The sequence below is a fragment of the Paracoccus wurundjeri genome (genome assembly GCF_030678915.1).
Classification (GTDB): domain Bacteria; phylum Pseudomonadota; class Alphaproteobacteria; order Rhodobacterales; family Rhodobacteraceae; genus Paracoccus; species Paracoccus onubensis_A.
Window position 1 is genome coordinate 56,620 of the sequence record NZ_JAUUTZ010000015.1, and the last position, 57,232, is coordinate 113,851.

Below are 57,232 nucleotides of genomic sequence, written 5' to 3' on the forward strand. Positions count from 1 at the left end.
ATGGAGGAAGAGGGCCGGATCGTGACCGGGCAATCTGCGGATACCGACACGATCCTTGCCTCGGTCAAGGCCTATGTCGGGGCCCTGAACCGGTTGATTGTAAGGCGCGCGCAGACCGGCAGGGACAGCGACGCGAAACAGATCAGCATGTATTCGCATTAATCACGTGCGGGCCGGGGGCCGGAACCTCGGTCCGCAATTTGTTTGCAAATTATTAACCCTGAATCCGGTTAATGCCGTGCCATATGCGGATGCGCGAATCAGGCTGACTTCTTTGACAAGTTACGTCAGACTGCTGCAACGGGGCTTTCGTCACCTGCAATAGGCCTCTATATGGGGCGACGCTTCTTTATCCCGTGCGATTCCACGGGCAGGGCGGTAGTGGCGGTAAAAATGGGGCAGGGCCGGAAAAACCGGCGCGAAAGGAAGACAGGCATGGCATTCGGGGGATTGTTTTCGACCGATATCGCAATCGACCTTGGAACAGCGAATACGCTGATTTACGTCAAGGGCAAAGGGATCATTCTGAACGAGCCCTCGGTCGTTTCATATCACGTCAAAGATGGAAAGCGGCAGGTTCTGGCCGTGGGCGAGGACGCCAAACTGATGCTGGGCCGGACGCCGGGCAGCATCGAAGCGATCCGGCCCATGCGTGAAGGTGTGATTGCCGATTTCGACAGCGCCGAGCAGATGATCAAGCATTTCATCAAGAAAGTGTTCAAGCGCACGACCTTCTCGAAGCCCAAGATCATCGTTTGCGTGCCTCATGGCGCGACCCCGGTGGAAAAGCGGGCGATCCGGCAGTCGGTTCTGTCCGCGGGGGCGCGAAAGGCCGGCCTGATCGCGGAACCCATCGCCGCTGCCATCGGTGCGGGCATGCCGATCACTGAACCGACCGGCAGCATGGTCGTCGATATTGGTGGCGGCACGACCGAAGTTGCGGTTCTGTCGCTGGGCGATGTGGTCTATGCGCGCTCGGTTCGGATCGGTGGCGACCGGATGGACGAGTCGATCATCAATTACCTGCGCCGCAACCAGAACCTTCTGATCGGCGACTCGACGGCCGAGCGCATCAAGACTTCGATCGGGACGGCGCGGATGCCGGATGACGGCAGGGGGGCAACGCTGATGGTGCGTGGCCGCGATTTGCTGAACGGAATCCCGAAGGAAATCGAGATCAGCCAGGCGATGATCGCCGAAGCCCTGACCGAGCCGATGCAGTCGATCTGCGAAGCGGTGATGGTTGCGCTTGAATCCACACCTCCGGATCTGGCGGCGGATATTGTTGATCGCGGCGTGATCCTGACGGGCGGCGGCGCGATGTTGGGTGAGTTGGATCTGGCGCTGCGCGAGCAGACCGGCCTGTCAATAAGCCTTGCCGATCAGCCGATGAGCTGCGTGGCGCTGGGCACGGGCAAGGCATTGGAATATGAAAAACAACTGCGTCATGTGATAGACTACGAAAGCTGAAACATTGGCGCGGAGGCGCTGAATGGCGCAGAAGGGACCGGATTTCGTCACACCCATTCGCCGCGTTCTGATCGCGCTGATGGCGATTGCGCTGATCGGTCTTTTTCTGTTCTGGCGGATCGACAGCCCGCGCGCCGAGAGGATGCGAACCACTCTGGTGGATCGGATCGTGCCCGGTTTCGAATGGGCAATGGTGCCGGTCACGCGTGTCAGCGAGATGGTAGCGGGGTTCCAGTCCTATGCGCGGCTTTATGAACAGAACCAGGAATTGCGCCGGGAGCTGAGAAAAGCCGCAGAATGGAAGGAAGCGGCAGTCACCCTGCAAGAGGAAAACTCCAAGCTTCTGGCGCTTAACGAGGTGCGGATCGATCCGGCCCTGACCAGTGTGACCGGGGTCGTCATGGTGGATTCGGGATCGGCCTTCCGGCAATCGGTGCTGCTGAATGTCGGCACGCGCGACGGGATCATCGACGGTTGGGCAACAATGGACGGCCTGGGGCTGGTGGGACGGATTTCGGGTATCGGGCAGCGAACCAGCCGGGTTATGTTGCTGACCGATCCTTCATCGCGGCTGCCCGTGACGATCCAGCCCTCCGGGGTGCATGCCCTGCTTGTGGGGGATAACAGTTCTTACCCTTTGCTGGAATTCATCGAACAGCCCGATAACGTCCGTGCCGGCGACAGGGCCGTGACCTCTGGCGATGGCGGCGTTTTCCCTTCGGGATTGCTGGTCGGTCAGGTCGCTCAGGGCGCCGATGGCCGAACACGGCTGCGGCTGGCTGCGGATTACGGGCGACTGGAGTTTTTGCGGGTCATTCGCTCACATCCGGAAGAGCAGATGAATGATGCCGGTGCGCTGGTCCTGCCCGGAAACGAGCCGGCGCCCATGGGACCGAACTGGCCCGGGCCTGCACCCATTGACGATTTGAACGCGGAATTGCAGCCGGACGGATCCGGGCAGTGATCGAGAATATGCGCAAACAGATCCTGATAGGTTCGGGTCTGTTCATCCTTTGCCAGCTTGTGATCCTGTTCGCCCGGCTGATGCCGCTTCGGGCGGGGGACATCGGTCAGCCGGGCCCCGATCTGGCCATCTGTCTGTTATTCGCCTGGCTCTTGCGCCGCCCGGATCAGCTTGCGGCGGTGGCCATCGCCGGGGTTTTCCTGCTTGAAGATATCCTGCTGCTTCGTCCTTTGGGCCTTTGGGCCGCAATTGTTCTTTTGGCAAGCGAGTATACACGCTCGCGTGAGGCGCGTTGGCGGGATCAGCCGTTTATGATTGAATGGCTGCGGGTCTCGATCATGATCGGGGTGATGATGCTGGGATATCGTGTGTTGCAGTTGGTTTTCGTTCTTCCCGTCCCTTCGCTGACCAAAATCGCATTGCAATATATTCAGACTGTCGGATTCTATCCGCTGGTGGTCCTGGGATCACGCTGGCTGCTTGGATTGCGCCGTATCACCGCAGTCGATGCCGAGATGATGAGACATAACCGATGACGAAATCGCCGCGCGATGCCATGAAGAACAGTCGCCGTATGGTCCGCAGAGGGCTTTTGCTGGGCGGCATTCAGCTTGGCGTGGTGATGACATTGGGACTCCGGCTGCATGGGATGCAGATCAAGCATGCCGATGAATACCGGATGCTGTCGGACGGAAACTCGATCAAGATCCGGCTGCTGCCACCCGCCCGTGGTCTGATTCATGATCGCAAGGGCGTTCTGATTGCCGGAAACGAACAGAATTATCGCGTGACCCTGACCCGCGAAGAGGCCGGCGGTGATGTCGAGTCTGTTCTGCGACGGCTATCGAAGCTGATACCGATGAGCGAAGCGCGCATGGAGGAATTGCTGAAGGAATTCTCCAAGGAAAGGGCCATCACGCCGATCGTGCTGGCTGACAGATTGACATGGGAAGAGTTCAGTTCGATCGCCGTGAATGCGCCCGCACTACCCGGTGTGACGCCGGAATCGGGATTATCGCGTTATTATCCGCGTTCGTATGATCTGGCGCATGTTCTGGGCTATGTCAGCCGCGTGTCGGATTACGACCTGTCCAGGATCGAGAACCCCGAGCCGGTCCTGATGTTGCCCGAGTTCCAGATCGGCAAGCTTGGAGTCGAGGCCAAGATGGAGGACGTCTTGCGCGGCACTGCGGGTCAGCGGCGGGTCGAGGTCAATAACTCGGGGCGCGAGATGCGCGAACTCAGCCGGAAAGAGGGGCAGCAGGGTGGCACGCTGCAACTGACCATCGATGCGGGGCTGCAGAATTATGCGGAGCAGCGCCTTGGCACTGAAAGCGCCGCTGCGGTGGTCATCGATGTGCAGACCGGCGAACTGCTGTGCCTGTGTTCCTCGCCGAGTTTCGATCCCAACAAATTCGTGCGCGGGATCTCCTCGAAGGACTACACATCGCTATTGGAACATAATCACAGGCCGCTGGCCGACAAGACCGTGCAGGGCGTCTATCCTCCGGGCTCGACCTTCAAGCTGGCGACTCTGCTTGCCGGGCTTGAAGCGGGGGTCATCAATGGCGGTTCGCGCTTTTTCTGCCCGGGATATCTTGAAGTCGGAGGGCGGCGGTTTCACTGCTGGCGGCGCGGCGGGCATGGGCAAATGGACGCCATCCAAAGCCTCGAACACAGCTGCGACGTTTATTACTACGAACTCGCGCAACGTGTCGGCATCGACCGTATTGCCGAAATGGCGCGCAAGCTTGGGGTCGGCGTAAGGCACGAACTGCCCTTGTCGGCAATCGCGCAGGGCATCGCGCCCGATCGTGCGTGGAAGCGCGAAAAATACGATCAGGAATGGCAGATCGGCGATAGTTTGAATGCCTCGATCGGGCAGGGTTTCGTGCTGGCCTCGCCTTTGCAGCTTGCGGTGATGACCGCGCGGGTGGCGACCGGTAAATTGATCGAGCCGCGATTGATCCGCGCGATCGACGGGGTGCCGCAATTGCACGAGGAGCTTCCTGACCTTGGTGTCGATCCCCGAAATCTGAAGCTGGTACAGGCCGGGATGGATGCGGTCATGAATTCCGCCCGCGGCACGGCCCGCAGTGCCCGCATCGTTGCGGAAGAATGGCGTATGGCCGGAAAAACCGGCACCAGTCAGGTACGGAACATCACTGCGGCCGAACGTGCCCGGGGCGTGGTCTCGAACGAACAACTGCCCTGGGAACGGCGCGATCATGCGTTGTTTGTCTGTTTCGCACCCTATGAGGCGCCGCGCTATGCCGTTTCCGTCGTGGTAGAGCATGGCGGTGGAGGATCGGCGGTCGCCGCGCCGATTGCCCGTGATATTCTTCTGTTCACATTGGCGGGCGGTTTGCCGCCACTGACTGCGGTGCCCGAAGCGCAGCGTGGCGAAATGGAAGCCCGGCACAACGCCATGAAACTTTATAGCCCTCAGCCGCCCAAGCAGGGGCGGTCGCAGGCCTGAGGGATAAGCATGGCGTATCTCGATTATCAGGTTGCGCAGATCCCGACTGGTTGGCGCAAGATCCTGTATCTGAACTGGCCGCTGGTTTTCCTGATTTTTGCCGTCGCCTGTTACGGCTTTGTCATGCTGTATTCGGTGGCGGGGGGGGATTTCGAAACCTGGGCCGAACCGCAGATTTATCGCTTCATCGTCGGAATGATCCTGATGATCGGGCTTGCCTTCGTGCCGATGTGGTTCTGGCGCGGCGTATCGGTTTTCGCTTATGTACTGTGCCTTGTGCTTCTTGCCGCGGTTGAATTGATCGGCGATATCGGAATGGGTGCACAGCGCTGGATAGATATCGGCCCCATTCAATTCCAGCCGTCCGAGCTGATGAAGATCGCGCTGGTTCTGCTGCTTGCGGCCTATTACGACTGGCTGGATGCCCGTAAGGTCTCGCATCCGTTCTGGGTGCTGGTTCCGGTTCTTCTGATCCTGACTCCGACCGGGTTTGTCATGATGCAACCCGATCTGGGAACCTCGCTGATGCTGATCACGGGAGGGGCGATCGTGATGTTCGCCGCAGGCGTATCCCTGTGGTATTTTGCCGGGGTGATATTACTGATCGCAGCCCTCGTGACGGCCGTGATGGAAAGCCGAGATACCGAGTGGCAATTGCTCAAGGATTATCAATATCGCCGCATCGACACGTTTCTTGATCCATCTGTCGATCCGCTGGGCGATGGTTACAACATCACGCAGGCGCAGATAGCCCTGGGATCGGGGGGATGGTCGGGGCGGGGCTTCATGCAAGGCACGCAATCGCGGCTGAATTTCCTGCCCGAGAAACATACCGATTTCATCTTTACCGTTCTGGCCGAGGAATTCGGGTTTGTCGGTGCTATCTCGCTTTTGGTGCTTTATTCACTGATCATCGGGTTCTGCCTGTTTTCGGCCATCACCAACCGTGACCGTTTCGGCTCGTTGCTGACGATCGGGGTCGCAGGCACGTTTTTCGTCTATTTCGCAATCAATATGGGCATGGTAACCGGGATACTGCCGGTCGTCGGCTCTCCGTTGCCGCTTGTCAGCTATGGCGGGACGGCCATGATGATATTGCTGATGGGGTTCGGTATGATGCAGGCCGCCCATGTCCACAGACCAAGGTGATCAGATGCAGGTTCTTTTCGCAGCTCCGGCTTCCATGTGGGACGGGTGGTCCCCGCCATTGATGGCGGCATGTCCGGAAATGTCTCTTGTCCGGGACGGCGATCCGGCAGCTATCGACGCGATCATTTATGCCCCCGGGGGGGAGATCGAGGATCTGACGCCCTATCGTAACGCCCGGCTTGTCCAAAGCCTTTGGGCCGGGGTCGAGCGGATCATCAGCAATCCCACTCTGACGCAACCATTGGCGCGCATGGTCGATCCGGGGTTGGCGCAGGGCATGGCCGAGTTCTGTACCGGCTGGGCGATGCGCGCCCATCTGGGCATGGACGGCTATCTGCAGGACGGCATCTGGCGTCATGGTCAGATTCCTCCGCTGGCGACAGAACGCCATGTCACCATATTGGGCACAGGAGAATTGGGCGCCGCCGCCGGCAGGATGCTGCGCGGAATCGGATTTCGGGTTACCGGCTGGAGCGCTTCCGGCCGCCCGGTCGAGGGGATGGATGTTCTTGCCGGGGATCAGCTTGATCAGGCTCTTGCCCGGGCTGATATCCTGATTTCGCTTCTGCCCGACACCTCTGCAACCGGGAACCTGCTGAATGCTGACAGCCTTCACCGCCTTCCGCGCGGTGCGTGGCTTGTCAATCCGGGGCGAGGGACGGTGCTGGATGATGAAGGGCTGATCGAGTCGCTGGATTCAGGCCATCTTGGTCATGCGGTTCTGGATGTTTTCAGAACCGAGCCGTTGCCGTCCGACCATCCGTTCTGGGCACATCCGAAAATTACCGTAACTCCGCACATTGCTGCGGAAACACGTCCCGGAACCGCCGCTTTGGTCGTGGCCGAAAATTTGCGCCGGGCGATGCGGGGCGAGCAGATCCTGCACCTTGTCGACCGCATGAAAGGTTATTGAATGGGGTCCTTGTCCGATGATTCAGGTCGGATGTGGCCCGCTTTATCGCCAGGTGTTTCCGGTTTTGCGGCGCCTTCAGATATATGCGTGTCTGCGGCCTGTTGATGAAGCCTGACCCGCGCGATACGGGCAGCCATCTTTTTCTCTCGGCGTTTGTGATAGGCGCGGATCACAGGCACGGTCATGTAATGCGCGGCGGTGCTGACCAGCAGGCCGATGATCGTCCCGCCGACGAAATAGGGCCAGTAGACATCCCTGATAAAATGGCCAAGATTTTCCCACTGAGCCTGCTCGGGTCCGAAGACCGAGCGGAGATTATACCATAATTCGGCACTGGCGCGCGTGAACTCGCTGAAAATCAATTGCGGCGACAACTGACCCCCAAGCCCCAGAAGCTCGCGTCCCAGACTGACGGCCAGGACGGCGATAAAAGGGAAGGTGATGGGGTTTCCGACGAATGTCGCCAGCAATGCGGCAAGGATATTGCCCCGGATCAGCCATGCGCATGTTGCGGCAAGCGCGAAATGAAGTCCGAATGTCGGCGTGAACGAAACGAATATGCCGGCGGCGACTCCGCGGCTGATGCGATGGGGTTGATCGGGTAGCCGACGCAAACGGTAAACCACATAGGTTCCGGCCCGCCGCCAGCCGCCGCGAGGATAGAACATATCGCTGGCCATTTGACTATAGCTGCGCGGTTTACGGCGTTTGAACACCTTGAGCTCCGATCCTCTTGCCTGTTTATCCCGGCCTGCGAATATTCCGTCACAACCTGTTTACGGTTTCAGCGACGGATCGCGGAACCGGGCAACTTGCGCCACGTCGCTTTCCGCCTCGAGCGCGGTCAGAAGCGCGTGGAGATGTTCATGATGCCGCAATTCCACTTCAAGCGAGATATGGTAGAAATCTGGTTTGCGGTCCAGGAATTCAAGATTCGATATATTCGCGCCATGCTGTCCGACCAGCGTGCATATCCGGCCAAGCACACCCGCGTCATGACGGATCGTCAGGCGCAGCGTGGTTGAATAGGCCGGAGGATGGCGTCCTTCCTGCCAGCGAAGATCGATCCAGCGATCCAGGTTGTCCTCGAATTCCGCCAATACGGGGCAGTCGATCGCATGGATCACCACTCCGCGACCGCGATAGGTGATGCCCACGATCCGTTCGCCGGGCAGGGGGCTGCAACAGGGCGCGCGGGTGAAATGCTGATCGGCATCCAGCCCTGCAATAGGGCGGCTGCCATCCAACTCGTCGGAACTGTCGGCCAGATCAGGGTAAAGGACGTCCAGAACCTCTTTCGCGGAATTCTCGGCGCTGCCGATCCGGGCCAGAAGCTCGTCCGCATCCTCGAGTCCCATCTGTTTCGCGGCGGTGCGCAGCGCCTTGTCGGTCACTTTGCGGCCGACATGCTCGAAGCTGACACGCAGAAGTTCGCGTCCCAGCCGTATGAAACGATCACGATCCTCTTGCCGAAGGGATCGCCGGATTGCCGCTTTCGCCCGGCCCGTGACCACTACGTCCAGCCATGTGGCCTGCGGACGCTGGCCCGAGGCCGCGATGATTTCGACCGATTGACCATTTTTGAGCCTGGTCCACAGCGGCACGCGGATACCGTCGACTTTCGCGCCTACGCAAGCGTGACCCAACCTTGTGTGGATGGCATAGGCAAAATCGATCGGCGTGGCGCCGCGCGGCAACTGGATGACATCGCCCTTGGGTGAGAAGCAGAAAACCTGATCCTGATACATCTCGAGTTTGACATTCTCGAGAAATTCATCGTGATCCTCGCCATCGAACTGAGCGGTCAGTTTCTCCAGCCAGTCGGCGGGATCGGCGGCAAAGGGGTTCTTGGTCCGCACCCCGTCGCGATACGCCCAATGCGCGGCAACCCCGGCCTCGGCGACCTCATGCATCTGCCGGGTGCGGATCTGTACCTCGACCCGCTTGCCGTCACGTCCCGAAACGGTGGTGTGGATGGAACGATATCCGTTCGATTTCGGCTGGCTGATATAATCCTTGAAGCGCCCGGGCACAGCTCGCCAGCGATGATGGATCAGCCCAAGGGCGCGATAACAATCGCCTTCGCTATGAGTGATGATCCGAAAGCCGTAAATGTCCGAAAGACGGGAAAACGCAAGCTGTTTGTCCTGCATCTTGCGCCAGACCGAAAAGGGTTTTTTCGCGCGCCCGAAAACATCCGCATCCAGCCCCTCACGCTCGAGTTCGGTGCGGATATCGGCGGTGATCTGGCTGATCACGTCGCCGGAATCCTTCTGAAGGCTGACGAAGCGACGGATGATCGAGTTCCGCGCTTCGGGATTGATGACCTTGAAGGCCAGATCCTCAAGCTCTTCGCGCATCCACTGCATCCCCATCCGTCCGGCCAGCGGGGCATAGATATCCATCGTCTCGCGCGCCTTCTGAAGCTGTTTCTCCGGCTTCATCGAACGGATCGTGCGCATATTGTGCAGCCGGTCGGCAAGCTTGACCAGTATCACACGAAGATCGCGCGACATCGCCATGAAAAGTTTGCGAAAATTCTCGGCTTGCTTGGACTGGGCAGAGCTGAGCTGCAGATTGGTCAGCTTGGTGACGCCATCGACAAGCTTTGCGATCTCGTGCCCGAACATCGCCTCTACTTCGGGCATGGTCGAGCGGGTATCCTCGACCGTGTCATGCAGAAGCGCGGTGGCGATCGTTGCGTCATCCAGACGCATTTCGGTAAGAATGGCGGCGACGGCGATGGGATGGGTGAAATAGGGTTCGCCCGATTGGCGGAACTGCCCTTCATGCATCCGCATGCCATATTCAAAGGCATCCCGGATGAGCTGCAGGTTGCTGCGCGGATTGTAGTTGCGAATCAGCGCGATAAGGTCTTCGACGTCGATCATGCTATGACGAAGACCCCCGCGATCCGCTTAACTGCGCTGACTGGCTTCCAGCATCATGCGCAGCATCCGCTCTTCGGATTCTTCATCGGCGGGCTTGGGACGATCCACCTCTGCACCCAGCAGCAGCGCCATAGCATCCTCTTCGGGTTCATCCACCTCGATCTGGGTCTGGCTGGCTTCGATCATCCGTTCGCGCAGATCATCGACCGGCTGGGTTTCGTCGGCGATCTCGCGCAGCGCGACGACCGGGTTCTTGTCATTGTCGCGATCAACTGTGGGGGCACTGCCTGACGCGATCTCGCGCGCGCGATGCGAGGCCAGCATCACCAGATCAAAGCGGTTGGGAACCTTGTCGACGCAGTCTTCGACTGTTACGCGGGCCATTCTTCACCTGTAGAGTTACGAATCGGAGTTCTAGAACGAAACAGGATATCTGGCGATCATGGTGCGAAATGTCAAGGCAATACCGGCGTTTCCTGTATCTCGAACGGCCTCATTCCTGCCAAAGCCGAGCGCGGCAGCGCGGCCAGCATTTCCGCGATGCTGCGCCCTGTGGCGGGATGGATCCAATCCGGCGCGATTTCCGCCAGAGGCGCCAGGACAAAACCGCGATCCTGCAGGCGCGGATGCGGCAGGATCAGGGTGTCTGGCGTATCGATCAGCTGGCGCTTGGGCGACAGCTGGACCCATTGTAGATGAGTTTCCGGATCCGGCAGTAGCAGGTTTTCATATCCGATAAGGTCCAGATCCAACACTCGCGACGACCAGCGCCCGGTGCTGCGATCACGACCGAATTGCGATTCGATTTCATGAAGCCGGGTAAGTAACTCATGGGGGTTCAGGATTGTACGTAAAATAATTGCACCATTTATGAAATCCGGACCGGATTCTGCAGGAACCGCCGGAGTTTTCCAGAATCGGCTGCATGCGCTTATTGTAGTATCTCGTTTTTCGTGCAGAATACATGCCGCCATACGCAGCGTTTCACTCGCGCTGGCGATGGCAGAAGGCAGGTTGGCGCCAAGGGCAATAAGTGCAAGTTTATGTTTGATCATCTGAACCTGCTTAAACCTCATGTCGTAGGATGGCGCTTGTCTGTCTGCTTGCAGCATAATGTGGCAGCCGAAGGACGTCTATTCACCCAACACCTTTCGATTGAAGGCAACAAAAATGTTTTACAAGGACGACAGGTTGGCGATTTTCATAGATGGTGCCAACCTTTATGCAGCTGCGAAATCCCTGGGCTTCGACATTGATTACAAATTGTTGCGTCAAGAGTTCGATCGTCGCGGGAAATTGTTGCGAGCTTATTATTATACCGCGCTTATCGAAGGAGAAGAATATTCTCCTATTCGTCCGCTCGTCGATTGGCTTCACTATAACGGCTATTGCGTTGTGACCAAGCCGGCCAAGGAATACACCGATGTCATGGGCCGCCGGAAGGTCAAGGGCAATATGGATATCGAACTTGCCGTCCATGCCATGGAACTGGCCTCGCGTCTTGATCATGCGGTGCTGTTTTCGGGCGACGGGGATTTCCGCCCGCTGGTCGAGGCGCTGCAACGCCGGGGTGTCCGGGTTTCCGTGGTTTCCACCATCCGGTCCCAACCGCCTATGATCGCAGATGAATTACGCCGCCAGGCGGATAATTTCATCGAGCTTGACGCATTGCGGGATATTATCGGCCGCCCTCCGCGTCCCGAACGGCCGCTTGACGAAGAAGAAGACTGAGCGCGGTGATGGCAACGCCAGCCCAAGGGCGCTGGTGGGCGCTTGTGCTGTTAAGCAGCGGTGTCGTCGGGGCCATGACCTGTTGGTTTTCGGCAACGGCGATTATGCCTCAGCTGATTCTTGAATGGTCGCTGACGCCGGCACAGGCCGGTTGGCTGACGAATTCTGTTCAACTGGGCTTCGTGTTCGGCGCGATTGCGGCATCACTGGTCAATCTTCCCGATATCATGCGCCTGACCCGGCTTATCGCTATTTCCGCACTTCTTGCCGGGGCCGCCAATGTGATCTTGCTGGCACAGCCGGGCTGGACGGCGGCCGTTATAGCGCGCTTCGTGACCGGCATGGCATTGGCCGGAGTCTATCCGCCCGCAATGAAGCTGATGGCAACCTGGTTTGTGCACGGCCGGGGATTGGCAATGGGTGTACTGATCGGTGCGGTGACGCTGGGTTCATCCATGCCGCATCTGTTCAGGGCCGTCAGCGACGGGCTGGATTGGCGTGTGGTCATGATCCTGTCCAGTGCCGGCGCGGCCCTGTCGGTGATCATATTCGGTATGCTGGTGAAGGAAGGTCCCTATGCGTTCGGCCGCGCCGTGTTCGATCCGCGACGCGCTTTTGCTACCTTCCGCGAGCGGAGCCTGCTTTTGGCCAATCTGGGCTATTTCGGCCATATGTGGGAACTTTATGCCATGTGGGCGTGGTTCCTGGCCTTTGCCACCGCGGCCAGGCAGGAGGGGACTGCCTCGCTGGGATCCCCCTCGTTCTTTGCCTTTCTGGTCGTTGCCTCGGGTGCAATCGGATGCGTGCTTGGCGGCATGCTGTCGGACCGGATCGGGCGTTGCCTGACAACTGCGGGAATGATGGCGATATCGGGGACCTGCGCCTTGCTGATCGGTTTTGCCTTTGACGGTCCCGCTTGGCTGCTGGCTCTGATCGCGATTATCTGGGGGATCTCGATCATCGGGGACAGCGCCCAATATTCGGCGGCGGTGACTGAACTTTCGGATCCGCGCTTTGTCGGCACGGCACTGACGATTCAGGTCAGCGTCGGGTTCGCACTGACCGTATTTACCATTTGGATGATGCCGCATGTCGCGGCGTTTCTGGGCGGATGGCAATGGGCGTTCGTCGTATTGCTGCCTGGCCCGCTGGTCGGGATATGGGCGATGCTGCGTCTGCGCCGCCTGCCAGAGGCGGCGCGACTGGCAGGCGGCAAGGGCTGATCAGCCCTTGGCCTTCTGTGATTTGGGCTGACGGGAAGGCCGGCGGGCAGGGCGTTGCTGCCCGCCATTATTGCCCGGTCTGCCCCGGTTCCGTGACGGATTGCGCTCGGCCCGGGGGATACCCACCGGCACCTCGCCTCCGATCACCGGGATTGCGGATTTCATCGCTTTTTCGATTGCGCGAAGCTCTCCGACTTCCGCCGGAGCGCAAAATGCCACGGCCCGGCCATCGCGCCCGGCGCGGGCAGTGCGGCCGATCCGGTGGACATAATTCTCGGGGACATTCGGCAGATCGTAATTATAGACATGCGCGACCTCGGGAATATCCAGGCCCCGGGCCGCCACATCGGTTGCCACCAGTATCTGGGTATCGCCCTTGCGGAACGCCTGCAGCGCGCGTTCCCGCTGACCCTGAGACTTGTTTCCGTGGATCGCGGCGACCTTGAAGCCCCATTTGTCCAGCAGTTTCGCCAGTTTGTCCGAGCCGTGCTTGGTGCGACCGAAGACCATCGCCAATTCGCCCGGGTGTTTGGACAGATATTCGGCCAGCAATGCCGCCTTGTCGCCCTGTGTGGTGAAATGCACGCCCTGTTCGATCTTTTCGGCGGCCTTGCCCGGAGGGTTCACCGCCACGCGGACCGGATCCTTCAGATAGGTGGCGGCCAGTTCGGACATCAGCTTGGGCATGGTGGCCGAGAACAGCAATGTCTGACGCTGTGGGGGCAGCATCTTCGCGATGCGGCGCAAGGTGTGAATAAAGCCGATATCCAGCATCTGGTCGGCCTCGTCCAGCACCAGATACGTGGTGGCCTCAAGCGAAATCGCACGGCGCTCGATCAGGTCGATCAGACGGCCCGGCGTGGCGATCAGGACATCGACCCCGCGTGAAAGCCGCTCGGTCTGGACATTGATCGAGGCGCCGCCGACAACACGAAAGCTGCGGATCGGGGTGCCTTCGGCATAAGCATCGATATTCTGTGCGATCTGGGTTGCCAGTTCGCGGGTCGGCGCAAGGATCAATGCGCGGCAGGTCTTCGGATCGGGTTTCCTGCCATGCTTTATCAGCCGTGTCAGCATCGGCAGACCGAAAGCGGCGGTCTTGCCCGTGCCGGTTTGGGCCAGCCCCAGCACATCGCGGCCTTCCACGACTGCCGGAATGGCCTGATCCTGGATAGGCGTAGGCTGATTCAGCCCCATTGCCACGATATTCGCATTGATGCGCGGATCGATCCCCATATCCGCGAAGGGTCCGGTCGGAAGCGGATCGCGCGACGGCGCCCGGCGGCCTTCGTTCGGAGCGGCGTGCTTCTGGGCGGGGCGGGGGGTGTTTTTGTTGCCGCGGAAATGGCGGCGTGGTGTGTTCTGTTCCATAAAATACTTTCATCCCCGCATCCCCCGTATCGGACGCGTGGGCAGATGCCGCGGCGCAAAGCTGCGGCAAACACGAGTGGTGCGGGCGCGATACGAGGATGCCCGCATGCCTCCCCGCGTGAATGGGAAACTGGATGATATGTCGCGGCTTGTAGCGTTAAAGACGCGGCTGCTCACGCGGCAGCGGGCGGCGACCTGGCTCAGATGGAGGGTGCCGGGCGATAAGTCAAGCGAATTCGGGGTGTGGAGCCGGGATGAACCGGGACCGGCGCATCATTATCCGCCGGTCCCGGGCCGTGCGGCAGGGTGGACGTCATCGCAATTCCGCCAGAATCCGCGCCCAGCTTCGCGCGCCCTTGTGGAAACTTTCGACATCGTATTTCTCGTTCGGGGAATGGATCCGGTCGTCGTCGCGCCCAAAGCCGATCAGCATCGAATCCATATCGAGGATCTGTTTGAAATCTCCCGCGATGGGGATCGAGCCACCCGAACCGATATAGGCCGCCTCGCGTTCCCATTCATCGGTCAGTGCCTGTTTGGCCAGGGCGAATGCCGTATCGGAAATATCCATGACACTGGCCGGCCCGCCGCCATGTTCGTGGAATTCAACGCTGCAATCCTCCGGGACATGGGCGCGGATATGGTCACGGAAGGCGGCGCGGATCTTTTCAGAATCCTGCTTGCCAGTCAGGCGGAAGCTGACCTTGGCGCGGGCCTCTGCGGGAAGAACCGTTTTGAACCCGTCGCCGGCATAGCCCCCCGCGATACCGTTAATCTCGGCCGTGGGGCGGTTCCAGACCATTTCCAGCGATGTCCGGCCCTTTTCGCCGATAGGCTGGCTTAGTCCGACCTTGCTCAGAAAATCCGTCGCATCGAAACCAAGCGCCGCCCAGTCCCGCGCCAGAGAGTCGTCAAGATCGTTCACCCCATCATAAAAGCCGGGCAGGGTGACCCGCCCATCGCTGTCTTTCAACGCGCCAAGCGCCTGCGCCAGGATCATGATCGGATTGGCGGCCAGACCTCCGAACATGCCCGAATGCAGATCGCGGTCGGCGGCGCGGATGACGACCTCTTCGCCGACAAGTCCGCGAAGCTGCGTGGTGATGGCGGGGCGGCCATCCGAATACAGGCCGGTGTCGCAGATCATCGCCAGCGACGCGCGCAGCTCGTCGGCATGTTCCCGAAGGAAGGGGCGCAGCGAAGGTGAACCCGATTCCTCTTCGCCCTCGAACAGCAGGATAAGGTCGGTGGGCAGGCTGCCATGCACCGTTTTCCATGCCCGGAACGCTTCGACAAAGGTCATCAGCTGACCTTTATCGTCGGACGCGCCCCGTCCACGGATTACCTTGCCGTTATCGCCTGTCTGGAGCTCGGGTTCGAAGGGCGGACGGTCCCAGAGTTCAAGCGGATCGACCGGCTGCACATCATAGTGACCATAGAACAGCAGCGAACGCGCATTGCCCCGGGGCGAATGGGCAGTGACCATCGGATGCCCGGCCGTATCGTGAACCCTGGCCTCGAAACCCAATTGCTGCAATTCGCCTTGCAGCCATTCCGCAGCCTTGCGGACATCGCTGCGATAGGCCGGATCGGTCGAGATCGATGGAATGCGCAGAAAGTCCAGCAGACGTGTCAAGGCATCGTCCTGTCCGGCGTCAAGTTGTGCAAGCACTTCGTCGAGTCGTGCCTTGTCCGTCATTTCCATATCCTTTCCGACTGAAACACTTGGTTTTTCGTATTGGCCTTTAGTTGTGCTGCGACAATTTTTACCTGTCATTTTCGGGAATCGGCAGGTATCAACGGCAAGCGCGCTTGATCGGAAGAATGATCGCACCCAGCAGGCAAGGCAAGGGAAACGCCAGATATGAATTACGACGCTGCTCTGGACCGGGCAATTGAACAGCTACACGAGGAAGGACGCTATCGCACCTTTATCGATATCGAGCGTGCGAAGGGTCGGTTCCCGCAGGCGGTCTGGACACGCCCGGATGGACAGCAGCAGGAGATTACCGTCTGGTGCGGCAATGATTATCTGGGCATGGGTCAGCACCCGGTCGTGCTTTCGGCCATGCACGAGGCGATCGATGCTGTCGGCGCCGGCTCGGGTGGCACGCGGAACATCTCGGGCACCACGGTCCATCACAAGCGGCTTGAGGCCGAACTGGCAGACCTTCACAGTAAAGAATCCGCATTGGTGTTTTCCAGCGCCTATATCGCCAATGACGCGACGCTTTCGACGCTGCCCAAGCTGTTCCCCGGCCTGATCATCTATTCCGACGCCCTGAACCATGCCTCGATGATCGAGGGGATCAAGCGGAACGGCGGCGCCAAGCGGATTTTCCGCCATAACGATCTGGCGCATCTGCGCGAGCTGCTTGAGGCTGACGATCCCGGCGCGCCCAAGCTGATCGCTTTCGAATCGATCTATTCCATGGATGGCGATTTCGGGCTGATTGCCGAAATCTGCGATCTGGCCGAAGAATTCGGCGCATTAACCTATCTGGATGAAGTTCATGCCGTGGGCATGTATGGCCCGCGCGGTGGCGGTGTGGCCGAACGTGACCGCCTGTCGCATAGAATCGATATCATCAACGGAACGCTGGGCAAGGCATTCGGCGTGTTCGGCGGCTATATCGCGGCGTCGAACCGGATGTGCGATGCGATCCGCTCTTATGCGCCGGGTTTCATCTTCACGACCTCATTGCCGCCCGCCGTGGCTGCCGGTGCGGCGGCATCGATCCGTTTCCTCAAGGGGCAGGGCGGACAAGAGCTGCGCGATGCTCAGCAATTGCATGCAAGAATCCTGAAGATGCGCTTGAAATCATTGGGAATGCCGATCATCGACCACGGCAGCCATATCGTGCCTGTTCATGTCGGCCACCCCGTGCATTGCAAGTCACTGTCGGACATGCTGCTGCGCGATTACAGCATCTATGTGCAGCCGATCAATTTCCCGACCGTTCCGCGCGGGACCGAGCGCCTGCGTTTTACCCCCTCGCCAGTGCATGATCCAAAGCAGATCGATCATCTGGTGCGCGCCATGGACGCACTCTGGTCACAATGTGCATTAAATCGCGCTGAATTGAGTGCTTGATGATATCAACTGGTGAACTGCTCTCGCAGCCGTGATAAAATCCCCGTACTTACAAGTGAGTGTCGCGGTGATTCGCGCGACATAGTAAACGGGAAGAGGCAGAAAGCATGAGCAGACTGCGGGCAGATAGTCCGGCAGACGAAGTTTCGCATATCGAGGAAACCAGCCTTTTCTTCGATGACGATACGCGCTTGGGCGATATCATGCGTGGCGAACGCGCCACGCTGGGTAAATCGCTATTGGATGTGCAGCGGGAGCTTCGCATTCGCGCCTCTTATATCGCGGCGATAGAAAACTGTGATATCAGTGCCTTCGATGCGCCCAGCTTTATCGCGGGTTATGTGAGGTCCTATGCGCGCTACCTGCATATGGATACCGACTGGACCTTCCGCCGGTTCTGCCTCGAATCGGGCTTTCAGCCGACTCATGGCATGGCTCCGGCTGCATCAGGTCCCAAGCCCGCGCGCAGGCCATCCGATCCGGCAGAGGCGCTGGCGAATCCGCATGCGCTTTTCATCCCTCAGCGGCAAAGCTTCTGGTCCGAGGTCGAGCCAAAGGCCATCGGCTCGATTCTGGTTCTGGCCGTGCTTGTCTGTGGGCTCGCCTATGGCGGTTGGACCGCGCTGCAGGAAATTCAAAGGGTGACGCTTGCGCCGGGGGATGACGCCCCGGAGATTTCGGTAGAATTGGACCCGACGCAGAGCGCAAGCCTTCCCGGTTCGAAGATGACGGCAGAGGAAGCGGGAACTCTGGTCAGCAATCTGCCCAAGCCAGAGGCGCTTGATCGCGTCTATCGCCCGCAAATTCTGGAAGCGCCTGTTCTGAATTCCCGGGATGGCCCGATTGCCTCGATCGATCCCAACCTGTCCGACATCGTTGAAGCGGCTTCCATTTCTTCATCCGCCGTTTCCGAGGCGCAGGTTGATCCGGTGCAAACTTCTGGCGCAAACACGGTGCTGGCGCAGGCCATGCAATATGGCCCACAAATGCCGGATGAACAGAACGCGGTCCGGACCGTCGCACCGGATGCGCCCGAGTTGCAATTGCTGGCCTCACGCCCGGCATGGGTTCGTGTGACCTCGGCCGATGGAACGGTATTGCTGGAAAAAATCTTGGACGCGGGCGAGCGGTTCACCCTGCCAAAACTTGAAGAGCCTCCGACTCTGCGGACGGGTAATTCCGGCGCGGTTTATTTCGCGGTGAGTGGCCGGACCTATGGGCCAGCGGCACCGGGGCCGCAGGTGGTCAAAAACATCGAATTGTCACCCGCAAATCTGACATCGAGATATTCGGTTGCCGATCTGAAAGCCGATCCCGAGCTTGCCGAAATGATGGCCGTCGCGCAGGCCGATACCGGCAATGACCCACAAGGCTCTGCGGTGACCGAGTAAGGTTTTCCCGGTCACCTGATCCTTCCCCACGGTTTTTATATCAGGGGGCGCGTTGGAATTACGCGCCCCAACTGCGTTCCAGCAGCGAGATCCAGTTCTCGCTGGCGATTTTCGTGATCAGATCATTTCCATAGCCGTGCTGTTCCATCGCTCGCAGAAGATTCGGCAGCGCGGCCGCATCGGCCAGGTCACGCGGCATCAATGCTCCGTCGAAATCCGAGCCAAGGGCAACGCCGTCTTCTCCCAGAATTTCCAGAAGATGATCCAGATGCCGAAGCATCACATCAAGATCCTCCAGCGGAAAACGCTTGCCATCGGGGCGCAGGAAGCTTGACGCGTAATTCAGCCCGACCAGCCCCTTGCTATCGGCGATCATCTCCAACTGCTGGTCAGTCAGGTTGCGGGCGCTTTCGCAAATGGCGTGGACGCAGCTATGACTGGCAACAAGCGGAGCATCGGATAGCGCGGCGATATCGTTGAACCCAGCTTCGTTCAGGTGTGACAGGTCCAGCATGATCCGCAACTGGTTGCATTCACGCACCAACGCCCGTCCCGCATCCGTCAGCCCCGGACCCGTATCGGGCGAGGATGGAAAGGCGAAAGGCACTCCGTGGCCATAGGCCGTGGGCCGTGACCATACCGGTCCGAGAGAGCGCAGCCCCGCCGCATGCCACAGATGCAGCGCGTCCATGTCGCGGATTGCTTCGGCCCCTTCCATATGCATGATCGCGGCGATACGCCCCTCCGCCACGCTTTGGCGCAGCCCGGCGGCCGAGGTCACGACGTCCAGCGTGCCCGTCCGTTCCAATGCGCGCAGAGCGGCGGCTTGCTGGAAGGCATGTGGCAGGGCGTGATCATGTGGGATCTCTTCGGGCAGCGGCATGGCGAAGGGTGGCTGTTGCATCAGCCTTATTGCCTCTTCGTCATTCGGCCCGCTCGGCGAGGGTATCCACATTGCGAAAAAGCCGCCGATCACTCCGCCTGCTTTCATGCGCGGCAAGTCCAGATGACCGGTGCCATCGCCCTCCAGCCAAACTTGGGAGCCATTCGCTCCCGCCGCGACGACGCGCTGGATGAAATCGTTATGGCCGTCGAAAACCGGGATCATCGCCTGCTCCTTTATCATGTTGTCGCCAGAACCATGCACATTCCGGCATTGCTCGGCAATGGCCGGGACGGAAGTCTTGCGCGGGACAAAATTCCGCCTAGGCTGAAAGCAAGCGCATAGCCAGAAGGAAGTCAGCCATGCCAGATATCCGCCCCGATTTCGACGGACAGACCGTGATCTGCACATTCGAGGTCACACCCGGAACTGCCCATGACGTTCTTGAAATGCTGACCGAGGCCTGGGATCAGATCATCAGTCGTCAACCGGGATTCGTATCAGGGGCGATTCATCTGAACGACGCCCAGACCCGGATCGCCACTTATTCGCAATGGCGGGATCGCAAAGATTATCAGGCAATGCTGCGGACGGATGAGATGCGCCGCCGCAACCGGGATATTCATACCATGTGCAAAAGCTTCGAGCCGGTGATGTACGAGCTGCAATCGGTGTTTCACGCCTGATGCTGCACCTGCAAAAACTCCGTGCAATCCATTGGAGCGGCGGCTAACCTGCCATCGACACAGGGCGAAGGAGCTTCGATGTCAGGCAGGATCATCACCGTGGCCCAGCAAAAGGGCGGCTCGGGCAAGACCACCTTGGCGGTCAATCTGGCGATATGCCTGCACAAGCTGGGATATTCGGTCGCCCTGATCGATACCGATCCGCAGGGCAGCATGGGCCGCTGGTTCATCGAGCGGATGCAGGCGCAGGGCGAGGACGAGGCATTGGATTTCTCAACCTCATCGGCCTGGGGGGCCAGCTATGAATCGGAAAAGCTGAAAAAACGCTTTGATTACGTTATTGTCGATACACCGCCCAAGATCGACAGCGATCTGCGTCCGGCGCTGCGGGTTGCCGATCTGGTCATCGTGCCGGTTGCGACCAGCCATGTCGATCTGTGGGCAACCGAAGGTGTGCTTGATCTGGCCCGGCGCGAGAAATCTCCGGTGCTGGTGGTGCTGAACCGGGTCCGGCCGAATACGCGGCTTTCGGCCGAGGTGGCCGGGAAGGCCGCCGATATGGGTGCGGCCGTGGCGGATACGCAAATCTCCAATCGGGTTGCCTATGCCGAAACCCTGGGATTGGGGCTGGGCGTGGCCGAGCGTAATCGAAACGGTCCGGCCCGAAACGAGATGACGGCGCTTACCGACGAGATTCTGGCGGTAATGGACAGCGCCGATTAGCGAAGGGCATGGTCAGGAAATCAACGTTCCAACCCATTCCGGCACGGTCCGGCTGGCCGGGCCGATGATGCGACGTGAAAAGTCCCGGCTATTCGCGCTATTCTCAAGGTTCAGTTCGATGCATTCTGCCCCGTTTCGCGCGGCATGCTGTGCGAATCCCGCCGCCGGATAGACATTGCCAGAGGTGCCGATCGCGGCGAACAGTTCAGCCTCTTCCAGTGCCTGCCAGATCTGCGGCATGTGATAGGGAATTTCCCCGAACCAGACGATATCGGGGCGGGTGGCCGTTGCGCCGCAACCGGGGCAGAAATCTTCGGGCCGCATGATATCCGGCGCTGGCCAGCGATATTCGCAGGCCGCGCAGAGCGCGCTGTTCAATGCGCCATGCATATGGATGACCGAGGGACTGCCGCCGCGTTCGTGCAGGTCATCCACATTCTGGGTGATCAGCGTAAGATCCTGTGCCCGGGCAAGCTCCGCCAGCGCAAGATGTGCAGGATTGGGCCGTGCTTTGGCTGCCTTCTGGCGGCGCATATTGTAGAACTCATGCACCAGGGCAGGATTGCGGGAAAGGGCGTCGGGTGTGGCGATATCTTCGATCCGATGGTTTTCCCACAGCCCGTCAGAGGCCCGAAAGGTCGCCAGCCCGCTTTCGGCCGAGATGCCCGCGCCGGTCAGAATGACAATACGCATGCTGTGTGGAACGGCTTAGCTGCAATATGCGGCGGCGGTATCGGCAAAATTCGTATAACGAGACCAGAAGGCGCTATCCGAATTGCTGTTCGATGTCTGCGCTTCCTGCGCCTGATGCGGGTCGTGGAAAAATTTGGCTGCGCGCCGCTGATCCGAACGCGACAAGGTCTGATCGGCGACCTGCTGGATGCAGCCGCATAGTGGAGCATTTCCCTGCGCGCGGTCGGACCGGATGCAGGCATTGTCGATCGGGCCGGCCATCGCCAGCGGAGCGGTCAGCATAAGCGCAGCTGCCGCAATGATGATGCGGTTGAACATGAACTGTCTCCTCGGTTTCCTCTGCCTCGGGCGCCGGTGGACCGGTTTGTTTGCCCTTATATACACAAAATATAGCAAAAACGTGAGTTCAGGACAATCTGTTACGCGTATCAGTGGATAGCGGGAAAGCACTTCATCCCATCAATATCTTGTAGGAAAATCGTTCCTTCAACGCATTGCGTGAAAGACGATTCGCATGGGGCCGGTTTGACAACCGAGAGACGACGTGATCTCGGTCATCTGACCGTGAACAGGTGCGAGATGAGCGATAACTTCCGGGCCGCATTGCTGATGATCCTGTCCATGGCGCTTTTCGCGCTTGAAGATGCATTCATCAAATTGCTGACCCTGCATTTGCCGATTTCGCAGATTCTGATGACAAGCGGGTTCCTGGGCGCTCTGCTATTCAGTTTGCGGATGGTCCGGCGCGGGCAGCGCCTGTGGTCGCGTGCGCTCTTGCGGCCGGCGCTTGTCATCCGCAATCTGGGAGAGGCCATTGGCGCGGTTGGTTTCGTTGCAGCGCTTGCCCTGGGAGAAATGGCGACGGCCGCGGCGATATTACAGCTATTGCCATTGACCATCATGATGGGGGCGGCGCTGTTTCTTGGCGAGAAGGTTGGTTGGCGCAGGTGGATTTCGGTGGCGATAGGCTTTGCGGGGATGCTTCTGATCCTGCGCCCAGGAACTGAGGCGTTCCAGCCTGCTGCGCTTTGGGCATTGCTGAGCGTCGCCGCCCTGACCATGCGCGATCTTGCCACGCGCCGGATCGCGACCGAGATTCCATCGGATCTTCTATCGGCGGCGGCTTATGCCTCGATCGTTCCTGCGGGCTTTCTGCTGGCGGTCACCGCGGGACAGGCGCCGGTCAACCCAAGCGTCGCAGATTGGGCTTATCTGGCCGGAATGGTGCTGTTCGGCGTCTTTGGCTATTCCGCGTTGGTGACATCCACGCGGATCGGAGAGGCCGCGGCCGTCGCGCCGTTCCGATATTCGCGTCTTGCCTTTGCCCTGATCGTCGCGGTCGTGTTCTTTTCCGAGCGTCCGGATGCACCGACCCTGATCGGAGCGGCTCTGATCGCGGCCTCTGGATGCTATGCGATGTGGCGGGAGGCGCGGTTGCGGGAAGCCTCGCCGCAGCCTCCCGACGGGATGGTCAGGCGAGGCGAGCCCTGAATGCATAATGCCTCTTTTCGAGGCGCGCGCAGCCTTGTATAGCCTCGCCATGACCGAGTTGTCCCATATCCGCAATTTCTCGATCGTGGCGCATATCGACCACGGTAAATCCACTTTGGCGGACCGGCTGATCCAGCTGACCGGCACCGTCGCCGAACGCGACATGAAAGCTCAGCTTCTGGACGCCATGGATATCGAGCGGGAACGCGGTATCACGATCAAGGCGAATACCGTGCGGATCTCTTATCCCGCGCAGGATGGGAACACCTATATCCTGAATCTGATCGACACGCCGGGGCACGTGGATTTCGCCTATGAGGTCAGCCGCAGCATGCGCGCGGTCGAAGGTTCTCTACTGGTGGTGGACGCCACGCAGGGGGTCGAGGCGCAGACGCTGGCCAATGTCTATCAGGCCATCGACGCGGATCACGAGATCGTGCCGGTCCTGAACAAGATCGACCTGCCTGCCGCCGAGCCCGAGCGCGTCAAGGAGCAGATCGAGGATGTGATCGGCATCGACGCTTCCGAGGCCGTGCCGATTTCCGCCAAGACCGGTCTGGGAATCCCGGATGTGCTTGAGGCTATCGTACAGCGCTTGCCCGCGCCCACGGGCGACCGGAATGCGCCCCTGAAAGCGATGCTGGTCGATAGCTGGTATGACGCCTATCTGGGCGTCGTGGTGATGATCCGGGTCATGGACGGCGTTATCCGCAAGGGCGATCAGGTCAAGATGATGCAGACCGGCGCAAGTTACCGGCTGGACAAACTGGCGGTGCTGACGCCCGCCATGCGCGATATTGCGGAATTGGGGCCGGGTGAGATCGGCGTGTTCACGGCCTCGATCAAGCAGGTGCGCGATACGCGTGTGGGCGATACGATCACGCATGAGAAAAAACCGACCGACAAGCCATTGCCGGGCTTCAAACCGGCGCAGCCGGTGGTATTCTGCGGTCTCTTCCCGGTGGATGCCAATGATTTCGAGGCATTGCGCGATGCGATCGAAAAGCTGGCCCTGAATGACGCCAGCTTCAGTTCCGAAATGGAAACCTCAGCCGCGCTTGGTTTCGGTTTCCGCTGCGGTTTCCTTGGTCTGCTGCATCTGGAAGTGATCCGTGATCGGCTGGAACGGGAATATGACCTTGATCTGATCACGACTGCGCCCAGCGTGGTTTTCCGCCTGCATATGCGCGACGGAGAAGTGCGGGAGCTGCACAACCCAGCCGACATGCCGGATTTGACGCTGGTCGATCACATCGAAGAGCCACGCATCAAGGCGACGATCATGGTGCCGGACGAATATCTGGGCGACGTGCTGAAACTGTGCCAGGACCGACGGGGGATTCAGCTTGATCTGACCTATGCCGGCAGCCGCGCGATGGCGGTCTATGACCTGCCACTGGCCGAGGTGGTGTTCGATTTTTACGATCGCCTGAAATCCGTGACCAAGGGCTATGCCAGCTTTGATTACCAGATCAGCGAGTACCGCGAGGATAATCTGGTCAAGATGACGATCCTGGTCAATGACGAGCCGGTGGATGCACTGGCCATCATGGTGCATCGCGACCGGGCCGAAAGCCGGGGCCGCGTGATGGTCGAAAAGCTGAAAGAGCTGATTCCGCGCCATATGTTCAAGATTCCGATTCAGGCCGCCATCGGGGGGCGTGTGATCGCACGCGAGACATTGTCCGCCATGCGCAAGGACGTTACTGCAAAATGCTATGGCGGCGATGCGACGCGAAAAAAGAAGCTTCTGGAAAAGCAAAAGGCCGGCAAGAAGAAGATGCGGCAATTCGGCAAGGTTGAGATTCCTCAAACGGCCTTTATCCAGGCGTTGAAGATGGATAACTGACGGCCGGGTTACAGGGGCTGCCAATTGAAACGGGCGAAGCAGCTTGCTGCTCCGCCCGTTTCAATTGCGGTTATGGCCTCAAATTGGGCCAACAACGATCATCAGGGTCCGACGACACGGCATTCTTGCTGCTTGGCCTGAAGCTGTTCGCAGGTCAGTTGCGCATCGGCCTGGGTCAGATTTGCGAAGCTGGGCTGGAAACCGCGATTGGTATCCGCGACATGGCGCGCAGCCCCGGAAAGCACGTCACCTTGTCTCAGGGCGATCTCCATCACAAGCCGATCTGCTTCGGCTTTGGAACGATACATGCCCAGAACGACGCCGTAATTACGACCGCTATTTTCCTTGCGGCTGACGATTTCGACCGCCTCGGGCGAGGAAATGTCGCCTTCACCCATTGCCGCCACAATCACGGTTTCCGAACGCGGCTCGGGCGGGGTCGACGCCACAAGCGACATGGAACCCGAATTGCCAAGATCTGCTGGTTCCGCTTCTGCCGTGACGGCTGCCGTGCTGGGATTGCCCGCGTCACTGGCCGCAGGTGCCGCTGCAACCGCCCGAGAGCGGGGGGAAGGAACGGGTCGGGACGATACCGCCAGAACCGGTTCGGCAAGATCGGATTCGGCAGCCGCATCGGACTTGGTCGAGGCCGCAGCCATTCGTACCGCGTCGTCGATTGCGTTTGCTTCAGCTGCGGGGCGAATGCGAGGTCTGGTACTCGCATTAAGGGCGAGTTGGCCATTCGACGGCACTGCGGCTGCCTGCGGCTGAGAAGCCGGCGGGGCAGCGGCTGCCACACGTTCCGAAGGTTGCGGCGGGGCGGAACTGTTCAGTGTCAGCCGCTGGGTCTGCGGGCTGGTCGCTGCGGGAGACGGCTCGACCTGGGCACGCCGGACGATCCGGGTGGTCAATGTCGGCGGCGGCCCCGGCCGCACCTCGCGGACGCGGGTGGGAACGCGTGTAAAGCTTGAATCCAGGAGTTGGGCCATGACCTGATTGCGCTGCGCGGTCGAGGTGCCCCCGAAGACTGTTGCGATCAGCCGCTTGTTGCCATGCTTGGCCGAGGCGGTCAGGTTGAAACCCGCTGCTCTGGTATAGCCGGTCTTGATGCCGTCGGCCCCGGCGTAATCGTCAAGGAAACGCTTGTTCGTCTGGGAAACCGTCGCAATCCCCGCATCTGCGGAACGGCGCGAGAACAGGTTATAATATTGCGGGAAATCGTAGAACAGCCGGCGGCCCAGAACCGACATGTCATGTGCGGTCGAATAATGCCCGTCCTGCGTCAGCCCGTTGGCGTTGCGAAACTGCGTGTTGTTCATACCCAAGGCGCGTGCCATCTGCGTCATTTGCTGGGCAAAGGCGTCTTCCGAGCCTGCCAGCCCTTCGCCGATGGCCGTCGCAGCGTCATTGGCGGATTTGATCGCCGCCGCACGGATCAGGTAGCGCAGTTCGATCTGCTGCCCCGCCCGAAGACCCAGCTTTGAAGGGGGCTCGGCCGCGGCATTTGACGAGACGGTGAACTTGCTGTCCAACCGAACCTGTCCCCGTTCAACGGCCAGGAAAGCCAGATACAGGGTCATCATCTTCGTCAGTGATGCGGGATGAAGTTTTGTATCCGCGTTCTGTGTGTAGATGGGCTTGCCTGTGCGCGCATCCATTACATAGGCCGCAAAAGGCGCTGCCGACGCCGTCACGGGAACCATGAAGGCCAACAGGATTATTGCCCACAGCCGGGCTGTCAGGAGATTTCGGGTCACTGTCTCATCTGCCTCATTTCGACGCATCGTTTATTGCGCGCCATTCGTTAATTATCCCTTTATAGCACGACCGGATTATTCAGGAAACAGAGGATTTGACTTATTTTATTACGGTTACCCGGGCTGGGGGCATCGATTCCGAAACTCGCGGAAGTTTTCCCCGTACTGCATCCCGGGGGGCTTTCATCCGGGTGGGATTTGACTATATCTTAGCCGGGCAGGGACGGCTCGGGGGTCTGCCCGGACGGCCCGTATAACCGCGAGAGGCCAGAAACCTACAGCCATGACGCATTGGATGACCGAACCGAATGGCCCGGATGACCAGTCCGATCTGGTGGTGAAGCCGCGCGCGAAATCGCAGCGACCGCCGATGTACAAGGTGCTGATGCTGAATGACGACTTTACGCCGATGGAATTCGTCGTTCACGTGCTGGAGCGGCTTTTCGGCATGAGTCATGCTCAGGCAATCGAAATCATGCTGACGGTTCACCGCAAGGGCGTCGCGGTTGTCGGCGTCTTTTCGCATGAGGTTGCCGAAACCAAGGTCGCGCAGGTGATGGAACTTGCGCGGCGCCAGCAGCACCCACTGCAATGCACCATGGAAAAAGAGTAAACGGATTGACCGCATCACGATTGCAACTGGCTTTCCCGGATGGCCATCCCGGGGGCGAGGTTCTGGTTTTCGGAGCTGGCAGTGCCGATGATCTTTCGCCGCTTGACCCCGGACGGACCGTCATCCGGCAGGGAATGTTTCCCGATTACTCGGCGCTTGTCGACCGCGGTTACAAGGCCGCGCCCGAGATCGAGGGGCAGTTCGGCACGGCGATCGTATTTCTGCCTCGCTCGAAACCTGCCGCGCGCGCGGATATCGTCTCTGCGGCCGCCCGGCTGCAGCCGGGCGGGGTGTTGTGGGTCAATGGGCAGAAAACCGATGGCATCGATGCGATTCTGAAAGAGATGCGTGGAATCCATGCCATCGACGAGGTTCACAGCAAGGCGCATGGCAAGATTTTTCGTGTCACGCCTCCGGGTGGAAACTGGCTGCCTGCGGAATGGGAATCCCGCTCGACCATGATCGCGCCCGGTTTCGTGACCCGACCGGGGGTGTTTTCGGCGGATGGGATCGATCCCGGCTCGGCGCTGCTGGCCCGCTGCTTGCCCGAGCGTCTGCCGACCCGTCTGATCGATCTGGGAGCGGCATGGGGGTGGCTTGCCGCGCAGACACTGAAACATCCGGGAGTCGAGGTGGTTCATCTGGTCGAGGCCAGTTACCCGGCGCTTGAGTCCGCACGGGAAAATATCAGCGATAGCCGTGCAAGGTTCCACTGGGCGGACGCAAGGGATTTCCGTCTGCCCGAGCCGGTCAACGGCATTGTCATGAACCCGCCTTTCCATGAGGGCCGCGCCGCCAGTCCCGTCCTGGGCACAGAATTTATCGCGGCTGCGGCGCAACTGCTGACCGGCGCAGGTCGGCTATGGATGGTCGCCAACCGGCATTTGCCTTATGAAACGGTGTTACGTGGGCATTTCGCCAAGGTGACAGAGATCGGCGGAGACAATCGATACAAGGTTTTCGAGGCCAGCGGGGCTGGTCGCGGCGGTCATCGCCAAAGGGGACGGCAATGATTTCGATTCAGGGAAAGACCGCTATCGTGACGGGCGCTGGCCGTGGCATCGGACTGGCGGTCGCCAAGCATTTCGTCGAGCGCGGCGCCAATGTCATGTTTGCCGATGCGGACGAGGATGTGCTGCAATCTCAGACCCAGGATTATGACACCGAAACCGGCCCGGTCCGCTATTTCGCAGGCGCGCTTTCCGAGCGGCTGGCGTTGGCCAATCTGTTATCTGCGACACTGGATGCATTCGATCGGGTAGATATTTTAGTGAATGCCCATCGTCTGGTCAAAAGCTCGGATCCGCTGGATACGGATGCGGGCGTACTCGAGGACATGCTTCGTCAGAACATGATTGCCGTGCTGCGCCTGTCGCAAATGGTCGGAAAGCGGATGATCAAACAGGCCGAGGGGCAGGACAGCGTGACCCAGGCGGGCGCCATCGTGAATATCTCGACCCTTGCCGCGACCCGGCCTGTTCCGGCGATGCTGGGTTATTCCATCGCCTGTGCGGCGCAAGAGCAGGCGACGCGTGGGCTGGCGCTGGTGCTTGCTCCGCATAAGATTCGTGTCAATGGAGTCAGCTTCAGCAGCGTCATGTCGCATGAGCTTCAATGCGCATTGAAGGAAGACGGGGACCTTCGTGGTCAGATTATCGCCGGTACGCCGCTTGGTCGTATTGCCGGCGCGGAAGAGGTCGCCGATACCGTGCTTTATCTGGCAAGTGAAGGATCGCGGTTCGTGACCGGCCAGATCGTCACCGTCGATGGCGGGCGTTGTCTGGCCGATCCGGTTCCTGCCCAGATCCTGTAAGTCGCGCCGCGATCCGCCGGCAGTCGTGTTACTGCCTGGGCAGGCCAAGGCCGCCAAAGCGTAGATCGCTGAGCGATGACGGGATCACGCGGGTATATTTGGTGCCATCGATCGCTGCGCCTGCGATAAGTCCGGACTGTCCGAAGATGACGGCAACGACGGGATACTGGGCCGTGACCGTATCTGCGCCCACCGCCATGCCGCCCGAAGGAAGAGCATAATATGCATTTGCCCCGGCCACCCAGCCCGGAGCGGCACGGAACGCTGCGAGTGCGGCATCCGACTGGAAGATCAGGACATGCGCGAATTGCTGTGCGCCAAGCTGAAAGCCGACACTGGCTCGCGTAGCGGAATAGTAATCCACCGTCGCCCCGCCGATCCGCAGCGCGCCCTGACCATAGGCCCCGCCGACCCCGACCGCCGCTTCGGTCATCAGGGGCATATACAGCACGCCCTTGGCGTTCTCTACCAGAGTTGCGGCACTGGGATAGTTCTGCATCAGGTATTGGTGGGTCTGATCGACGCGTGCGTCCAGCCGGGCAGAGCCATTGGTTCCAACCGCGTTCGTGCATCCTGCCATTGCCAATGCCGCGCCCCCTGCGACCAAGACATTGCGCCGGTTCATCATTCCGAAACTGCTCATTTTTCCATCGCCTCGCATTGTTTTCCGGACCTGTTCGCGATCCTTTGGCGGCAGGATACGCGAGTCAGACCGATCAAGCCAGCATTTCGGCAACAGCAGGGGCAAAATAGCTGAGAACGCCGTCACAGCCGGCGCGGCGGAATGCCAGCAGGCTTTCCATCATCACATCGCGCGACAGCCAGCCATTGCGGATCGCGCCTTCCAGCATCGCATATTCGCCGCTGACCTGATAGGCGAATGTCGGCACAGCAAAACGATCCTTTGCCTCGCGACAGATATCCAGATAGGGCATGCCGGGCTTGACCATGACCATATCGGCGCCTTCCGCCAGATCGCGGGCGACGCAACGCAGCGCCTCGGCACGGTTTCCGGGATCAACCTGATAGGTTTTCTTGTCACCCACAAGCCGCCCTGAAGCGCCTACCGCATCCCGGAATGGTCCGTAAAAGGCGCTCGCGAATTTCGCGGCATAGGACAGGATCGCGACATGCTTGTAACCTTCGAGTTCAAGCGCTGCCCGCAACGCGCCAATTCTGCCATCCATCATATCCGAGGGGCCAAGGATATCCGCTCCGGCCTCAGCCTGCGCGAGCGCCATCTTGACCAGCGCCTCGACCGTTTCGTCATTCACGATCTCGCCATTCACGACAAAACCGTCATGGCCGTTGATATTATAGGGGTCCAGCGCGATATCCGTCATCACGGCCAGTTCCGGGACGGTTTCCTTGATCGCACGGATCGCGCGGTTTCCGATATTCTCGGGATCCCATGCGCGTTCACAGGCTTCCGTTTTAAGATCCTGATCTGAATGTGGAAAGATGCATATCGCCGGGATGTTCAGCCCAGCCGCCCGCTCTGCCGCCCGCTTCACGCCATCCAGCGTCAGCCGTTCGACGCCGGGCATCGAGGGGATCTCGCCTTCGGCACCTGCGACCTCGGTCACGAATACCGGCCAGATCAGGTTGGCGGGACTGAATTCGGTTTCGACGATCATGGCGCGCAGACTGGGCGTCCGACGCATGCGGCGCAGGCGGGCCGCGGGGAAGGGGGCGATGATCGGATTGGCCATGATGCGTTCCTTTCGGGGTCCGGGCAAAGGGATGGCGGATATGCTTTCCCTTCATCCCAAGCCGTTTTAAGGTCAGCGGCGATCAAGAACAAGGAACCCCTGCGTGCTTCAATTCGACGGCTTCATCGGCTTGCTGGACAGCCGGTCTTTCGGAACGATCTGGTACTGGCTGGTCTTTGCGTGGTTCTGGTGGCGTACCGGACTTCACGTGATTGGCGTTCCGTTTGACGTGGTGGCAAAGGCACATCGGGCATTTACCACAAAATCCGAGGACAGGCAGGAAATTCTTATTCTGCTAGACTGGCTTTCGCTGACCGTTTCCAGATGGCAGATCGGTTCCGGTCTGGGAGCAATTTTTCTAGGCATCTGCTGTTTCGTTTTGACATCCTTGGGATTTCTGGGATTCCTGTATGATCTGCAGATGGCACAGGCATTGATCCTGTTGCTGCTGCCGCTTGCCGTGGTGTTGTGGCTGCGGCTGCGGCTTGCCCGAAAACTGCTGCGGCTCATACAGGACGCGCAATCCGCGGCACGGCCCGCCATTGATGTGGGCGGTGAGGCTGCCCGCAAGATGGTGTGGCACAGACGGATCGTGTCGCTGATCGCGATCATTGCTGCGCTGCTGGCGGGCGCATGGGGAATGTTGTGGGCCCTGATGCACCCAAACGGGATGTGACCTTGACATCGCTGTGCTGCGCTTTACCTGACGGCTCATGTCCGAACATCTGACCCTTTCCGGCGCGCCCGAAGGCTATGACGCCGCCCTGATCGCTCGTGAGGCGGTGCGGCCCGAAAATAACGGCGCACCGGTCATCCATATCGCACGCGATGATCGCAGGATGGCGGCGATGCGGGCGGCGCTGGAATTTCTGGCGCCCGATCTGCCGATACTGGATTTCCCGGCATGGGATACGACCCCCTATGACCGCGTTTCGCCCGCTCCGGCGGTGCAGGCGGCGCGGATGGCGACTCTGGCGGCTCTGGCACAGGGGGCGATCAAGGAGCCCTTCGTTCTGCTGACTACGCTGAACGCTGCGCTTCAACGCCTGCCCGCACGCGATCTGGTCGGACATGCAAGCTTTGCGGCTCGTGTCGGCAGTCGTATAGATGAAGCCGCTCTGCGCGATTTCCTGATCCGGATGGGATTCGTGCAATCCCCTACCGTGACCGAACCCGGCGATTACGCCATTCGCGGAGGGATCATCGATATCTATGCCCCCGGCGAAGCGGGGCCGGTGCGGTTGGATCTGTTCGGTGACGTGCTGGATGGCGCGCGGCGCTTTGACCCGGTCACGCAGCGCACCACCGAAAAGCTGGAGCGCGTCGAGATTGCACCGATGTCCGAGGTGATCCTCGACGAAGCCGCCATTACCCGGTTTCGGCAGAATTACCGGGTGGAATATGGCGGCGGCAGTAACGATCCGCTGTATGAGGGCGTCAGTGCGGGCCGCAAGATGGCCGGGATGGAACATTGGTTGCCGTGGTTTCACGACCGGTTGGAAAGCCTGTTCGATTATCTGCCTGGCGCGTCGGTCGTACTGGATGACCATGTCGGTCAGGTCGCAGATGCGCGGCGCGAGATGATCCGAGAGCAGTTTCAATCCCGCCGCGATGCTCTGGCGGCGCAGGGGCGTAGCGATACTGTCTATAAGCCTGTGCCGCCTGACCTGATGTTTCCGGGGCCGGAGGAATGGGAGGGGTGGCTGTCCTTGCATCGGGTGCTTCGGCTTTCGGTGCTGCAACAGCCTCCGGGCCCCGGAGTTCTGGATGCCGGCGGTCGTCCGGGGCGGAATTTCGCACCTGAAAGGCAATCAGATAATATAAGTCTGTTCAAGGCATTGGCGTCATATATTGATGGGTTGCGCAAGGATGGGCGCGTGATCATCGCCAGCTTTTCGGACGGTGCGAGGGACCGGCTGTCCGGCCTGATGAAAGATGAAGGTATCACTGGCGCAAAGGTCATCGCTGATATTCGTGATCTGCCCGACATACCCGGCGCGATCGGGCTGGCCGTCTGGCCGTTGGAAGAGGGTTTCACGGCAGATGGCCGGGCGCTTGGCCGCCTGACGGTGATCTCCGAGCAGGATGTTCTGGGAGACCGCCTGATCCGGGGTGCGAAGAAGCGCCGACGGGCCGAGAATTTCCTGCAGGACACGCAAAGCCTGTCTCCCGGCGATCTGATCGTGCATGTCGAACATGGGATCGGGCGATATACCGGGTTGGAGACGATTACCGCAGCCGGTGTGCCGCATGACTGCGTGGCGCTTGAATATGCGGGCGGGGACCGGCTTTACCTTCCGGTCGAGAATATCGAACTGCTCAGCCGCTATGGCCATGAGGAAGGGTTGCTGGACCGTCTTGGCGGCGGCGCATGGCAAGCCCGGAAGGCGCGGCTGAAGGAACGCATCAGGCTGATTGCCGACAAGCTGATGCGCGTCGCGGCCGAGCGTCTCTTGCGCCCGGCGCCCGTGCTGGAACCCGAGGATCACGACTGGCAGGCATTCTCGGCGCGTTTTCCCTATAGCGAGACGGACGATCAGGCGGCAGCTATCGAGGACGTGTTAGGGGATCTGTCGGCCGGCCGCCCGATGGATAGGCTGATCGTCGGCGATGTCGGTTTCGGCAAGACCGAGGTGGCGATGCGCGCGGCCTTCGTCGCGGCAAGTCAGGGGATGCAGGTTGCGGTGATCGCGCCTACGACCCTGCTGGCCCGTCAGCATTACAAGACCTTTGCCGAGCGTTTCCGGGCAACCGCGATCACCGTTCGCCCCCTGTCGCGCTTCGTTGGTGCGAAAGATGCCGCTAAAACCCGCGAAGGGATGGCTGACGGCTCGGTCGATATCGTGATAGGCACTCATGCAGTATTGGCCAAGGGGGTGCGTTTCAAGAATCTGGGCCTGCTGGTCATCGATGAAGAGCAGCATTTCGGGGTCGCCCATAAAGAACGGCTCAAGGAATTGCGCAGCGACATTCATGTGCTGACCCTGACCGCCACGCCGATCCCGCGCACCTTGCAGCTTTCCCTGACCGGTGTGCGCGATCTGTCGATCATCGGGACACCGCCGGTGGATCGCCTGACGATCCGCACCTATGTCAGCGAATTCGATAGTGTGACGACACGCGAAGCACTTCTGCGCGAAAAATATCGCGGCGGACAAAGCTTCTTCGTCGTTCCCCGGATCAGTGATCTGCCCGATGTCGAGCATTTCCTTCAGGAACATTGCCCCGAGATCAGTTACATCATCGCGCATGGCCAGCTTGCGGCGGGCGATCTGGATCAGAGGATGAATGCATTCTACGACGGCAGCCATGATGTTCTGGTGGCGACGACCATCGTGGAAAGCGGGCTGGATATTCCCACGGCCAATACCATGATCGTCTGGCGCGCCGATATGCTGGGACTGGCGCAGCTTTATCAGATCCGTGGGCGGGTCGGGCGTTCGAAGACGCGGGCCTATTGCTATCTGACAACCAAGCCGCGCGCGCCTTTGACACCTCAGGCGATGCGGCGGTTGAAATTCCTTGGCGCGATCGACTCGCTTGGCGCGGGCTTCAACCTTGCCTCGCAGGATCTGGATCTGCGCGGGGCAGGGAACCTTCTTGGCGAGGAGCAGTCGGGACATATCAAGGAGGTCGGCTTCGAACTTTATCAGCAGATGCTGGAAGAAACCATCGCCAAGCTGAAATCCGGCGAAATCGAAGGCACGCCCGAGGATGAATGGGCGCCACAACTGAACCTTGGGGTGCCGGTCACGATTCCCGAAAGCTTCATCCCCGATCTGGATGTGCGGCTGGGCCTTTACCGGCGTCTGGCCGAGCTGACCTCCAAGGTCGAGCTGGAGGGTTTCGCGGCCGAGCTGATCGACCGCTTCGGGGAGTTGCCGCGTGAGGTGAACACGCTTTTGCGCGTGATCCGCATCAAGGCCATGGCCAAGCGCGCCAATATCGCCAAGCTGGATGCCGGGCCCAAGGGCGCGACGATACAGTTCCATGATGACAAGTTCCCCAATCCGGCGGGGCTGGTCGAGTTCCTGACCGATCAACGCGGGTTGGCCAAAGTGGATGGCAACAAGATCGTCATTCGCCGCGACTGGAAATCGGATGCCGAGCGGATCAAGGGCGCTTTCGGTATCACCCGTGACCTTGCCGCCAAGGCCAAGGCGGCGACGTGACCCGGCAGGTCCGCTTTGATCATGGACCGTTGGCGGGGGGAACATTGTTCTCTGCGCCCCAAAGCGTGATCCGTGCTGATACGATGGCGGGCATCGTTCCCGCCTTCGCGGCGATGGAAGCCGCCCGGGCGCGGGGCTACTGGCTGGCCGGATATTGCTCCTACGAATTGGGCTATGCGCTCAATCCGCGCCTTGAACCGCTGATGCCCGAAAGACGGGACGTGCCGCTGATCATGATGGGGGTCTTTGATCGCCCCCGCGCCGCGCCATCCCTGCCGCCGCCTGCGGGCAAGATCACGGCTCCGCAACCGCTCTGGACACGCGAACGTTATGATCAGGCCTTGCGACAGGTGCATGATTATATCGAGGCGGGCGATACCTATCAGATCAACCTGACCTTTCCGATGGAAACCCATGCCTCGGGCGATCCGCTTTCGCTCTATTCTGCGCTTGCCGCGCGGCAGCCGGTGGGTGAGGGCGCGTTTGTCGATCTTGGCGGCCCGATAATCCTGTCCCGCAGTCCAGAGCTGTTTTTCGCCGTGGACGAGACGGGCCGAATTGAAACCCGCCCGATGAAAGGCACGATCGGACGCGGCGATAATGCGGCGCAGGATCATGCGGCGAAGGAAGCTCTGTTGGCGTCCGAGAAGGATCGGGCGGAAAACCTGATGATCGTCGATCTTCTGCGTAACGATATCAGCCGCGTATGTCGCGCCGGAACCGTTCATGTGCCGCGCCTGTTCGAGATCGAAACCTATACCACGCTGCATCAGATGACCTCGACCGTGACCGGACAACTGGCCCCCGGCACGGGCCTGATCGACGTTATCGCCGCCCTGTTCCCCTGCGGTTCGATCACCGGCGCGCCGAAGATCCGCGCAATGGAGATCATCGCGGAACTGGAGCAGGAGCCCCGGGGCGTTTACTGCGGGGCGATCGGTTGGATGGATCCGGGCGGGCCGATGCGGTTCAGCGTGGCGATCCGTACGCCCGTCTTGCATGCCGAGGGCCGGTTGCGATTGAATGTCGGCGGCGGCATCACCCATGACAGCCGCACACAATCGGAATGGGAGGAAGCTCTGTGCAAATCCGCATTTCTGAACCTGTCCCCTCGGGGTTGAAGGTGATCGAAACCATGCGCGCCGAGCCGGACGGCCGGATTGCGCATTGGTTTCTGCATCTGGACCGTTTGCGCAGGGATTGTGCTGCGGTCGATTTTACCCTTGATGAAGATCAGATACAGCGGATCTTGGCGGATTTGCCGCATGGGCTGGTTTTGCGGGTGCGGTTGACCGTCGATGCCCGTGGGCAGGTGGAGGTGGCCCATCAGCCATTGCTGCCAAACCCGGCGCATTGGACGGTCATGCTGTCACCGGTTTCAATTGATAGCGGTGATCCCTGGTTGCGGATCAAATCGACATATCGGGTTACCCATAACGCGGCACGCGCTGCCATGCCCAAAGGCTATGACGAGGCGATCCTGATGAACGAACGGGGCGAGATCTGCGAAGGTACGATCACCAATGTTTTCTTGCGCCGGAAGGGGCGGCTGCTGACGCCTCCTGTATCCTGCGGATTGTTGCCCGGCGTGTTGCGGCAGTCGCTGCTGGATTGTGGCGACGCGCAAGAAGCCGTGCTGTCGGTTGAGGATTTAACCGAAGCAGAGCTGTTCTGCGGCAATGCCTTGCGGGGACTGATCCCCGCAAAGCTGTCGCCCTCGGTCAGCGGCAGTTAAGCCGCGCTGCCGAATCTCAGCCGGGGAAGCGAAGCCGCCGCCGCCGCCCAGGCAAGCACCGCGCAAAGCGCAATGCCCGATACCATCATGGCCGCGCTGTTATCCATGAGCGGCCCTGTGATCAGGATCATCGCTCCGCCGGTCAGCATCTGGATTGTGCCACCCAAAGAGGATGCCAGTCCCGAGATGTCGGGATGGGGATCAAGCGCCATGACCATGGTTGTCGGAATGACCAATCCCAGACAGGCATTCGCCAGCAACAGGCCCAAGACGACCAGATGAAGCGCATCCGCGCCCGACCAGACAAGCATCGTCAGCACAAGCGCGGCGCCGGCAAAGCCGGTGATCGCCAGCGAGATGACTCGTTCCATGCCAAAACGCGCCGCCAGATAGCCCGCGAATTGCGAGGCAGAGAAGAAGCCGATGGCATTTATGGCGAAGGCGATGGAAAAGCCTGTGGGGCTAAGCCCGTATTGATGCTTGTAGACGAAGCTGGCCGTGGACAGGAACACGAAGAAGCTGGACATGCCGAAACCGCCGATCATCGTCAGCCCCATGAAGCGGCGATCCGTCACCAATCTGCGGATCCCTGCCATCATCTGATCGATTCGCACCGGCCGGCGGCTGGCGGGATCAGAGGTTTCGGGCAGCACGAACAGGATCAGGCACAGACTCAGCAGTGCTGCGACGCCAAGAACGGCAAAGATTTCGCGCCAGCCTCCCCATGCCATGACAAGCGAGCCGGTCAGCGGAGCAAGCATGGGCGAGATGGCGATGACGATCATCACCGCCGCCATCATTTTCGCCCCGGCCGGGCCGGTCGCCACGTCGCGGATTACCGCGCGCGGCACGACCATCAGCGTTGCAGCCCCCAGGCCCTGCAAGGCGCGGGCCAGGATCAACTCGCCGATACCGGGCGCAAGCGATGCCCAGATTGTCGCGGCCAGAAAGATGGCGACGCCAATTACCATGGGTTTCTTTCGCCCGATCGCGTCGGCCATCGGACCGTAGATCATCTGCGCGATTCCAAACGCAATGAAATAAGAGGTCAGCGTTTGCGCCGCCTTTGCCTCACTTGTGCCCAGATCTGTGGCGACCTGGGGCAGGGCAGGCAGATACATATCGATCGCAAAAGGACCGACCGCGGATAACAGACCCAGAACAAGGGCCATGCGGAACAATGGGTCACGCATCAGAATTACCTGTAATGTAGATATGGGTTAGCAGCGCGTAGAATCACGCCATGAATTACCGCCGCCGCGCCGCGGACACTGCCATAATTGCTTCAACGCCGCAAGCCGTTCATATTCCTGCCCGTGATGGGCCTGAATTGCACCTTGCGAGGCCATATCATATTGCGGTTGATCGCCGCTTGCGGGATGGCTATTTGCTTGCGCCATGGCGAAGCTGTATTTCCACTATTCCACGATGAATGCCGGCAAAAGCACGCTTTTGTTGCAGGCTTCCTATAATTACCGCGAACGGGGAATGCACACGCTGCTGTTGACTGCCGCTGTCGATGACCGCGCGGGCGAAGCGCGGATCGCCAGCCGGATCGGGATCGCGGAACAGGCGCGGATTTTCGACACGGCCACCGATTTATTCGCATTGATCGATCGACAGCATACGGTCGCGGCGTGCGTTTTCATAGATGAGGCGCAGTTCCTGACCCATCAGCAGGTGTGGCAACTGGCCCGGGTGGCGGATGATCTGAATATCCCTGTCATGTGCTACGGGCTGCGGGTCGATTTTCGGGGCGAATTATTCCCCGGATCGGCCGCCTTGCTGGCATTGGCGGACGACATGCGCGAAGTCCGCACCATTTGCCATTGCGGCAAAAAGGCAACCATGGTGATCCGTCGCGACGCCAAAGGCCGGGCGATTACCGAGGGCGCACAGGTGCAGGTCGGTGGCAACGAGACTTATGTCTCGCTGTGCCGTCGGCATTGGCGCGAGGCGGTCGGGTGCTGATTTGAGGATTATAAAGATATTATTTATCAATGTATTGATCTGATAATCTAATGGAAGGTAGAATGGGGTGCCACTCGCGAGATATCTCGGGCACCGTTACGAATCCGGAATTTGCCGGTTGAAAAGGATGGGTAATGCTGGATATCGGCTATTTCGGCGCGGTGATTGCCGGACTTCTTTCCTTCCTGTCGCCCTGCATCCTGCCGATGGTGCCCTTCTATCTGACATATATGGCGGGCATCTCGATGACCGAGTTGCGTGGAGACGGTGAAATCGCTTCCGGAGCGCAGCACCGCCTGATTATCTCGGCCGTGGCATTTGCCTTGGGCGTGACCACGATCTTCGTGCTTCTGGGCCTTGGCGCGACCGCGCTTGGCCAGTTATTTGCGCAATGGCGAGGCACGTTAAGCTATGTGGCGGCGGCGGTTCTGCTTATTTTCGGGCTGCATTTCATGGGCGTGATGCGCATCCCGTTTCTTTACCGCGAGGCACGGCTTGAAGGCCCGGCCCGGCCGGCGAGCCTTGCCGGGGCCTATGTCATGGGGCTTGCCTTCGGTTTTGGCTGGACGCCCTGTGTCGGACCGGCTCTCACGGCAATCCTGCTTGTGGCGTCGGGCAGCGGAGATCTGTGGCATGGAGGGACGTTGCTGCTGGTTTACGGCCTCTCGATGACACTGCCATTCGTATTGGTCGCATTCTTTGCCCGTCCTTTCCTTGGCTGGGCTAACCGCAACCGTAAATATCTGGGGTATGTGGAAAAACTGATGGGCGCGATGCTGATCCTCTTTGCGGTTCTGATCGCGACTAATACAGTCAATCTGATTGCTGCCTGGATGATCGAGACATTCGACTGGTCCGCCACCCTGATCTGAAGGAGGATGAAGATATGGATTTTCTCCGCGCCGCTCTTTTGGCCGCTGCATTCGCGCTGCCCGCCCATGCGGTTACCCTTGGCGATGACGGGCTTTATGATGAGCCGTGGATCCGCGAAACCTTCAAAGATCTTCGCGAGGATCTGGCCGAAGCGAATGCCGAAGGCAAACGGCTTCTGCTTTTGATCGAACAGCGCGGCTGCATCTATTGCACGCAGATGCATGAAGAGGTCTTTACCGAACCCGATATAGGGAGCCTGATCGACGAAAATTATTTCGTCATCCAGATCAACATGTTCGGTGATATTCCCGTAACCGATTTCGACGGCAAGGAATTGCCCGAGAAAGAGATGGTGAATCGGTGGGGCGCGATGTTCACGCCCACGATGATCTTTCTTCCGGAAGAGGTGTCAGAAGACATGACCGCATCGCAGGCAGCGGTTGCCACCATGCCCGGAGCCTTCGCCCGGGGCACAACGATGGCGCTTCTGGAATGGGTCCGCGATCACGGCTATGAATCCGGCGAGAATTTTCAGAAATACGTGGCCGAGAAAGCCTCTGCCGGGAAGTGATCGCTATTGCGGCGTAAGGTTGGCGGGTCAACCGCCGGTATGACTCATATGCCGGGGCATTTGCCCGGAAACGGTTTGCCGCGAATAATCGAAATCATGACCTTTGGGTTTGTGGGCGATGGCTGCGCGGATCGCGTGGCGCAACGGCTGATCATCCTCGGATGCCCGAAGGGGCGCGCGCAGGTCGGCGCGATCCTCCTGTCCCAGGCACATATACAATTCGCCGGTGCAGGTCAGGCGGACGCGGTTGCAGCTTTCGCAGAAATTATGGGTCAGCGGGGTGATGAAGCCGATCTTCTGGCCGGTTTCCTGAAGACGGACATAGCGCGCAGGGCCGCCTGTCCTTTCTGCCAGATCGATCAGGGTAAAGCGTTCGGCAAGCTGTTTGCGCAGGTCGTTCAGCGGCCAATACTGGTCCAGCCGGTCCTCATTTCCCAGATCGCCCATCGGCATGACTTCGATGAAGGTCAGATCGAACCCCTCGTCACCGCACCAGCGGACCAGATCGAACAACTCGTCATCGTTTACGCCTTTCAGGGCCACGACATTGATCTTGATCCGAAGCCCGGCGGCCTTGGCTGCCGCGACGCCGTCAAGCACTTGCGGAAGACGGCCCCAGCGAGTGATCGACGCGAATTTATCCGCCTGAAGCGTATCCAGCGACACATTTACACGCTGAACGCCGCAATCGACCAGTTCCTCGGCAAAGCGACCAAGCTGACTGCCATTGGTGGTCAAGGTCAGTTCTTCCAGACCGCTTCCCAGATGCCGCGACATTTGCCGGAAGAAGCCCATGATTCCACGCCGGACCAGCGGTTCCCCGCCGGTGATGCGCAGCTTGCGCACGCCCAGACCCACAAAGGCCGAACAGAGCCGGTCGAGTTCCTCGAGCGTCAGGAGTTCCGCCTTGGGAAGAAACTGCATATGCTCGGCCATGCAGTAGACACAACGGAAATCGCACCGATCAGTGACCGATACGCGAAGATAGGTAATCGGCCGCGCGAAGGGGTCGATAAGAGGGGCTGACGCTGCGTGATCCATAACAGTCAATCTAGTGGTGCCGCAGTCAATGCACAAGCTTTTGCCGATCACGCGGCTGCGTGTGGACGTTCTTAATCATTACGTACTAACCTGCGCGTAAATGCGAGCGACAGGAGTAATTGCATGAGCGAGTTGAAGATTGGTCTGGCGGCCACGCTTTCAGTGGCGGTTCTTGCAGGGTGCAATATCGCTGGGCAGGGCGCGGGTTCGACCGATCGCCCGAAGCAAGCGGATGCGTCCGGCCCCGTCGATACGCAGCTTTCGCAGGAACAACTGGCGGCGGCAACCGCGATCACCCGCGCTCCGTCACCGCGGCCCACGGCGCGTGCCACGGCCGACCAGCTTGATACGACAACTGCCGAGCAGCGGGCGGCGGCGGCCAAGGCGCCCGAGACCTCGGAAACCAAGCTGGGCAGCACGGTTGCATCGCTTGGAGATCCGACCGAGGGCGGGTTCTGGATCAAGACTCCGCTGGTCAAATCGCGCGGGATCGGGCGGATCGTGAACCCGGCGAATGGCAAATCGGCTAAGGTCGACCTGATCCCGCTTGATGGTCCTGAAAACGGCGGAAGTCAGGTATCATTGCCTGCATTGCAATTGATCGGGGTATCGCTGACCGATCTGCCGCGGATCGAGGTTTACAAGTCATAGAAACAACTGCCGGCAGGCGGTTCTACAACCCGGCCAGATCGGCTCCGCCCGCGGCACGGAACCAGCGGATCACCTTGGCGCGCTCTTCTTCTTCCATGAAGCTGACATTGGCGGGCGGCATTGCGTCGGTCAGGCCTGCCTGCACATAGATTTCGCGGGCAGTGCGGGCGATATCGGCGGGAGTTTCCAGAAAAACCCCTTTCGGCGCGTGATAAATACCTTCATAGACCGGCTCGCGCGCGTGACACATCGAGCAGCGACCCGCGACAATCTTGGCGATGTCGTCGAAACCCGGCGCTTCGGCATAGCGGGTTTCGACTGGTGTAAGCGCGCGGGCCTCGGAATGCTCAAGCGTGTCCTGATTGAGACCTGCGGAACTCAGCCACATGATCATGATGAACAGAACCGCCGTGACCGCCCAAGTCCACCACAGATCACCCTTGCGGGCATGCATGGTATTGAAGAAATGCCGGATGGTGACACCCATCAGGAAAATCAGGGCGGCGATCAACCAGTTGTAATCGCTTGCGAAAGCCAGAGGGTAGTGATTCGACAGCATCAGAAAGATGACCGGCAGGGTCAGGTAGTTGTTATGCGTCGAGCGCAGCTTCGCAATCTTGCCGTATTTGGGATCGGCTTCGCGCCCCGCCTTCAGATCAGCTACAACGATCCGCTGATTGGGCATGATGATCAGAAAGACATTTGCCGTCATGATCGTTGCGGTAAAGGCCCCCAGATGCAGCAGGGCGGCCCGGCCCGTGAAGATCTGATCGTAACCCCAGCCCATGACGACCAGCGCTACGAACAGCAGCAGCATCAAGACTGTCGGACGTTCGCCCAGAGACGATTTGCACAGCGTGTCATAGATCAACCAGCCAATCGCCAGCGAACCGCCCGAAATCAGGATTGCCTGCCACTGCGCCAGTTCCATCTTTGCCGGGTCGATCAAATACAGGTTCGCTCCGGCCCAATAGGTGACCATCAGCAACGCGGCGCCCGAAAGCCATGTCGAATAGCTTTCCCATTTGAACCATGTCAGATGCTCGGGCATCCGTTCGGGCGCGACCAGATATTTCTGGATATGATAGAAACCACCGCCATGAACCTGCCATTCCTCGCCATGCGCGCCCTTGGGCAGGCCCGGAGCCTTTTGCAGCCCTAGATCCAGCGCGATGAAATAAAAGGACGAGCCGATCCAGGCGATCGCGGTGATCACATGAGTCCAGCGGATTGCAAAGGACAGCCATTCCCAGATGACGATATGATCGGGAATCATTGCTCAGCTCCCCCGATAGGTCGAATAGCCGAAAGGCGAAATCAGCAGCGGCACGTGATAGTGATCCTGCTGCGACATGCCGAAGCGGATCGGAATCACATCAAGGAAGCGGGGATGCTCGGGATCAATTCCCGTCTCATCCATCCATGCGCCCGCGTGAAATTCAAGCTCATATGTCCCGGTCGCGAAGTCGGTTTCCGGCAGAATTTGCCGGTCAGTGCGTCCGTCCGCATTGGTTATCAATCGCGCCAATTCGCTGCGCTGTCCGTCTTGCAGGCGGTATAGCACCACCTCCATGCCCTCGGCCGGCCGGCCTCGGGCAGTGTCAAGCACATGTGTTGTCAGGTATCCCGACATCTGCGCCTCCCCTGATTATTCCTGTTTCCTTGATAACCGATCGACGAAGACAGTCGAGACGGCTCCAGGACAAGGCAGTCTATAGATTTCGTAGAAAATATACGCGCAGTTTATTAATTGCGATGACATTAACCGGCTGTAAGCCAATCGTTGGTGTCGCAGGATCAGAGCATCAGCGGGCTACGGTCGCCCTCGGCAAAGCGGCGCAGCACGGCCGGGTAAAGACGGTGCTCCTGCTCAAGCACTCTGGCGGCAAGCGACTGTTCAGTATCGCCGGGCAGGATCGGAACCCGCACCTGTCCAAGGATCGGCCCGGAATCCAACTCTGGCGTGACCTCATGCACGGTTGCACCCGCTTCGGAATCACCGGCGGAAATGGCGCGGGCATGAGTGTCCAGCCCGGGATACAGGGGCAATAGCGAAGGATGGATATTCAGCATTCGCCCGGTGAACTTCGCCACGAATTTCGGTGTCAGTACCCGCATGAAACCCGCGAGACATAAGATATCGGGGCTGGCGTCCAGCAGCGGTCCCAGCAATTCGGCCTCGAACCCGGCCCGGTCTTGCGGAAAGCGGCTGTGATCGACCGCCGCCGTCGCAATGCCCAATCCGGCTGCCTTTTGCAGGCCGACTGCCGAGGGATCATTGGATGCGACCAGTACTGGCCGCGCCGGATGGTCCCCGGTCATGCTTTCGACCAGCCGCACCATGTTCGAGCCGCTGCCAGAGATCAGAATGGCGACCCGTTTCACGCAAGCGTCCCACCAAGGCTGATACCCTGATCAGAGGTGACATGACCGATGCGATAGACACGTTCATCCGCAACGGCAAGAATCTCGGTCAGTTCATCTGCCTGATCCTCGGTGACCGCGAGAATCATCCCGATACCGCAGTTGAAGGTCTTGAGCATATCGGCCTGGCCGATCCCGCCCGCGCTGGCCAGCCATTTGAACACCGGCGGCAATGCCCATGCGTCAAGCTGCACATGCGCACCCAGATTTTTCGGCAGGACGCGAGGCAGGTTCTCGGTGATTCCACCCCCGGTGATATGGGCGACGGCATGCACGCCGCCCGCCCGGATCGCTTTCAACGCGGATCCCACATAGATTCGGGTCGGCACGAGCAAAGCCTCACCCAAAGTCACGTCGGCAAAGGGGGCAGGGGCGTCCCAGCCCAATCCTGCATGTTCCGCGACCTTGCGGACCAGCGAGTAACCATTGGAATGCACCCCGTCCGAGCCAAGGGCAAGCAGCACATCTCCTTCGCGGACATTCGCGGGCAAGGCGGTTCCGCGTTGCATTGCACCGACGGCAAAGCCGGCCAGATCGAAATCGCCGTCGTGATACATGCCCGGCATCTCGGCTGTTTCACCGCCAATCAGTGCGCAACCGGCCAGCTTGCAGCCTTTCGCAATACTCTCGACCACCCGCGCGCCTTCATCGACCGACAATTTTCCGGTCGCGAAATAATCAAGAAAAAACAAAGGTTCTGCGCCCTGACAGACCAGATCGTTGACGCACATTGCAACCAGATCCTGACCGATTCCGTCCAGATGCCCGGTATCGATGGCAATCCGCAGCTTGGTTCCCACGCCATCGGTTGCGGCGACAAGAACCGGATCGTCATAGCCTGCCGCTTTTGGATCGAACAACGCACCAAAGCCGCCAAGCGCATCCATGACCCCGGATCGCGTGGTTGAAGCCGCTGCAGGTTTGATCCGCTCGACCAGAGCATTCCCGGCGTCGATATCGACGCCTGCATCACGATAGCTGATCCCGTTCTTTGTCATTCCAATCCCCGCGGCATTCTGCGCCTCCGATAGCCCAACCCGAGCGAAGGAGCAACGAGAATGCTTGACCAATGCCGCCACTGCGACTACGCAGATGCCGCTACACGGGCCTGTAGCTCAATTGGTTAGAGCAGGGCGCTCATAACGCCTTGGTTGGGGGTTCGAGTCCCTCCGGGCCTACCATGTCCTTTTCAATATATTGATTATACGTCATTTTATGGCCGGTTTATGGATTCCGTCCGGGATCCGCATAGTTCTGGCCATATTGCCTGATTGGACCTGCGCGCCGGGTCGGATCAGAAATACAAATTGTCCGGGAGCCCGGTCAGATCATGGGCGCCCGGATGTTCATCAGATAAGGGTTTCCGCGCTTTGGGAATACCGGGTTCTAGCCTGCATTCTCACCTTCGCCCGGCACGGCATCGGTCATGTTCGCCTCTGACGCAGGAACTGCCTCGGCGCTGCCGACATCAGCGACGGTATCCATCTTGACTTCGGGAAGCGCGTCCAGTGCGGCGATTTGCTTGGCGCAGAGATCGGCCGCCCCGGAAACCTGATCTTCCAGTGCGTCTATCGTGCTCCAGCCGCCATCTTCGATGAGGTTGTCCCGCTCATAAGATCTTGCTTCCTTCAGCTTTGTGAAATTGTCCGCGGCGTTGGCATCCGATACGAATCGGTCAACGCAGATGGAAGCGACCAGTTGTTTACGACTGTCATTTGACGCCTGTTCCGTCATTTCCCGAGCGGATCCCCCGGTCACCCAGCCGCCCGCGGTGAACCCGATAACCATTGTCAGAACCGCAGTGCCAACCGCAGTCCATACCAGAGTTCCTTTGGTCGGTTGATATTCCTGGAGTTTCTGAATCATATCACATGCTCTCCCTGTTTATATTATAGGTATGAGGATGGAGGATAAAGGCGCATCATGTCAAACGATTTAATGACGCGTAGTGAATAATTTTGAAAAATCCGAACGACTGGAGGGATAATTATGAATGATATCCAAGGATAAATATCATAATATTATGATTTTTATATATTATTTCTGTTATCTTGTACTGATTTCAAGAAAGCTGTTTTCCTTCCCATTGTTCTTTTGGTGGATATGCTCAATAATTTAATGATTGTAATAATATCATCACGTTCGGTCAAATATTCGTGAAATATCTTAACGAAATGTACATTTGAAATATAAGGCGATAGGTTTTTTGTGGAATTGTTTTGAATATTGATCACTGAAAATAAGCCATGTGCGATTTGAGCCCTGAATTCGAAAAAATCCATAAGCTATGATTTGCAGGATATTCGAGTATCAAAGTTGCATTGCCACCGGCTTGTATCGGTTTGTTCCGGTCAATTCCGTCGTCTGCCTCTTGGGTCTTGTTTTCATGTGTCGCAGCGTGGGAGGTTCTTGCTGACATCGGCGATCTCTGCGTCAGGGGAAGACAGGGGGTTAACCGGTGCGGTAGCTGCATATTCGAAAATTTTGCCGAGGCGAGTGACCGCTTCCCTCGGCGATTTTTGCCCGCGGCTTCGAAGGAAAATCTGGCGCTTTGCGAATATGCCGCGACCCGGAACAGCCATTGCTATCGCAAGTGGATCGCCAGGTTGCTGATTTAAAAGAATAAATATGGCGCACCCGAGAGGATTCGAACCTCTGGCCTCTGCCTTCGGAGGGCAGCGCTCTATCCAGCTGAGCTACGGGTGCCTTGCAAGGCTGCATAACGATCACGGTCGCATTGTGCAATGCCGAAATCGGCGCGTTTGCTGATCCTGTGTGGTGGCTGATCAGGGACCGCGCCGCCGTGATAAAAAACGGCGCGGCCTGCTGATGATCCCGAGATCAAAGCCTCTCGATGGCGATGGCGATGCCTTGGCCGCCGCCAATGCACATGGTGATCAAGGCATGTTTGCCGCTGCCCCGTTCAAGTTCGTGAAGTGCCTTTACCGTCAGGATCGCGCCGGTCGCGCCGACCGGGTGCCCCAATGCAATGGCCCCGCCATTCGGATTGACCTTTGCCGGATCAAGACCAAGCGCCTTGTTGACGGCCAGAGCCTGTGCGGCGAATGCCTCGTTTGATTCGATCACATCGAAATCCGCCGCCCTCAGTCCAGTGCGCTTCAGCAAAGCTTCAACCGCCGGAACAGGCCCGATGCCCATGACTTCGGGGCGCACCCCGGCAATCGCATAGCCCAGTATCCGCGCCCGTGGCGTGAGGCCCGCTTTTTCTGCGGCTTCGGCGCGTGCCAGAACCAGTGCGGCTGCGCCATCGTTGATGCCGCTGGCATTGCCCGCCGTGACCGAGCCGTCCTTCTGGAAAACCGCTTTCAATCCCGCGAGCTTTTCAAGGCTGGTTTCCTTGGGATGTTCGTCCGTGTCGAAGGAGACGGTGCCTTTGCGCGATTTGACCTCGACAGGGACGATCTGGTCCCTGAAATGTCCGGCGGTGATCGCGGCTGTGGCCCGGCGCTGCGATTCCAGGGCGAATTCATCCTGTGCCTCGCGGCTGATGTCATGTTCGGCCGCGACATTCTCGGCGGTGACGCCCATATGGCCGGTTCCCATCGGGCAGGTCAGTGCGCCGGTCATCATGTCCAGCATCTTCTGATCGCCCATCTTCGCGCCAAAACGAGCCGACGTCACCGCATAGGGCGCCCGGCTCATGCTTTCCGCGCCGCCCGCGACTGCGAAATCGGCATCGCCCAGCATCAGCGATTGCGCGGCCGAAACGATCGCCTGCGCCCCCGATCCGCAAAGCCGGTTCACGTTCATCGCGGGGGTCGTATGCGGAATGCCCGCGTTCAGCATGGCGACGCGGCTAAGATACATGTCGCGCGGCTCGGTGTTCAGCACATGGCCGAACACGACATGACCGATCTGATCAGGAGAGACGCCGCCACGTTGCAGCGCCGCCGTGGTCACGGCCGTGGCCAGATCAATCGGCGGAATCGCGGCAAGGCTGCCGCCGAATGTGCCGATTGCGGTGCGGGCGCCGGACAGGATGACGATTTCATTCTCGGACATGACTCTCTCCATTCTAGATAGGTCCTGATCTTACGTTCCAGTCCTCGCGTGGCAACGGATATTCGGGCGAACGATTTCGTGCCGTTGGGGCAGTTCGGCCTCGGCGCTGCCGGGAACGGGTCATTGCGCCAAGTATAGCAGCAGCAGAAACAGGCCCGCGGCAATCAGGGTTCGTCGGAATAGGGCAAGCGCGTGCCGGATGTCGCGACCCGACGGATCCCGTTCCGTGCCGTTCAGCCAGGGCTCGTCGACGAAGTGCTCGCCATAGCTGCGTGGGCCGGATAGCCGCACCTGCAGGGCCGCCGCCATCGCCGCTTCAGGCCATCCGGCATTGGGTGAGCGGTGCCGATATGCATCGCGCCGTGTGATCCGCCATGTCCGCCACGAGCCCGAGGCGAGAACCATCAGAATCGCGGTCAGTCGCGCGGGAAGCCAATTGGCTGCATCGTCCAGCCGCGCCGCAAAACGACCGAATTCGGCATAGCGTGTATTCCTGTGGCCGATCATCGAATCGAGCGTATTGATGGCCTTATAGGCGGCAATTCCCGGCAATCCGGCGATTGCTGCCCAGAAAAGCGGGGCGATGACACCGTCCGAGCTGTTCTCGGCCAGGCTTTCGATGCTGGCGCGGGACAATGCGGCCTCATTCGACTGGCTGACATCGCGGCCGACGATATGCGCGGTCGCCAGGCGTGCCCGCGCCAGATCCTGCTCCAGCAGGCTATCCTCGACCGCGCGGACATGGCTGTGCAGCGACTTCGCCGCCACCAGCGGCCATGCCAGAAGACCGGCGGCGACAGGTCCCAGCAAGGATTGCAGGGCCAGCGCGGGCAGAATTGCGGCAAGGATAACAAGCAGGCTTGCCGCGATCCCTTTGGCAAACCGGCCCTCGCCGTGGTTCAGCCGCCGCTCCAGACGCTCGATCGCCATGCCTATCCAGACCACCGGATGACCTATGCGGCGAAAGATCGCGTCGGGCCATCCGAATACCGCGTCCGCCAGCAAGGCGATCAGGGCGATTCCGGGACTCATGCATCACCCGCGGTCAGGTTCACGGCCTCGACGGCCCAGCCCTGGGATGTCCTTCGCATGATCGTCAGCGACAGCGGGGACACCGAGAAGGACAGGGCCGCCGGGCCGACGGTCAGGGATAATGCGGCGCGGACGGTTCCGGCATGGGCGACGATCAGAGTGTCATCCCCGAGCCTGTCCAGAACCGGCAGGACACGGGCGACCATATCCTTGAAACTTTCTCCGCCTTCGGGGCGATATGCGGCAAGCTCATCCGGCTCCATCCTGCCCAGATCCGGCAAGTCCTCGAAACGTTTCCCTTCCCAGTTTCCGTAATCCTGCTCCCATAAGGCAGGCTCGAACCGGGCGGGGAACAGGTTCAATGCTTTCGCCGTCTGCCGGCACCGCTGTGCAGGGCTGCATATGACATGGCCAGCATCGCCAATCATGCCGCGCATCTGTGCGAAGGCCCTGGAATCGCTGCAATCGGCATCCACGTCGCCCCGCCCGGCCAGACATCCGTTGTTTATCGGCGTGGCGTGGCGAAGGAGTTTTAGCCGCATGGCGTTCGATCCCGGTTACAGCATGTGGGGCGGGATTACCGCGTTTCGCAGAAGTCCGAAAGCTGCATTGTTGACCTGTGACAGGATCGAGCGCAGGCTTTGCTTGACGTAAGGGGATTCCTTGTCGTATTAAATGAACGAATGTTCAATAATTGGAGAGGGGCGTTATGTTCACCCAGGCTATGCAGTTCGATCTGGGCGAGGATGTGAACGCGCTGCGCGATATGGTGCATCGCTGGGCGCAGGAGCGGGTGAAGCCCCTCGCGGCAGAGGTGGATCGCGACAATGCCTTCCCGAACGAGTTATGGACCGAAATGGGGGATCTGGGCCTGCTTGGCATCACCGTGTCCGAGCAATGGGGCGGTGCGGAAATGGGTTATCTGGCCCATGTCGTCGCGACCGAAGAGATCGCGCGGGCCTCGGCCTCGGTCAGCCTCTCTTACGGGGCGCATTCCAACCTGTGCGTCAATCAGATCAAGCTGAACGGCACGGATGAGCAGCGGGGGAAATACCTGCCGAAACTGTGCAGTGGCGAGCATGTCGGCGCTTTGGCGATGTCGGAAGAAGGTGCGGGCAGCGATGTTGTCGGTATGAAGCTGCGCGCCGAGAAGAAGAACGACCGTTACGTTCTGAACGGCAACAAATACTGGATCACCAACGCGCCCGATGCGCAGACTCTGGTGGTCTATGCCAAGACCGACCCGGATGCCGGCAGCAAGGGCATTACGGCCTTCATCGTCGAGCGCGGGATGAAAGGGTTCTCGACCGGCCCGCATTTCGACAAACTGGGGATGCGCGGCTCGAATACCGGTGAGTTGATCTTCGAGAATTGCGAAGTGCCGTTCGAGAATGTTCTGGGCGAAGAGGGGCGCGGGGTACGCGTCCTGATGTCGGGCCTTGATTATGAACGGCTGGTGCTGTCGGGGATCGGAACCGGGATCATGGCGGCCTGTCTGGATGAGGTGATGCCCTATGTTTCCGAGCGCAGGCAATTCGGCCAGCCGATCGGCTCGTTCCAGCTTATGCAGGGCAAGATTGCCGATATGTATGTCTCCCTGAACACCGCGCGCGCCTATGTCTACGAGGTCGCCCGGGCTTGCGATGCGGGCAAAGTTACGCGGCAGGACGCGGCCGGCGCGGTGCTTTATGCCAGCGAGCAGGCGATGGTTCAGGCGCATCAGGCGGTTCAGGCGCTTGGCGGCGCGGGCTTCCTGAATGACAGCGTGGTCAGCCGCCTGTTCCGCGACGCCAAGCTGATGGAGATCGGCGCGGGTACCAGTGAGATTCGCCGGATGCTGATCGGGCGGGAATTGTTGGGGCTGATGTGATGCGCGGTCTTGTATTTGTCATTTGCGTGATGGCCGGAACCGCTTCGGCACAGGAGCCCGGCATGCCGGAAATCGATCCGCTTGTCCTGGAGACATGCAGGGAAAGCGCATCCCGGCCTGCCGAACAGGGCGATGACGCGGATGTCGAAAGCTGTATCGGCGTCGCTGCCGCTCGGTGCATGGAAGAGGAAGGTGGGTATTCCACCGCGGGGATGTCTCACTGCACCATGCAGGAACGGGATTTGTGGGATCGCTATCTGAACGACGCTTATCGCGCAGTTATGCAAGCGGCCGAAGAGGCGGATCGGATAAATGGCGATGCTGATCCTGCGGCGCCGAAACAGGTGCCGCTGCTGAAAGAGATGCAACGGGACTGGATCGCATTCCGTGACAGCAGCTGCGCATTTGAGCGCTCAATCTGGGGCAGCGGTACAGGCGCGGCAACCGCGACGGCAAACTGCCTGCTTTCGATGACCGCGCAACAGACCATCCGGCTGGAGCGTCACCGGGACAGGGGTGACGCGGGATGAACCTGCTTTATCGGTTTGGCAGGAACACAATGCATTTGGCAGGGTTGGCTAATCATCATCATCAGGAGGGCAGCATGATGAAATTAGGAATGATTGCGATAGTCGGTTTTGCCATGAGTTATGGCGTTCTGCCTGCCGATGCGGGCGATGCGTCGGGCTTCGATCCTGCGACGATAGATCAATGCGTTACGTCCGGAGAAGGCGATTGCACCGATGCCGGAATGCAGGCCTGCCGCGACTATGCCAGCAAGAAATATACCGGCGACGATCCCGATTTCGTCGAGAAGAATTGCCTAGATGCGGCGCATCAGGCCTGGGAGGCGCGGCTTGAAGAAACCTATCAAGCCCTGATCGCACAGGAAGGCGAGGCAGGGGACGATTCGCAAGAGATGCTGCGCAAGACCGAACATGCCTGGATCGCATTTCGGGACAGTCTGTGCGACTATGCCAAAGCTTCCGCTCAAACGCGGGACGTCAACGGAGAAGTGGCTCTGCTGGAATGCCAGCGAGACGAGGCGGCACGGCATTGGACGCTGCTGAATGCCCGGCTGGTGGAAGAGACGGGCGAATGACCACATTGTCCGGGCATGATTATCAGAGGTTGCGGCGCGATTTCGCCTGGGATTTTCCTGAACATCTGAACATGGCCGATCAATGCCTTTCGCATAAGCCGGGGGGCGTTGCCATCATCGAATATTATGACGGCGCGCCGCATCCCGTCACCTATGCGGAACTCTCGCGGATGACAGCGGATCTTGCTCACGCGCTTCAAGCCGCGCGGGGTGAGTGCGTGGCGGTGTTGCGAACGCAATCGGCATGGACAGCAGCGGCGCATCTGGCTGTCTGGAAATCGGCAGCGATCTCGATCCCGTTGTTCAAGCTGTTCGGATCCGACGCATTGGAACTGCGCCTTCGTGATGCAGGGGTGCGCAAGGTGATCGCCGATGTGGAAGGGCGTGAAATGCTGCGTCCCTTTGCCGATCTGGAGATCATCGTACCCGAGGATGGTCTGTCTGATGCCGTTCCGTTTGCGACCCGCGCGACTGGCCCCGAGGATCCAGCAGTGATCATCTATACCTCGGGAACCACCGGCTCGCCCAAGGGCGCGCTGCATGGCCACCGGGTGCTGACTGGCCATCTGCCGGGCGTCGAGATGAGTCATGATCTGCTGGGGCAGCCCGGCGATTGCCTGTGGACCCCGGCCGATTGGGCGTGGATCGGCGGGCTGTTCGATGTGCTGATGCCGGGGCTGGCGCTTGGCGTTCCGGTTGTCGCCGCGCGGATGCCGAAATTTGAGCCGGGCGCGGCGACGAAATTGATCGCCGATTGCGGCGTGCGGAATATCTTCTTCCCGCCAACGGCGCTCAAGATGCTGAAGGCCGCCGATATCCGGATCGACGGATTGCGCTCGGTCGCTTCGGGCGGAGAAACTCTCGGGGGAGAGATGCTGGATTGGGGGCGGCAGGCATTCGGTCTGGAAATCAATGAGTTCTACGGCCAGACCGAATGCAATATGGTGGCCTCTTCCGCATCAAGCATGTTTCCGGCCCAACCCGGCGCGATCGGCAAGCCGGTCCCCGGATTCGACGTTCAGGTGATCGGCGAAGACGGCCTTCCGGTAGAAGGCGAGGGTGATATCGCCGTGCGGCGCGGGGCAGGATCGATGATGCTGGAATATTGGAACCGGCCCGATGCGACTGCCGAGAAGTTCCGTGGCGACTGGCTGGTCACGGGCGATCGCGGCGCGATCGAGGGCGGGTATATCCGCTTCGTGGGCCGCGATGACGATGTGATCACCTCGGCGGGCTATCGTATCGGCCCTTCGGAAATCGAGGATTGCCTGCTGAAACATCCGGCGGTTGCGCAGGTCGGAGTCATCGGAAAACCGGATTCCGTCAGAACAGAAATCGTCAAGGCTTACATTGTCCTGCGAGCTGGATTTGAAGTTTCGGACAAGCTTTCCGCCGAGTTGCAGGCCCATGCGAAACGCTTCTCTGCCGCGCATTCCTATCCGCGTGAAATCACCTTTCTCGATTCTCTGCCGATGACGGTGACGGGCAAGGTCATGCGACGTGAATTGCGGGCTTTGGCGATCAGCGAGGCGCGCCACGATATGTCCTCTGACGAAAGAACCAGGCAATGAAACTGAAATCCGCGGTCCTGCCGGCATCCGATGCTTTCAAAGCCAATCGCGAAGCCCATCTTGCCGTGCTTGCGGCCGCCCGCGAGGCTGCCGAACTTGCCGCCGCCGGAGGGGGAGAAAAGGCGCGCAGCCGCCATGTCGGTCGCGGCAAGATGCTTCCGCGCGAACGGGTCGCCAATCTGCTGGACCCCGGATCGCCCTTTCTGGAAATCGGGGCGACGGCAGCGCATGGCATGTATGACGATGCGGCCCCCGGTGCGGGGGTGATTGCCGGGGTAGGACGCGTGCATGGGCAGGACGTGATGGTCGTTGCCAATGACGCGACCGTCAAAGGCGGCACCTATTATCCGATGACGGTCAAGAAACATCTTCGCGCTCAGGAAATCGCCGGAGAATGTCATCTGCCCTGCGTCTATCTGGTCGATTCGGGCGGTGCGAATCTGCCCAATCAGGATGAGGTCTTTCCCGACCGGGATCATTTCGGACGGATTTTCTACAATCAGGCGCGGATGTCGGCCCTTGGCATCCCGCAGATTGCGGTCGTCATGGGATCATGCACGGCAGGTGGCGCCTATGTCCCCGCCATGTCCGACGTTACGATCATCGTTCGCGATCAGGGCACGATCTTTCTGGCCGGTCCGCCGCTGGTCAAGGCGGCAACGGGCGAAGTCGTCACTGCCGAAGAACTGGGGGGAGGCGACGTTCATACCCGACTGTCAGGCGTGGCCGATTATCTGGCCGAAGACGATGCCCATGCGCTTGCACAGGCCCGCCGCGCGATCGGCAATCTGAACCGCCGGATGCCCGATAGCGTGGTCTGGCAGGCGCCCGAATCTCCGGCCTATGATCCCGATGAAATTCTTGGCGCTGTTCCGGCCGATCTGCGGACTCCGTATGATATCCGCGAAGTCATCGCCCGTATCGTGGATGGCTCGCGCTTCGATGAATTCAAGGCCCGTTTTGGCGAGACGCTGGTCACAGGCTTCGCTCATGTCGAGGGTTGCCCGGTCGGCATCGTCGCGAATAACGGCGTGCTGTTCTCGGAAGCCGCGCAAAAGGGCGCGCATTTCATCGAACTGTGCTCGCAGCGCGGCATTCCGTTGGTGTTTCTGCAGAACATCACCGGATTCATGGTGGGACGGAAATACGAGAATGAAGGCATCGCCCGCCACGGCGCCAAGATGGTGACTGCGGTGGCGACGACTTCGGTGCCCAAGATCACCATGCTTGTCGGCGGTTCTTTCGGGGCGGGCAATTACGGCATGGCCGGCCGCGCCTATTCCCCCAGGTTCCTGTGGACATGGCCCAACAGCCGGATTTCCGTCATGGGCGGCGAACAGGCCGCCGGAGTGCTGGCCACGGTTCGTCGTGATGGGATCGAACGGCAGGGCGGGGTCTGGAGTGCCGAGGAAGAATCCGAATTCAAGCGTCCCACCATCGAAATGTTCGAACGGCAGTCGCATCCGCTTTATGCTTCGGCCCGACTTTGGGACGATGGGATCATCGATCCCCGCAAGAGCCGCGATGTTCTGTCGCTGTCGCTGCGTGCCGCACTTCATGCGCCGATTGAGCCGACGCGCTTTGGCGTCTTCCGGATGTGAATGCTGCGATGATGGATTCAGGTATTTATACAAAGAAGAAGCCGGCCAGTTCCAGGCTCGGAGACAATCCGAAGGTTCGTGGATGTTCTGCACTTCTCATGCGCATAGGGCAAAAGACGCAAGCGGCTCCGACGGTCCTGGCTGCCTCCGGAGGCCGCGTATGATTTCTTCTTTGTCCAAATACCTTGCAGGGGGTCCGGGGGACGCAAAGTCCCCCGGCTCTGGTGCCGCTTTGGAGGACCAGCCATGTTCCATAAGATCCTGATTGCCAATCGCGGTGAAATCGCATGCCGGGTCATCGATTCATGCCGTCGGATGGGGGTGGCGACCGTGGCGGTCTATTCCGATGCCGACCGGGCCGCGCGCCATGTTGCCATGGCCGATGAGGCAGTGCATCTGGGCGGTCCGTCCCCCGCCGACAGTTATCTGCACGGCGATGCGATCATCAAGGCGGCCAAGGCGACTGGCGCGCAGGCGATCCATCCCGGATATGGCTTCCTGTCAGAGAATCCCGATTTCGTCGATGCGGTCGAGGATGCGGGACTGGTATTTATCGGTCCGTCGGCGCGGGCGATCCGGGCCATGGGGCTGAAGGATGCGGCCAAGGCATTGATGGAAACAGCCGGAGTGCCGGTCGTGCCGGGGTATCACGGCGCGGAACAGGATCCCTTGCATCTTGCGCAGATGGCCGGGCAGATCGGTTATCCCGTCCTGATCAAGGCCGTGGCCGGCGGTGGCGGCAAGGGGATGCGCCGGGTCGATGACCCGAAGGATTTCGCTGATGCGCTTGCTTCGGCGCAGTCCGAGGCACGCAATGCCTTCGGGAATCCTGACGTGCTGATCGAGAAATATATCCTCCGGCCGCGCCATATCGAGTTGCAGATCTTCGGGGACGGGCATCGCGCCGTGCATCTGTTCGAGCGTGACTGCTCGTTGCAACGCCGCCATCAGAAGGTGATCGAAGAGGCTCCGGCCCCCGGCATGACGCCCGAAATGCGGAAGGTCATGGGAGCCTCGGCGGTTCGCGCGGCCGAGGCGATCGGCTACAAGGGTGCGGGAACGATTGAATTCATTGTGGACGGTTCGGACGGGCTGCGCCCTGACGGATTCTGGTTCATGGAGATGAACACGCGCCTTCAGGTCGAGCATCCCGTGACCGAGGCGATCACCGGAGTCGATCTTGTCGAATGGCAGTTGCGCGTCGCCAGCGGCGAGCCCTTGCCCGCGAAGCAGGAAGAATTGTCGATCACCGGCCATGCTTTCGAGGCGCGGCTTTATGCCGAGGACGTGCCGGCGGGTTTCCTTCCCGCGACCGGGCGGCTTGCGCATCTGCGTTTTCCCGAAGGTGTCCGGATCGAGACCGGGGTGCGGCAGGGTGATAGTATCAGCCCGTGGTACGATCCGATGATCGCCAAGATCGTCACTCATGGGCCGACCCGTGCGGTAGCCTTGCGGGCTCTGGAAGCGGGGCTGGTCGATACCGAGGTTGCGGGTTCCGTCACCAATCTGGATTTTCTTATTGCATTGACGCGGCATGACGGTTTTGCGTCGGGTGAGGTGGATACCGGCCTGATCGAGCGTGATCTGGACGCTTTGGTGACTGCTGCCGAACCGGATCCCCGGACCCGTGCCCTTGGCGTGGTCGGGCTTTCAGGTCTGGCCGATCCTGCGGTCAAGGGAGGAATGACGCTTTGGCAGC

Annotated in this window: 54 protein-coding genes and 2 tRNA genes (2 of these 56 running past the window's edge); 33 read left to right on the top strand and 23 right to left on the bottom strand. The window is 59.8% G+C overall.

Translation table 11 applies throughout. The features are described 5' to 3' along the window. The 7 genes from Q0601_RS15215 to Q0601_RS15245 all read left to right on the top strand — a co-directional run. Window positions 1–162: the 3' end of a 2-isopropylmalate synthase gene (locus Q0601_RS15215; RefSeq protein ID WP_305290718.1), read on the top strand. The gene continues 1,401 nt to the left of window position 1, outside the view; the window shows 162 of its 1,563 coding nt (coding positions 1,402–1,563); its start codon lies off the left edge, out of view; it ends in the stop codon at window positions 160–162. Window positions 163–435: 273 nt separating this feature from the next. Next, complete coding sequence (locus Q0601_RS15220; RefSeq protein ID WP_119751270.1) at window positions 436–1,470, top strand: rod shape-determining protein; 1,035 nt, start codon at window positions 436–438, stop codon at window positions 1,468–1,470. A 22-nt stretch (window positions 1,471–1,492) separates the two neighbouring features. Then, window positions 1,493–2,434 carry a rod shape-determining protein MreC gene (gene mreC, locus Q0601_RS15225; RefSeq protein ID WP_305290719.1) on the top strand — a complete coding sequence of 314 codons (942 nt, stop codon included), beginning with the start codon at window positions 1,493–1,495 and terminating at the stop codon, window positions 2,432–2,434. Then, a complete protein-coding gene (locus tag Q0601_RS15230) occupies window positions 2,431–2,970 on the top strand; it encodes a rod shape-determining protein MreD (RefSeq protein WP_305290720.1) in 540 nt (179 codons plus the stop codon). The genes mreC and Q0601_RS15230 overlap by 4 nt, the downstream gene beginning before the upstream one ends. After that, window positions 2,967–4,913: a penicillin-binding protein 2 gene (gene mrdA / locus Q0601_RS15235; protein WP_305290721.1), complete on the top strand. Its 1,947-nt coding sequence runs from the start codon at window positions 2,967–2,969 to the stop codon at window positions 4,911–4,913. Before Q0601_RS15230 ends, mrdA begins: the two co-directional genes overlap by 4 nt. 9 nt (window positions 4,914–4,922) lie before the next feature. Further along, window positions 4,923–6,062 (top strand): rod shape-determining protein RodA, encoded by a 1,140-nt coding sequence (rodA, locus tag Q0601_RS15240; protein ID WP_305290722.1) that lies wholly within the window; start codon window positions 4,923–4,925, stop codon window positions 6,060–6,062. Next, the gene (locus Q0601_RS15245; protein ID WP_305290724.1) at window positions 6,043–6,975 is read left to right on the top strand and encodes a 2-hydroxyacid dehydrogenase; all 933 of its coding nucleotides are present in this window, start codon (window positions 6,043–6,045) and stop codon (window positions 6,973–6,975) included. The genes rodA and Q0601_RS15245 overlap by 20 nt, the downstream gene beginning before the upstream one ends. Here the strand turns inward: Q0601_RS15245 and Q0601_RS15250 are convergent. The 4 genes from Q0601_RS15250 to folK all read right to left on the bottom strand — a co-directional run bounded on the left by Q0601_RS15250 (window position 6,969) and on the right by folK (window position 10,921). After that, on the bottom strand, window positions 6,969–7,691 hold the full coding sequence (locus Q0601_RS15250; protein WP_305290725.1) for a DUF2062 domain-containing protein: 723 nt from the start codon (window positions 7,689–7,691) through the stop codon (window positions 6,969–6,971). The genes Q0601_RS15245 and Q0601_RS15250 overlap by 7 nt on opposite strands. A 60-nt stretch (window positions 7,692–7,751) precedes the next feature. Further along, complete coding sequence (locus Q0601_RS15255; RefSeq protein ID WP_305290726.1) at window positions 7,752–9,866, bottom strand: RelA/SpoT family protein; 2,115 nt, start codon at window positions 9,864–9,866, stop codon at window positions 7,752–7,754. Between the two features lie 27 nt (window positions 9,867–9,893). Continuing rightward, on the bottom strand, window positions 9,894–10,250 hold the full coding sequence (gene rpoZ / locus Q0601_RS15260) for a DNA-directed RNA polymerase subunit omega (protein ID WP_305290727.1): 357 nt from the start codon (window positions 10,248–10,250) through the stop codon (window positions 9,894–9,896). Between the two features lie 71 nt (window positions 10,251–10,321). Further along, a complete protein-coding gene (gene folK / locus Q0601_RS15265) occupies window positions 10,322–10,921 on the bottom strand; it encodes a 2-amino-4-hydroxy-6-hydroxymethyldihydropteridine diphosphokinase (protein ID WP_305290728.1) in 600 nt (199 codons plus the stop codon). Window positions 10,922–11,036: 115 nt separating this feature from the next. On the opposite strand from folK, the gene Q0601_RS15270 reads away from it, so the two are divergent. After that, window positions 11,037–11,597 carry a LabA-like NYN domain-containing protein gene (locus tag Q0601_RS15270; protein WP_119751261.1) on the top strand — a complete coding sequence of 187 codons (561 nt, stop codon included), beginning with the start codon at window positions 11,037–11,039 and terminating at the stop codon, window positions 11,595–11,597. An 8-nt stretch (window positions 11,598–11,605) separates the two neighbouring features. After that, complete coding sequence (locus Q0601_RS15275) at window positions 11,606–12,820, top strand: MFS transporter (protein ID WP_305290729.1); 1,215 nt, start codon at window positions 11,606–11,608, stop codon at window positions 12,818–12,820. On the opposite strand, the gene Q0601_RS15280 is transcribed toward Q0601_RS15275, so the two are convergent. Continuing rightward, complete coding sequence (locus Q0601_RS15280; RefSeq protein ID WP_305290775.1) at window positions 12,821–14,056, bottom strand: DEAD/DEAH box helicase; 1,236 nt, start codon at window positions 14,054–14,056, stop codon at window positions 12,821–12,823. Window positions 14,057–14,504: 448 nt separating this feature from the next. Next, the gene (locus Q0601_RS15285; RefSeq protein WP_305290730.1) at window positions 14,505–15,890 is read right to left on the bottom strand and encodes a dipeptidase; all 1,386 of its coding nucleotides are present in this window, start codon (window positions 15,888–15,890) and stop codon (window positions 14,505–14,507) included. Window positions 15,891–16,055: 165 nt separating this feature from the next. On the opposite strand from Q0601_RS15285, the gene hemA reads away from it, so the two are divergent. Then, window positions 16,056–17,285: a 5-aminolevulinate synthase gene (hemA, locus tag Q0601_RS15290; RefSeq protein ID WP_305290731.1), complete on the top strand. Its 1,230-nt coding sequence runs from the start codon at window positions 16,056–16,058 to the stop codon at window positions 17,283–17,285. A gap of 107 nt (window positions 17,286–17,392) precedes the next feature. Further along, complete coding sequence (locus Q0601_RS15295) at window positions 17,393–18,676, top strand: helix-turn-helix domain-containing protein (protein ID WP_305290733.1); 1,284 nt, start codon at window positions 17,393–17,395, stop codon at window positions 18,674–18,676. 58 nt (window positions 18,677–18,734) lie between these two features. Here Q0601_RS15295 and Q0601_RS15300 read toward each other — a convergent pair whose 3' ends face one another. Continuing rightward, complete coding sequence (locus tag Q0601_RS15300) at window positions 18,735–19,784, bottom strand: dipeptidase (protein ID WP_305290734.1); 1,050 nt, start codon at window positions 19,782–19,784, stop codon at window positions 18,735–18,737. Window positions 19,785–19,921: 137 nt separating this feature from the next. Here Q0601_RS15300 and Q0601_RS15305 point away from each other — a divergent pair, with 137 nt between their 5' ends. Continuing rightward, entirely contained in the window at window positions 19,922–20,245 is a 324-nt protein-coding gene (locus tag Q0601_RS15305; RefSeq protein ID WP_305290735.1) for an antibiotic biosynthesis monooxygenase family protein, read from the top strand. A gap of 78 nt (window positions 20,246–20,323) precedes the next feature. After that, window positions 20,324–20,968 (top strand): ParA family partition ATPase, encoded by a 645-nt coding sequence (gene parA, locus Q0601_RS15310; RefSeq protein WP_305290736.1) that lies wholly within the window; start codon window positions 20,324–20,326, stop codon window positions 20,966–20,968. A 12-nt stretch (window positions 20,969–20,980) separates the two neighbouring features. Here the strand turns inward: parA and Q0601_RS15315 are convergent, their stop codons facing one another. Together Q0601_RS15315 and Q0601_RS15320 are read right to left on the bottom strand one after the other, a co-directional pair. Further along, on the bottom strand, window positions 20,981–21,661 hold the full coding sequence (locus Q0601_RS15315; RefSeq protein ID WP_305290737.1) for an NAD-dependent deacylase: 681 nt from the start codon (window positions 21,659–21,661) through the stop codon (window positions 20,981–20,983). Window positions 21,662–21,676: 15 nt separating this feature from the next. Next, entirely contained in the window at window positions 21,677–21,979 is a 303-nt protein-coding gene (locus Q0601_RS15320) for a hypothetical protein (protein ID WP_305290738.1), read from the bottom strand. A gap of 261 nt (window positions 21,980–22,240) precedes the next feature. Here Q0601_RS15320 and Q0601_RS15325 point away from each other — a divergent pair, with 261 nt between their 5' ends. Further along, on the top strand, window positions 22,241–23,152 hold the full coding sequence (locus Q0601_RS15325; protein WP_305290739.1) for a DMT family transporter: 912 nt from the start codon (window positions 22,241–22,243) through the stop codon (window positions 23,150–23,152). A 49-nt stretch (window positions 23,153–23,201) separates the two neighbouring features. Next, window positions 23,202–25,001, top strand: a complete 1,800-nt coding sequence (lepA, locus tag Q0601_RS15330) for a translation elongation factor 4 (protein WP_305290776.1) — start codon at window positions 23,202–23,204, stop codon at window positions 24,999–25,001. A gap of 101 nt (window positions 25,002–25,102) precedes the next feature. On the opposite strand, the gene Q0601_RS15335 is transcribed toward lepA, so the two are convergent. Further along, entirely contained in the window at window positions 25,103–26,758 is a 1,656-nt protein-coding gene (locus tag Q0601_RS15335; protein WP_370656145.1) for a D-alanyl-D-alanine carboxypeptidase family protein, read from the bottom strand. A 295-nt stretch (window positions 26,759–27,053) separates the two neighbouring features. On the opposite strand from Q0601_RS15335, the gene clpS reads away from it, so the two are divergent. Genes clpS through Q0601_RS15350 form a run of 3 tightly spaced genes read left to right on the top strand, consistent with a single transcriptional unit; the run spans window position 27,054 to window position 29,184 of the window. After that, window positions 27,054–27,371, top strand: a complete 318-nt coding sequence (gene clpS, locus Q0601_RS15340; protein ID WP_119751315.1) for an ATP-dependent Clp protease adapter ClpS — start codon at window positions 27,054–27,056, stop codon at window positions 27,369–27,371. A gap of 5 nt (window positions 27,372–27,376) precedes the next feature. After that, window positions 27,377–28,384 carry a class I SAM-dependent methyltransferase gene (locus tag Q0601_RS15345; RefSeq protein WP_305290740.1) on the top strand — a complete coding sequence of 336 codons (1,008 nt, stop codon included), beginning with the start codon at window positions 27,377–27,379 and terminating at the stop codon, window positions 28,382–28,384. Further along, window positions 28,381–29,184 carry an SDR family NAD(P)-dependent oxidoreductase gene (locus Q0601_RS15350; RefSeq protein ID WP_305290741.1) on the top strand — a complete coding sequence of 268 codons (804 nt, stop codon included), beginning with the start codon at window positions 28,381–28,383 and terminating at the stop codon, window positions 29,182–29,184. Before Q0601_RS15345 ends, Q0601_RS15350 begins: the two co-directional genes overlap by 4 nt. A 28-nt stretch (window positions 29,185–29,212) precedes the next feature. On the opposite strand, the gene Q0601_RS15355 is transcribed toward Q0601_RS15350, so the two are convergent. Both Q0601_RS15355 and hemB read right to left on the bottom strand, forming a co-directional pair. Beyond that, window positions 29,213–29,827 (bottom strand): lipid-binding SYLF domain-containing protein, encoded by a 615-nt coding sequence (locus Q0601_RS15355; protein ID WP_232845075.1) that lies wholly within the window; start codon window positions 29,825–29,827, stop codon window positions 29,213–29,215. Window positions 29,828–29,900: 73 nt separating this feature from the next. Then, complete coding sequence (gene hemB / locus Q0601_RS15360; protein ID WP_305290742.1) at window positions 29,901–30,896, bottom strand: porphobilinogen synthase; 996 nt, start codon at window positions 30,894–30,896, stop codon at window positions 29,901–29,903. Between the two features lie 103 nt (window positions 30,897–30,999). Between hemB and Q0601_RS15365 the strand changes: the two genes are divergently transcribed. From Q0601_RS15365 to Q0601_RS15380, 4 genes are read left to right on the top strand one after another with little or no spacing between them, the layout of a single operon-like run. Then, window positions 31,000–31,572 carry a hypothetical protein gene (locus Q0601_RS15365; protein WP_305290743.1) on the top strand — a complete coding sequence of 191 codons (573 nt, stop codon included), beginning with the start codon at window positions 31,000–31,002 and terminating at the stop codon, window positions 31,570–31,572. Between the two features lie 37 nt (window positions 31,573–31,609). Further along, window positions 31,610–35,068 (top strand): transcription-repair coupling factor, encoded by a 3,459-nt coding sequence (gene mfd, locus Q0601_RS15370; protein ID WP_305290744.1) that lies wholly within the window; start codon window positions 31,610–31,612, stop codon window positions 35,066–35,068. Further along, entirely contained in the window at window positions 35,065–36,189 is a 1,125-nt protein-coding gene (locus tag Q0601_RS15375) for an aminodeoxychorismate synthase component I (protein WP_305290745.1), read from the top strand. Before mfd ends, Q0601_RS15375 begins: the two co-directional genes overlap by 4 nt. Next, on the top strand, window positions 36,150–36,803 hold the full coding sequence (locus Q0601_RS15380) for an aminotransferase class IV family protein (RefSeq protein WP_305290746.1): 654 nt from the start codon (window positions 36,150–36,152) through the stop codon (window positions 36,801–36,803). Before Q0601_RS15375 ends, Q0601_RS15380 begins: the two co-directional genes overlap by 40 nt. Here Q0601_RS15380 and Q0601_RS15385 read toward each other — a convergent pair. After that, window positions 36,800–37,996, bottom strand: coding sequence for a multidrug effflux MFS transporter (locus Q0601_RS15385; protein WP_305290747.1), 1,197 nt, complete (start codon window positions 37,994–37,996; stop codon window positions 36,800–36,802). The genes Q0601_RS15380 and Q0601_RS15385 overlap by 4 nt on opposite strands. Before the next feature lie 205 nt (window positions 37,997–38,201). Here Q0601_RS15385 and Q0601_RS15390 point away from each other — a divergent pair, with 205 nt between their 5' ends. The 3 genes from Q0601_RS15390 (at window position 38,202) to Q0601_RS15400 (ending at window position 40,218) form a co-directional block, all read left to right on the top strand. Continuing rightward, window positions 38,202–38,774, top strand: coding sequence for a thymidine kinase (locus Q0601_RS15390; protein WP_305290748.1), 573 nt, complete (start codon window positions 38,202–38,204; stop codon window positions 38,772–38,774). A gap of 134 nt (window positions 38,775–38,908) precedes the next feature. Beyond that, window positions 38,909–39,646 (top strand): cytochrome c biogenesis CcdA family protein, encoded by a 738-nt coding sequence (locus tag Q0601_RS15395; protein WP_305290749.1) that lies wholly within the window; start codon window positions 38,909–38,911, stop codon window positions 39,644–39,646. 14 nt (window positions 39,647–39,660) lie between these two features. Further along, the gene (locus tag Q0601_RS15400) at window positions 39,661–40,218 is read left to right on the top strand and encodes a thioredoxin family protein (RefSeq protein WP_305290750.1); all 558 of its coding nucleotides are present in this window, start codon (window positions 39,661–39,663) and stop codon (window positions 40,216–40,218) included. A 27-nt stretch (window positions 40,219–40,245) separates the two neighbouring features. On the opposite strand, the gene moaA is transcribed toward Q0601_RS15400, so the two are convergent. After that, window positions 40,246–41,259, bottom strand: a complete 1,014-nt coding sequence (moaA, locus tag Q0601_RS15405) for a GTP 3',8-cyclase MoaA (protein ID WP_305290751.1) — start codon at window positions 41,257–41,259, stop codon at window positions 40,246–40,248. 123 nt (window positions 41,260–41,382) lie between these two features. Here moaA and Q0601_RS15410 point away from each other — a divergent pair, with 123 nt between their 5' ends. After that, window positions 41,383–41,910 (top strand): hypothetical protein, encoded by a 528-nt coding sequence (locus Q0601_RS15410; protein ID WP_305290752.1) that lies wholly within the window; start codon window positions 41,383–41,385, stop codon window positions 41,908–41,910. Between the two features lie 22 nt (window positions 41,911–41,932). Here Q0601_RS15410 and Q0601_RS15415 read toward each other — a convergent pair whose 3' ends face one another. The 4 genes from Q0601_RS15415 to purM form a co-directional block, all read right to left on the bottom strand. Continuing rightward, window positions 41,933–43,186 (bottom strand): urate hydroxylase PuuD, encoded by a 1,254-nt coding sequence (locus Q0601_RS15415; RefSeq protein WP_370656146.1) that lies wholly within the window; start codon window positions 43,184–43,186, stop codon window positions 41,933–41,935. Between the two features lie 3 nt (window positions 43,187–43,189). Beyond that, window positions 43,190–43,543 (bottom strand): hydroxyisourate hydrolase, encoded by a 354-nt coding sequence (gene uraH, locus Q0601_RS15420; RefSeq protein ID WP_305290753.1) that lies wholly within the window; start codon window positions 43,541–43,543, stop codon window positions 43,190–43,192. Between the two features lie 164 nt (window positions 43,544–43,707). Continuing rightward, entirely contained in the window at window positions 43,708–44,295 is a 588-nt protein-coding gene (purN, locus tag Q0601_RS15425; protein ID WP_305290754.1) for a phosphoribosylglycinamide formyltransferase, read from the bottom strand. Next, a complete protein-coding gene (gene purM, locus Q0601_RS15430) occupies window positions 44,292–45,338 on the bottom strand; it encodes a phosphoribosylformylglycinamidine cyclo-ligase (RefSeq protein WP_305290779.1) in 1,047 nt (348 codons plus the stop codon). Before purM ends, purN begins: the two co-directional genes overlap by 4 nt. Before the next feature lie 100 nt (window positions 45,339–45,438). On the opposite strand from purM, the gene Q0601_RS15435 reads away from it, so the two are divergent. Beyond that, a tRNA-Ile gene (locus Q0601_RS15435) sits at window positions 45,439–45,515 on the top strand. A 205-nt stretch (window positions 45,516–45,720) separates the two neighbouring features. On the opposite strand, the gene Q0601_RS15440 is transcribed toward Q0601_RS15435, so the two are convergent. The 5 genes from Q0601_RS15440 to Q0601_RS15460 form a co-directional block, all read right to left on the bottom strand. Further along, on the bottom strand, window positions 45,721–46,200 hold the full coding sequence (locus Q0601_RS15440) for a hypothetical protein (protein ID WP_305290755.1): 480 nt from the start codon (window positions 46,198–46,200) through the stop codon (window positions 45,721–45,723). Window positions 46,201–46,963: 763 nt separating this feature from the next. Continuing rightward, a tRNA-Arg gene (locus Q0601_RS15445) sits at window positions 46,964–47,040 on the bottom strand. Window positions 47,041–47,175: 135 nt separating this feature from the next. Then, the gene (locus tag Q0601_RS15450; RefSeq protein WP_305290756.1) at window positions 47,176–48,357 is read right to left on the bottom strand and encodes an acetyl-CoA C-acyltransferase family protein; all 1,182 of its coding nucleotides are present in this window, start codon (window positions 48,355–48,357) and stop codon (window positions 47,176–47,178) included. A 120-nt stretch (window positions 48,358–48,477) separates the two neighbouring features. After that, complete coding sequence (gene cbiB / locus Q0601_RS15455; RefSeq protein ID WP_305290757.1) at window positions 48,478–49,389, bottom strand: adenosylcobinamide-phosphate synthase CbiB; 912 nt, start codon at window positions 49,387–49,389, stop codon at window positions 48,478–48,480. Further along, window positions 49,386–49,931: a histidine phosphatase family protein gene (locus Q0601_RS15460; protein ID WP_305290758.1), complete on the bottom strand. Its 546-nt coding sequence runs from the start codon at window positions 49,929–49,931 to the stop codon at window positions 49,386–49,388. Before Q0601_RS15460 ends, cbiB begins: the two co-directional genes overlap by 4 nt. 167 nt (window positions 49,932–50,098) lie before the next feature. On the opposite strand from Q0601_RS15460, the gene Q0601_RS15465 reads away from it, so the two are divergent. The 6 genes from Q0601_RS15465 to Q0601_RS15490 form a co-directional block, all read left to right on the top strand. Then, complete coding sequence (locus tag Q0601_RS15465; RefSeq protein WP_305290759.1) at window positions 50,099–51,259, top strand: isovaleryl-CoA dehydrogenase; 1,161 nt, start codon at window positions 50,099–50,101, stop codon at window positions 51,257–51,259. After that, entirely contained in the window at window positions 51,259–51,789 is a 531-nt protein-coding gene (locus Q0601_RS15470; RefSeq protein WP_305290760.1) for a lysozyme inhibitor LprI family protein, read from the top strand. Before Q0601_RS15465 ends, Q0601_RS15470 begins: the two co-directional genes overlap by 1 nt. Window positions 51,790–51,863: 74 nt before the next feature. Next, a complete protein-coding gene (locus Q0601_RS15475; protein WP_305290761.1) occupies window positions 51,864–52,361 on the top strand; it encodes a lysozyme inhibitor LprI family protein in 498 nt (165 codons plus the stop codon). Further along, window positions 52,358–53,932 carry an AMP-binding protein gene (locus tag Q0601_RS15480; protein WP_305290762.1) on the top strand — a complete coding sequence of 525 codons (1,575 nt, stop codon included), beginning with the start codon at window positions 52,358–52,360 and terminating at the stop codon, window positions 53,930–53,932. Before Q0601_RS15475 ends, Q0601_RS15480 begins: the two co-directional genes overlap by 4 nt. Next, the gene (locus tag Q0601_RS15485; protein WP_305290763.1) at window positions 53,929–55,533 is read left to right on the top strand and encodes a carboxyl transferase domain-containing protein; all 1,605 of its coding nucleotides are present in this window, start codon (window positions 53,929–53,931) and stop codon (window positions 55,531–55,533) included. The genes Q0601_RS15480 and Q0601_RS15485 overlap by 4 nt, the downstream gene beginning before the upstream one ends. Window positions 55,534–55,779: 246 nt before the next feature. Next, window positions 55,780–57,232, top strand: the 5' portion of a protein-coding gene (locus tag Q0601_RS15490) for an acetyl-CoA carboxylase biotin carboxylase subunit (RefSeq protein ID WP_305290764.1). Its footprint extends 470 nt past the window's final position; only the first 1,453 of its 1,923 coding nucleotides appear in the window; it begins with the start codon at window positions 55,780–55,782; its stop codon lies off the right edge, out of view.

Bases quoted from the DNA above. Each gene is read 5' to 3' on its own strand.
- Q0601_RS15470 (WP_305290760.1), top strand. From the start codon at position 51,259: ATGCGCGGTCTTGTATTTGTCATTTGCGTGATGGCCGGAACCGCTTCG.
- rodA (WP_305290722.1), top strand. From the start codon at position 4,923: ATGGCGTATCTCGATTATCAGGTTGCGCAGATCCCGACTGGTTGGCGC.
- Q0601_RS15400 (WP_305290750.1), top strand. From the start codon at position 39,661: ATGGATTTTCTCCGCGCCGCTCTTTTGGCCGCTGCATTCGCGCTGCCC.
- Q0601_RS15245 (WP_305290724.1), top strand. From the start codon at position 6,043: ATGTCCACAGACCAAGGTGATCAGATGCAGGTTCTTTTCGCAGCTCCG.
- Q0601_RS15485 (WP_305290763.1), top strand. From the start codon at position 53,929: ATGAAACTGAAATCCGCGGTCCTGCCGGCATCCGATGCTTTCAAAGCC.
- rpoZ (WP_305290727.1), bottom strand. From the start codon at position 10,250: ATGGCCCGCGTAACAGTCGAAGACTGCGTCGACAAGGTTCCCAACCGC.
- clpS (WP_119751315.1), top strand. From the start codon at position 27,054: ATGACCGAACCGAATGGCCCGGATGACCAGTCCGATCTGGTGGTGAAG.
- Q0601_RS15390 (WP_305290748.1), top strand. From the start codon at position 38,202: ATGGCGAAGCTGTATTTCCACTATTCCACGATGAATGCCGGCAAAAGC.
- parA (WP_305290736.1), top strand. From the start codon at position 20,324: ATGTCAGGCAGGATCATCACCGTGGCCCAGCAAAAGGGCGGCTCGGGC.
- Q0601_RS15285 (WP_305290730.1), bottom strand. From the start codon at position 15,890: ATGACGGACAAGGCACGACTCGACGAAGTGCTTGCACAACTTGACGCC.
- cbiB (WP_305290757.1), bottom strand. From the start codon at position 49,389: ATGAGTCCCGGAATCGCCCTGATCGCCTTGCTGGCGGACGCGGTATTC.
- Q0601_RS15305 (WP_305290735.1), top strand. From the start codon at position 19,922: ATGCCAGATATCCGCCCCGATTTCGACGGACAGACCGTGATCTGCACA.
- lepA (WP_305290776.1), top strand. From the start codon at position 23,202: ATGACCGAGTTGTCCCATATCCGCAATTTCTCGATCGTGGCGCATATC.
- Q0601_RS15275 (WP_305290729.1), top strand. From the start codon at position 11,606: ATGGCAACGCCAGCCCAAGGGCGCTGGTGGGCGCTTGTGCTGTTAAGC.
- Q0601_RS15415 (WP_370656146.1), bottom strand. From the start codon at position 43,186: ATGATTCCCGATCATATCGTCATCTGGGAATGGCTGTCCTTTGCAATC.
- Q0601_RS15440 (WP_305290755.1), bottom strand. From the start codon at position 46,200: ATGATTCAGAAACTCCAGGAATATCAACCGACCAAAGGAACTCTGGTA.
- Q0601_RS15395 (WP_305290749.1), top strand. From the start codon at position 38,909: ATGCTGGATATCGGCTATTTCGGCGCGGTGATTGCCGGACTTCTTTCC.
- Q0601_RS15280 (WP_305290775.1), bottom strand. From the start codon at position 14,056: ATGGGGATCGATCCGCGCATCAATGCGAATATCGTGGCAATGGGGCTG.
- Q0601_RS15325 (WP_305290739.1), top strand. From the start codon at position 22,241: ATGAGCGATAACTTCCGGGCCGCATTGCTGATGATCCTGTCCATGGCG.
- Q0601_RS15350 (WP_305290741.1), top strand. From the start codon at position 28,381: ATGATTTCGATTCAGGGAAAGACCGCTATCGTGACGGGCGCTGGCCGT.
- Q0601_RS15385 (WP_305290747.1), bottom strand. From the start codon at position 37,996: ATGCGTGACCCATTGTTCCGCATGGCCCTTGTTCTGGGTCTGTTATCC.
- mfd (WP_305290744.1), top strand. From the start codon at position 31,610: ATGTCCGAACATCTGACCCTTTCCGGCGCGCCCGAAGGCTATGACGCC.
- Q0601_RS15315 (WP_305290737.1), bottom strand. From the start codon at position 21,661: ATGCGTATTGTCATTCTGACCGGCGCGGGCATCTCGGCCGAAAGCGGG.
- mreC (WP_305290719.1), top strand. From the start codon at position 1,493: ATGGCGCAGAAGGGACCGGATTTCGTCACACCCATTCGCCGCGTTCTG.
- Q0601_RS15410 (WP_305290752.1), top strand. From the start codon at position 41,383: ATGAGCGAGTTGAAGATTGGTCTGGCGGCCACGCTTTCAGTGGCGGTT.
- folK (WP_305290728.1), bottom strand. From the start codon at position 10,921: ATGATCAAACATAAACTTGCACTTATTGCCCTTGGCGCCAACCTGCCT.
- Q0601_RS15355 (WP_232845075.1), bottom strand. From the start codon at position 29,827: ATGAGCAGTTTCGGAATGATGAACCGGCGCAATGTCTTGGTCGCAGGG.
- Q0601_RS15255 (WP_305290726.1), bottom strand. From the start codon at position 9,866: ATGATCGACGTCGAAGACCTTATCGCGCTGATTCGCAACTACAATCCG.
- hemA (WP_305290731.1), top strand. From the start codon at position 16,056: ATGAATTACGACGCTGCTCTGGACCGGGCAATTGAACAGCTACACGAG.
- Q0601_RS15270 (WP_119751261.1), top strand. From the start codon at position 11,037: ATGTTTTACAAGGACGACAGGTTGGCGATTTTCATAGATGGTGCCAAC.
- Q0601_RS15320 (WP_305290738.1), bottom strand. From the start codon at position 21,979: ATGTTCAACCGCATCATCATTGCGGCAGCTGCGCTTATGCTGACCGCT.
- mrdA (WP_305290721.1), top strand. From the start codon at position 2,967: ATGACGAAATCGCCGCGCGATGCCATGAAGAACAGTCGCCGTATGGTC.
- uraH (WP_305290753.1), bottom strand. From the start codon at position 43,543: ATGTCGGGATACCTGACAACACATGTGCTTGACACTGCCCGAGGCCGG.
- Q0601_RS15475 (WP_305290761.1), top strand. From the start codon at position 51,864: ATGATGAAATTAGGAATGATTGCGATAGTCGGTTTTGCCATGAGTTAT.
- Q0601_RS15480 (WP_305290762.1), top strand. From the start codon at position 52,358: ATGACCACATTGTCCGGGCATGATTATCAGAGGTTGCGGCGCGATTTC.
- Q0601_RS15465 (WP_305290759.1), top strand. From the start codon at position 50,099: ATGTTCACCCAGGCTATGCAGTTCGATCTGGGCGAGGATGTGAACGCG.
- Q0601_RS15300 (WP_305290734.1), bottom strand. From the start codon at position 19,784: ATGATCCCGGTTTTCGACGGCCATAACGATTTCATCCAGCGCGTCGTC.
- hemB (WP_305290742.1), bottom strand. From the start codon at position 30,896: ATGGCCAATCCGATCATCGCCCCCTTCCCCGCGGCCCGCCTGCGCCGC.
- Q0601_RS15460 (WP_305290758.1), bottom strand. From the start codon at position 49,931: ATGCGGCTAAAACTCCTTCGCCACGCCACGCCGATAAACAACGGATGT.
- Q0601_RS15220 (WP_119751270.1), top strand. From the start codon at position 436: ATGGCATTCGGGGGATTGTTTTCGACCGATATCGCAATCGACCTTGGA.
- Q0601_RS15295 (WP_305290733.1), top strand. From the start codon at position 17,393: ATGAGCAGACTGCGGGCAGATAGTCCGGCAGACGAAGTTTCGCATATC.
- moaA (WP_305290751.1), bottom strand. From the start codon at position 41,259: ATGGATCACGCAGCGTCAGCCCCTCTTATCGACCCCTTCGCGCGGCCG.
- Q0601_RS15450 (WP_305290756.1), bottom strand. From the start codon at position 48,357: ATGTCCGAGAATGAAATCGTCATCCTGTCCGGCGCCCGCACCGCAATC.